The organism is Kytococcus schroeteri (assembly GCF_002847825.1).
GTDB classification, from domain to species: domain Bacteria; phylum Actinomycetota; class Actinomycetes; order Actinomycetales; family Dermatophilaceae; genus Kytococcus; species Kytococcus schroeteri.
Genome location: NZ_PKIZ01000002.1, coordinates 1 through 55554 on the forward strand (window position 1 = coordinate 1; position 55554 = coordinate 55554).

General features: G+C 72.6%; 53 protein-coding genes and 2 pseudogenes (1 of these 55 only partly in view). 19 read left to right on the forward strand and 36 right to left on the reverse strand.

Features of this window, described 5'->3' with window-relative positions; genetic code table 11:
• Positions 1–177: 177 nt before the first annotated feature.
• Entirely contained in the window at positions 178–1014 is an 837-nt protein-coding gene (locus CYJ76_RS01145; protein ID WP_144043006.1) for a hypothetical protein, read from the reverse strand.
• 227 nt (positions 1015–1241) lie between these two features.
• On the opposite strand from CYJ76_RS01145, the gene CYJ76_RS01155 reads away from it, so the two are divergent.
• The 3 genes from CYJ76_RS01155 to CYJ76_RS12115 all read left to right on the forward strand — a co-directional run bounded on the left by CYJ76_RS01155 (position 1242) and on the right by CYJ76_RS12115 (position 3813).
• Entirely contained in the window at positions 1242–1949 is a 708-nt protein-coding gene (locus CYJ76_RS01155; RefSeq protein ID WP_101849004.1) for a class I SAM-dependent methyltransferase, read from the forward strand.
• Positions 1950–2058: 109 nt separating this feature from the next.
• Complete coding sequence (locus tag CYJ76_RS01160) at positions 2059–3207, forward strand: ParA family protein (protein ID WP_180802165.1); 1149 nt, start codon at positions 2059–2061, stop codon at positions 3205–3207.
• Between the two features lie 3 nt (positions 3208–3210).
• Positions 3211–3813, forward strand: coding sequence for a hypothetical protein (locus CYJ76_RS12115; protein WP_144043007.1), 603 nt, complete (start codon positions 3211–3213; stop codon positions 3811–3813).
• Positions 3814–3816: 3 nt separating this feature from the next.
• Here CYJ76_RS12115 and CYJ76_RS01165 read toward each other — a convergent pair whose 3' ends face one another.
• Positions 3817–4974 (reverse strand): GNAT family N-acetyltransferase, encoded by a 1158-nt coding sequence (locus tag CYJ76_RS01165; protein ID WP_101849006.1) that lies wholly within the window; start codon positions 4972–4974, stop codon positions 3817–3819.
• A 70-nt stretch (positions 4975–5044) separates the two neighbouring features.
• Positions 5045–6013: a tRNA (adenosine(37)-N6)-dimethylallyltransferase MiaA gene (gene miaA, locus CYJ76_RS01170; RefSeq protein ID WP_101849007.1), complete on the reverse strand. Its 969-nt coding sequence runs from the start codon at positions 6011–6013 to the stop codon at positions 5045–5047.
• Positions 6014–6045: 32 nt separating this feature from the next.
• Between miaA and CYJ76_RS01175 the strand changes: the two genes are divergently transcribed.
• Together CYJ76_RS01175 and ppdK are read left to right on the forward strand one after the other, a co-directional pair.
• Positions 6046–6882, forward strand: coding sequence for a pyruvate, water dikinase regulatory protein (locus CYJ76_RS01175; protein ID WP_101849008.1), 837 nt, complete (start codon positions 6046–6048; stop codon positions 6880–6882).
• A gap of 55 nt (positions 6883–6937) precedes the next feature.
• Positions 6938–9598 carry a pyruvate, phosphate dikinase gene (gene ppdK, locus CYJ76_RS01180; RefSeq protein ID WP_101849009.1) on the forward strand — a complete coding sequence of 887 codons (2661 nt, stop codon included), beginning with the start codon at positions 6938–6940 and terminating at the stop codon, positions 9596–9598.
• A 77-nt stretch (positions 9599–9675) separates the two neighbouring features.
• Here ppdK and CYJ76_RS12120 read toward each other — a convergent pair whose 3' ends face one another.
• The 3 genes from CYJ76_RS12120 to miaB form a co-directional block, all read right to left on the reverse strand.
• A complete protein-coding gene (locus tag CYJ76_RS12120) occupies positions 9676–9858 on the reverse strand; it encodes a hypothetical protein (protein WP_141494787.1) in 183 nt (60 codons plus the stop codon).
• Entirely contained in the window at positions 9855–10484 is a 630-nt protein-coding gene (locus tag CYJ76_RS01185; protein WP_101849010.1) for an alpha/beta hydrolase, read from the reverse strand. The genes CYJ76_RS12120 and CYJ76_RS01185 overlap by 4 nt, the downstream gene beginning before the upstream one ends.
• Positions 10485–10573: 89 nt before the next feature.
• Complete coding sequence (gene miaB / locus CYJ76_RS01190; RefSeq protein ID WP_101849011.1) at positions 10574–12109, reverse strand: tRNA (N6-isopentenyl adenosine(37)-C2)-methylthiotransferase MiaB; 1536 nt, start codon at positions 12107–12109, stop codon at positions 10574–10576.
• A gap of 72 nt (positions 12110–12181) precedes the next feature.
• On the opposite strand from miaB, the gene CYJ76_RS01195 reads away from it, so the two are divergent.
• Both CYJ76_RS01195 and CYJ76_RS01200 read left to right on the forward strand, forming a co-directional pair.
• The gene (locus CYJ76_RS01195) at positions 12182–12568 is read left to right on the forward strand and encodes an antibiotic biosynthesis monooxygenase family protein (protein ID WP_070703346.1); all 387 of its coding nucleotides are present in this window, start codon (positions 12182–12184) and stop codon (positions 12566–12568) included.
• Between the two features lie 132 nt (positions 12569–12700).
• Positions 12701–14044: a pyroglutamyl peptidase gene (locus CYJ76_RS01200; RefSeq protein ID WP_083323372.1), complete on the forward strand. Its 1344-nt coding sequence runs from the start codon at positions 12701–12703 to the stop codon at positions 14042–14044.
• Between the two features lie 12 nt (positions 14045–14056).
• Here the strand turns inward: CYJ76_RS01200 and CYJ76_RS01205 are convergent, their stop codons facing one another.
• From CYJ76_RS01205 to CYJ76_RS01215, 3 genes are all read right to left on the reverse strand, one after another.
• Positions 14057–14782 (reverse strand): regulatory protein RecX, encoded by a 726-nt coding sequence (locus CYJ76_RS01205; RefSeq protein WP_238138106.1) that lies wholly within the window; start codon positions 14780–14782, stop codon positions 14057–14059.
• Positions 14783–14839: 57 nt separating this feature from the next.
• On the reverse strand, positions 14840–15943 hold the full coding sequence (recA, locus tag CYJ76_RS01210; RefSeq protein ID WP_070703360.1) for a recombinase RecA: 1104 nt from the start codon (positions 15941–15943) through the stop codon (positions 14840–14842).
• Between the two features lie 293 nt (positions 15944–16236).
• A complete protein-coding gene (locus CYJ76_RS01215; RefSeq protein WP_101849012.1) occupies positions 16237–16473 on the reverse strand; it encodes a DUF3046 domain-containing protein in 237 nt (78 codons plus the stop codon).
• 258 nt (positions 16474–16731) lie between these two features.
• On the opposite strand from CYJ76_RS01215, the gene CYJ76_RS01220 reads away from it, so the two are divergent.
• A complete protein-coding gene (locus tag CYJ76_RS01220; protein WP_101849013.1) occupies positions 16732–21525 on the forward strand; it encodes an Lhr family helicase in 4794 nt (1597 codons plus the stop codon).
• Positions 21518–22309 carry a DNA-formamidopyrimidine glycosylase family protein gene (locus tag CYJ76_RS01225; RefSeq protein ID WP_070704992.1) on the forward strand — a complete coding sequence of 264 codons (792 nt, stop codon included), beginning with the start codon at positions 21518–21520 and terminating at the stop codon, positions 22307–22309. The genes CYJ76_RS01220 and CYJ76_RS01225 overlap by 8 nt, the downstream gene beginning before the upstream one ends.
• Before the next feature lies 1 nt (position 22310).
• Here CYJ76_RS01225 and CYJ76_RS01230 read toward each other — a convergent pair whose 3' ends face one another.
• From CYJ76_RS01230 to rimO, 4 genes are read right to left on the reverse strand one after another with little or no spacing between them, the layout of a single operon-like run.
• Positions 22311–22637: a helix-turn-helix domain-containing protein gene (locus CYJ76_RS01230; protein ID WP_070704989.1), complete on the reverse strand. Its 327-nt coding sequence runs from the start codon at positions 22635–22637 to the stop codon at positions 22311–22313.
• Entirely contained in the window at positions 22597–23241 is a 645-nt protein-coding gene (locus CYJ76_RS01235; protein WP_070704986.1) for a CinA family protein, read from the reverse strand. The genes CYJ76_RS01230 and CYJ76_RS01235 overlap by 41 nt, the downstream gene beginning before the upstream one ends.
• Positions 23238–23861, reverse strand: coding sequence for a CDP-diacylglycerol--glycerol-3-phosphate 3-phosphatidyltransferase (gene pgsA / locus CYJ76_RS01240; protein ID WP_101849014.1), 624 nt, complete (start codon positions 23859–23861; stop codon positions 23238–23240). The genes CYJ76_RS01235 and pgsA overlap by 4 nt, the downstream gene beginning before the upstream one ends.
• A complete protein-coding gene (gene rimO, locus CYJ76_RS01245; protein WP_083323525.1) occupies positions 23858–25474 on the reverse strand; it encodes a 30S ribosomal protein S12 methylthiotransferase RimO in 1617 nt (538 codons plus the stop codon). Before rimO ends, pgsA begins: the two co-directional genes overlap by 4 nt.
• A gap of 92 nt (positions 25475–25566) precedes the next feature.
• Here rimO and CYJ76_RS01250 point away from each other — a divergent pair, with 92 nt between their 5' ends.
• Complete coding sequence (locus CYJ76_RS01250; protein ID WP_070704998.1) at positions 25567–26766, forward strand: dipeptidase; 1200 nt, start codon at positions 25567–25569, stop codon at positions 26764–26766.
• A 63-nt stretch (positions 26767–26829) separates the two neighbouring features.
• Here the strand turns inward: CYJ76_RS01250 and CYJ76_RS01255 are convergent, their stop codons facing one another.
• Together CYJ76_RS01255 and CYJ76_RS01260 are read right to left on the reverse strand one after the other, a co-directional pair.
• Positions 26830–27525, reverse strand: coding sequence for an ion channel (locus CYJ76_RS01255; RefSeq protein WP_083323524.1), 696 nt, complete (start codon positions 27523–27525; stop codon positions 26830–26832).
• Positions 27525–30473, reverse strand: coding sequence for a DNA translocase FtsK (locus tag CYJ76_RS01260; RefSeq protein WP_414467269.1), 2949 nt, complete (start codon positions 30471–30473; stop codon positions 27525–27527). The genes CYJ76_RS01255 and CYJ76_RS01260 overlap by 1 nt, the downstream gene beginning before the upstream one ends.
• A 119-nt stretch (positions 30474–30592) precedes the next feature.
• On the opposite strand from CYJ76_RS01260, the gene CYJ76_RS01265 reads away from it, so the two are divergent.
• Positions 30593–31336, forward strand: coding sequence for a SatD family protein (locus CYJ76_RS01265; protein WP_202820445.1), 744 nt, complete (start codon positions 30593–30595; stop codon positions 31334–31336).
• Entirely contained in the window at positions 31333–31701 is a 369-nt protein-coding gene (locus CYJ76_RS01270; protein WP_101849016.1) for a hypothetical protein, read from the forward strand. Before CYJ76_RS01265 ends, CYJ76_RS01270 begins: the two co-directional genes overlap by 4 nt.
• Before the next feature lie 103 nt (positions 31702–31804).
• Here the strand turns inward: CYJ76_RS01270 and CYJ76_RS01275 are convergent, their stop codons facing one another.
• The 3 genes from CYJ76_RS01275 to CYJ76_RS01285 form a co-directional block, all read right to left on the reverse strand.
• On the reverse strand, positions 31805–32629 hold the full coding sequence (locus tag CYJ76_RS01275) for a L,D-transpeptidase family protein (RefSeq protein WP_070705393.1): 825 nt from the start codon (positions 32627–32629) through the stop codon (positions 31805–31807).
• 240 nt (positions 32630–32869) lie between these two features.
• Positions 32870–33172 carry a hypothetical protein gene (locus CYJ76_RS01280; protein ID WP_238138108.1) on the reverse strand — a complete coding sequence of 101 codons (303 nt, stop codon included), beginning with the start codon at positions 33170–33172 and terminating at the stop codon, positions 32870–32872.
• A 9-nt stretch (positions 33173–33181) separates the two neighbouring features.
• Positions 33182–34861 (reverse strand): 3-hydroxyacyl-CoA dehydrogenase NAD-binding domain-containing protein, encoded by a 1680-nt coding sequence (locus CYJ76_RS01285; RefSeq protein ID WP_070703303.1) that lies wholly within the window; start codon positions 34859–34861, stop codon positions 33182–33184.
• A 210-nt stretch (positions 34862–35071) separates the two neighbouring features.
• Here CYJ76_RS01285 and CYJ76_RS01290 point away from each other — a divergent pair.
• The 4 genes and pseudogenes from CYJ76_RS01290 to CYJ76_RS01305 form a co-directional block, all read left to right on the forward strand.
• A pseudogene (locus CYJ76_RS01290) lies at positions 35072–35458 on the forward strand (thiamine pyrophosphate-binding protein); the annotation flags it as partial.
• A gap of 269 nt (positions 35459–35727) precedes the next feature.
• Positions 35728–36126, forward strand: a pseudogene (locus CYJ76_RS01295) (dihydroxy-acid dehydratase); the annotation flags it as partial.
• Positions 36127–36186: 60 nt separating this feature from the next.
• Positions 36187–36882: an endonuclease NucS gene (gene nucS / locus CYJ76_RS01300; RefSeq protein WP_101849017.1), complete on the forward strand. Its 696-nt coding sequence runs from the start codon at positions 36187–36189 to the stop codon at positions 36880–36882.
• Positions 36883–36928: 46 nt separating this feature from the next.
• A complete protein-coding gene (locus CYJ76_RS01305) occupies positions 36929–37561 on the forward strand; it encodes a cob(I)yrinic acid a,c-diamide adenosyltransferase (protein WP_101849018.1) in 633 nt (210 codons plus the stop codon).
• On the opposite strand, the gene CYJ76_RS01310 is transcribed toward CYJ76_RS01305, so the two are convergent.
• The 3 genes from CYJ76_RS01310 to CYJ76_RS01320 form a co-directional block, all read right to left on the reverse strand.
• Positions 37537–37983, reverse strand: a complete 447-nt coding sequence (locus tag CYJ76_RS01310) for a DUF2550 family protein (protein ID WP_070703299.1) — start codon at positions 37981–37983, stop codon at positions 37537–37539. The two genes, CYJ76_RS01305 and CYJ76_RS01310, sit on opposite strands and share 25 nt — an antisense overlap.
• 7 nt (positions 37984–37990) lie before the next feature.
• The gene (locus CYJ76_RS01315; RefSeq protein WP_070703306.1) at positions 37991–38260 is read right to left on the reverse strand and encodes a F0F1 ATP synthase subunit epsilon; all 270 of its coding nucleotides are present in this window, start codon (positions 38258–38260) and stop codon (positions 37991–37993) included.
• Between the two features lie 68 nt (positions 38261–38328).
• A complete protein-coding gene (locus CYJ76_RS01320) occupies positions 38329–39666 on the reverse strand; it encodes a uracil-xanthine permease family protein (protein ID WP_101849019.1) in 1338 nt (445 codons plus the stop codon).
• Between the two features lie 61 nt (positions 39667–39727).
• Here CYJ76_RS01320 and CYJ76_RS01325 point away from each other — a divergent pair, with 61 nt between their 5' ends.
• Positions 39728–40435, forward strand: a complete 708-nt coding sequence (locus tag CYJ76_RS01325; RefSeq protein ID WP_070703297.1) for a 2OG-Fe(II) oxygenase — start codon at positions 39728–39730, stop codon at positions 40433–40435.
• 97 nt (positions 40436–40532) lie between these two features.
• Here the strand turns inward: CYJ76_RS01325 and atpD are convergent, their stop codons facing one another.
• The 12 genes from atpD to CYJ76_RS12625 form a co-directional block, all read right to left on the reverse strand.
• Complete coding sequence (gene atpD / locus CYJ76_RS01330; protein WP_070703296.1) at positions 40533–41996, reverse strand: F0F1 ATP synthase subunit beta; 1464 nt, start codon at positions 41994–41996, stop codon at positions 40533–40535.
• Between the two features lie 34 nt (positions 41997–42030).
• The gene (locus tag CYJ76_RS01335; RefSeq protein WP_070703295.1) at positions 42031–42957 is read right to left on the reverse strand and encodes a F0F1 ATP synthase subunit gamma; all 927 of its coding nucleotides are present in this window, start codon (positions 42955–42957) and stop codon (positions 42031–42033) included.
• A gap of 152 nt (positions 42958–43109) precedes the next feature.
• Positions 43110–44759: a F0F1 ATP synthase subunit alpha gene (gene atpA / locus CYJ76_RS01340; protein ID WP_070703294.1), complete on the reverse strand. Its 1650-nt coding sequence runs from the start codon at positions 44757–44759 to the stop codon at positions 43110–43112.
• Between the two features lie 79 nt (positions 44760–44838).
• Positions 44839–45654 (reverse strand): F0F1 ATP synthase subunit delta, encoded by an 816-nt coding sequence (locus CYJ76_RS01345; RefSeq protein WP_101849020.1) that lies wholly within the window; start codon positions 45652–45654, stop codon positions 44839–44841.
• Positions 45654–46220 (reverse strand): F0F1 ATP synthase subunit B, encoded by a 567-nt coding sequence (locus CYJ76_RS01350; RefSeq protein WP_269148600.1) that lies wholly within the window; start codon positions 46218–46220, stop codon positions 45654–45656. Before CYJ76_RS01350 ends, CYJ76_RS01345 begins: the two co-directional genes overlap by 1 nt.
• Before the next feature lie 80 nt (positions 46221–46300).
• A complete protein-coding gene (locus CYJ76_RS01355) occupies positions 46301–46513 on the reverse strand; it encodes an ATP synthase F0 subunit C (RefSeq protein WP_101849022.1) in 213 nt (70 codons plus the stop codon).
• A 130-nt stretch (positions 46514–46643) separates the two neighbouring features.
• Positions 46644–47429 (reverse strand): F0F1 ATP synthase subunit A, encoded by a 786-nt coding sequence (atpB, locus tag CYJ76_RS01360; protein WP_101849023.1) that lies wholly within the window; start codon positions 47427–47429, stop codon positions 46644–46646.
• Positions 47430–47579: 150 nt separating this feature from the next.
• On the reverse strand, positions 47580–47843 hold the full coding sequence (locus tag CYJ76_RS01365) for a hypothetical protein (protein ID WP_070703291.1): 264 nt from the start codon (positions 47841–47843) through the stop codon (positions 47580–47582).
• Entirely contained in the window at positions 47836–48243 is a 408-nt protein-coding gene (locus CYJ76_RS01370) for a hypothetical protein (RefSeq protein WP_070703290.1), read from the reverse strand. The genes CYJ76_RS01365 and CYJ76_RS01370 overlap by 8 nt, the downstream gene beginning before the upstream one ends.
• Positions 48240–49346 carry a glycosyltransferase family 4 protein gene (locus CYJ76_RS01375; protein WP_101849024.1) on the reverse strand — a complete coding sequence of 369 codons (1107 nt, stop codon included), beginning with the start codon at positions 49344–49346 and terminating at the stop codon, positions 48240–48242. The genes CYJ76_RS01370 and CYJ76_RS01375 overlap by 4 nt, the downstream gene beginning before the upstream one ends.
• 68 nt (positions 49347–49414) lie before the next feature.
• Positions 49415–50692: a serine hydroxymethyltransferase gene (locus tag CYJ76_RS01380; protein WP_070703288.1), complete on the reverse strand. Its 1278-nt coding sequence runs from the start codon at positions 50690–50692 to the stop codon at positions 49415–49417.
• On the reverse strand, positions 50689–51969 hold the full coding sequence (locus CYJ76_RS12625; RefSeq protein WP_202820446.1) for an L-threonylcarbamoyladenylate synthase: 1281 nt from the start codon (positions 51967–51969) through the stop codon (positions 50689–50691). The genes CYJ76_RS01380 and CYJ76_RS12625 overlap by 4 nt, the downstream gene beginning before the upstream one ends.
• 101 nt (positions 51970–52070) lie before the next feature.
• Here CYJ76_RS12625 and CYJ76_RS01390 point away from each other — a divergent pair, with 101 nt between their 5' ends.
• A complete protein-coding gene (locus tag CYJ76_RS01390) occupies positions 52071–52766 on the forward strand; it encodes a pentapeptide repeat-containing protein (protein ID WP_070703286.1) in 696 nt (231 codons plus the stop codon).
• 9 nt (positions 52767–52775) lie between these two features.
• On the opposite strand, the gene prmC is transcribed toward CYJ76_RS01390, so the two are convergent.
• The 3 genes from prmC to rpmE form a co-directional block, all read right to left on the reverse strand.
• Positions 52776–53690 (reverse strand): peptide chain release factor N(5)-glutamine methyltransferase, encoded by a 915-nt coding sequence (gene prmC / locus CYJ76_RS01395; protein WP_238138109.1) that lies wholly within the window; start codon positions 53688–53690, stop codon positions 52776–52778.
• A gap of 4 nt (positions 53691–53694) precedes the next feature.
• On the reverse strand, positions 53695–54765 hold the full coding sequence (gene prfA / locus CYJ76_RS01400; protein WP_101849025.1) for a peptide chain release factor 1: 1071 nt from the start codon (positions 54763–54765) through the stop codon (positions 53695–53697).
• A 70-nt stretch (positions 54766–54835) separates the two neighbouring features.
• Positions 54836–55051, reverse strand: coding sequence for a 50S ribosomal protein L31 (gene rpmE / locus CYJ76_RS01405; protein ID WP_070703281.1), 216 nt, complete (start codon positions 55049–55051; stop codon positions 54836–54838).
• Between the two features lie 236 nt (positions 55052–55287).
• On the opposite strand from rpmE, the gene CYJ76_RS01410 reads away from it, so the two are divergent.
• On the forward strand, positions 55288–55554 hold the 5' portion of the coding sequence (locus tag CYJ76_RS01410) for an NfeD family protein (protein ID WP_101849026.1). 189 nt of this gene lie beyond the right edge of the window; the window shows 267 of its 456 coding nt (coding positions 1–267); it begins with the start codon at positions 55288–55290; its stop codon lies off the right edge, out of view.

The window sequence follows — 55554 nt, forward strand, 5'->3', positions numbered from 1 at the left end:
TCCCCGGCTGGATCCACTTCTACAATCACCACCGGGTCCACTCCGCGATCGGAGCCCCGCCAGTCAGCCGCCTCAACAACCTGGCTGGACATCACACCTAGGTGAGCGGCCGGTGAGGCAAGGACGGCCACCCGGTGAGCACCGGGTGGCCGTCAGGTGTCCTGCTCGGGAGGTCGATCAGCAGACGTACTTGCGGATGCCGACCGTCAGGTCACCGAGGAAGATGCGCTGGTCGCCGTCCAGACGGTTTGCGGTGTTGACCCGCAGGGAGTTCCAGTAGGTGACGGTGAAGGTCTGCACCGGCACGGCGAAGTTCACCAGAACCGAGGAGGCGTCGTCCTTCGGCGAGACGTCCGCGTAGCGGGTCTGGGTCCACGGGTCGGTGGGGGTGCCGGTGCCGCGCAGGCTGGCGCCACGGGTGGTGGTGAAGGCCGCCGGGGACGACAGCTCCACCTTGTCCACGAAGTCATCCGCCTTCGCGTCGATGTCGCGGATGCGGAAGGACAGGGAGCACAGCGGCTCCGAGAAGGTGAAGGTTGTGGCCGACCGGTCGTTGCGCGACCCCGTCGAGGCGTTGACCCCGGTGCCGTTGTCGGGCTGCTGGTGGATCTGCAGGCCGTTGCCGGTGCTGGTCGACACGACGCCCGGGTCGTGATCGCCGTTGGTGATGGTGAGGTTCTCGTTGAAACTCTGCCTCGACCACTGGGGCTCGGTGCTCCCGCGGACGCCAGTGCGCATGATGCCCGACATCGTCTGGACGACGTTGGCGCTCAGGGTGGTGGCGCCGCTGACGGTGCTGCCGGTGAGGGGCAGCGTGTAGACGCCGGTGGTGTTGGAGGTGCGCACCCAGTTGGCGCGCAGGTCCCAGTCGATGACCTGGGTGACGCACCTGACCGTGGTGCACGACGCCGCGACGGCGGGGACAGCCGTCGACAGGGCGACGGCCGGGGCGGACCATGCGGCCCCCTGGACAAGGGTGCGGCGGGAGGTTGCCGTGTGTGTTCGGCTGGACATGTGAAGTCTCCTGGCGTGGGACGCGCCGCACGACGTGACGGCGGCTGACTGCGGATCCGGATGGTTGGTGCCCGGTGGCATCGCCTGTTCTACCAGTGATGAAATGGCCACACCAAGTGTTGTTGAACGCTCTTTAACCGCTCGAGCCTCAGACGGAGGCTCCCCCCTTCGCCGGGCCTCATGCCAACGCCTCTCGTGAGGCGGAGGCCACCGACTAGCCTCCACCCATGTCTCCCGCCGCACCCGACCACTACTTCTCCGCCGCCCCCGCATCGGCCGGCGAGCGCCGTGAGATCGAGGTGGAGCTGGCCGGTCGCACCCACCGACTCGTGACCGCCGGTGGGGTCTTCTCCCCCGACCACCTGGACCACGCCACCGCGCTGCTCCTGGAGTCCTCGCCGGTCCGGGAGGTGCTCGCCCCCGCGGTGGTCGACGGCGCACCGGTGCTCCTCGACATCGGCTGCGGGTGGGGGCCGGTGGCGCTCTCCCTGGCCCTGCAGTGCCCCGGTGCGGCGGTGTGGGCGGTCGAGGTCAACGAGCGCGCGGCCGACCTGGCCCGGGAGAACGCGCGACGCCTCGGGGTGCTGGCCGACGCGCCCGGCGGCCCGGGTGTCACCGTGTGCCTGCCGCAGGAGGTGCCCGTCGACGTGCGCCTCGACGGGATCTGGTCCAACCCGCCCATCCGCGTGGGCAAGGAGGCCCTCCACCAGATCCTGGCCACGTGGCTGCCCCGCCTGCGCCCCGAGGGGGTGGCGCGCCTCGTGGTGGGGAAGAACCTCGGCGCGCCGTCGCTGCAGCGGTGGGTCGCCACGCTCGACGCCGAAGCGCTGTCCAGCCTGGCGCCTTCACTCGGCGATGATGAGGCCACGGCCTTCACCTGTGACCGTGTCGCCCGCCACAAGGCCTTCTGGGTGCTCGAGGCCCACCCCGCCTGAGGTGACCCAAGACACATGGTTTGACTGGGGCGTAGGCGCATTCGTCTGCACCGTTGCGACACGCGCATCCCCGCGCTACGATCATCTTCAAATAAGCAACGGAGGGACAATGACGGAAATTATCTCGGTATTCAACCACAAGGGCGGCGTATCCAAGACGACCACCGTGTTCAACCTTGGATGGAAGTTGGCGCAGAGGGGGCATCGTGTCGTCCTGGTCGACGCGGATCCCCAGTGCAACCTCACCGGCGTGGCACTGGGACTCAACAAGATGTGGCCAGATAATGATCGCCCTTCATTCGAGGTCGAGGCAGACGATAAAGAGTCTGAAGCCTTCTCGGCAAATCAGGAGAATGCCAGCGATTTCTGGGCCCAGAACTTTGACCGCACACTCTTTGGGGCCCTTCAGCCAGCTTTCGAATCACAACCGAAGCTCCTTGAACCCGTCGACTGCCTGAAGCTTGACCAGTGCAAAAACCTGTTCTTGCTTCCCGGGCACCTTCGCCTCGGCGAGTATGAGACCACCTTGGCAGTCGCACAGGAACTTGCGGGATCTCTTTCTGCCCTCAAGAATCTACCAGGAGCACTGCACTACCTCGTCTCCGAGACTGCTAGACAGCTGGACGTCGACTATGTAGTCGTGGACATGAGCCCAAGCTTGGGCGCCCTAAACCAAAACATCGTCGCGGTCAGCGATCTCCTTGTCGTTCCCGCGGCCCCCGACTTCTTCTCAATCATGGCCTTCCGATCCTTGGCCGGAGTGATTCCTCGATGGATCAGATGGGCCCAGCTGGCCAGCCAGAACGACATCCTTGCCGAAGCGACATACCCATTCCCGGAGCCTCGACTCCGATTCGCAGGAACAGTCATTCAGCGATACAAGTTGTACCGCAAGCCGACGCCTGACAACCCAACAGGCACGCCAACTAGGCCGTTTGACAACTGGATCAAGAAGGTTCGCCAAGCAAATTCACAGGAACTTACGCCGGCATTGCATCGAGCGGGCCTCACATTCTCGGAAAGTGAATACGAGCACGCCGGCGTAGATGATGACAGAATTTTGGCCCAAATTCAGGATTTCAACAGCCTTCTCCCGAAGGCCCAAGAGTACCGTGTGCCGGTATTTGCACTCACTGAGGATCAACTCGGCCAGGTCGGCGTGGTCCTAGAAGGATCCCAGCGCCAAATTGCGAGCTTGGATAGAATCTTTACCGATTTCTCCGATCGCATCGTAAGGCTCTCCTCTGGGCCAAAGTGAACCATGCACCCCATTGAAGTATTCGAGGCTCTCATTAAGCACGTCGAGCATCTGACCGAATCCGGGAACAGGTGTGACGCCCAAGGCGCCCAAGAGGCGGCAGAAGTTCACTTCCGATCTGCCGTCATGATGGCGATCGCCGCCCTTGACTCATATATTCATGAACTAGGAGCCAGGAAGCTAGTCGCGACCATTGGGCACTCGAGCGAAGACCTTTCGAGGGCGGCTCGGTACCTGAACGCAAATGAGTGTGATTTCACTACCAACTCTCCCGAGAAGTACGTGCGATACCACCTGACGAAGAAGACTTTGGCATCCCCTAAGCAAATTGACCGCCTCTTTGAGGCAATTGGCCTCAACCCCGAGGAAGTCTGGCGCCACGTCGCGATCGAACTACGGAGCCGAGAGGATCGCGTTCGTGGACAACTTCAACTTCAATTTGATCGCCGCAACCAGATTGCCCATGAAGGCGACTGGTATTCGAGAGACGTGCAGTTTCGCCCGATCTCGGCCTCGCACGTAACGGACTGCATGAAAGGCGTGTCTGACTTCGTGCATGCGCTGGATGTACTGATGAAAGAGGACCCCCTTAGCCTCAAGAAGTAATTTTCAGCCGAGCCGCTTCTCCCAGATCCCCTCGATACTGACCGGTCGGTAGCCGAGCGCGGTGTTGATGGCCAGCATGGGCCTGTTCTCCCCGGCGTTCCACGTGTGGATGCGCTGCACCTGCGGCCACTCGGCCACGGCCCGGCGCAGCGCCGCGGTCTTCACGAGCGTCCCCAGCCGGTGGCCGCGGTGCTCGGCGGCCACGAGGGTGTCCTCCTGGTAGGCCGCCGTGGGCCGACGGCGCGGCGTCTGCAGGTAGCTGTAGGCCACCGCCTGCCCCGATGCGGCGTGCCGCGCCATCGCGAACACCGTCCGCGCGCCCGACTCCTCCCGGCGGGTGTCGTTGGCCTCCACCCGCTCGGGTGTCCACACCTCCTCCTCGCGCCCGGGGTCGCCCTGGGGCACGTCGGTGCTCATGCGGCGGTAGAGGTCGCACATGCCCTCGACGTGCTCCTCCGGGGTGCGCCCGCTCCAGGTGACCACCTCGTACCCCTGCGCCAGCGGCCACGCCGCGGCCTCGAGGGCGCCCACCCGCGCCATGCCCTCGGTCGGGTCCAGCTGCGAGTGGGTCTCGGTCTGCAGCAGGCACCACCCGTGGGCGAGCGCGAAGGCGGCCGGGCCCTCGCGGCGGTCCAGCACGCCGAACCCGGTGGGCGCCTCCAGGGCGTCCGGCGAACCCGGCTCCGCCGAGCGCGCGTGGCCGGTGTAGGTGTCGAGCACGCTGCGCCCCTCGGCGCGGGCGACCTCCTCGGCCACGCGGTGCAGGGCGGTGCCGATGCCCTGGCGGCGGTGGCCGGGGTGCACCTCAAGCACCACGTGCGCCCGGTCGGTGTTCTCCTGGCGCCCCAGGGAGACCAGCACCGAACCCAGCACCGTGGTCTCTCCCGTCTCACCGCGGCCGGGCAGCACGGGCAGGCCGAGCCCACCCACGACCGCGCCCTGCGGGACGCGGTCGACGGCCAGGACCATCCGCCGCCGGTGGGCGACGGTCTCCTGCAGGTTGCGCAGCACGCCCTCGGCGTCGTTACCGGTCATGTCGTCGTGGCCCAGCAGCTCCTGCCCGAGCAGGGCGTCGAGTTCCACCACCTGCTCGGTGAGGCGAGAGGGCGCGGCGTCCGAGGGGGTCACGTCGAGCTCGGCCAGGGCGAAGGTCTGCGTCATGTGCCCAGCCCAGCAGGGGCGCCGCGAACCCGCCACCGAATTTGCGGCACCCTCCTCGGCGCCCGCCTCCTCAGCCGGCGGCGCGCACCACGGCGAGCGCCTGCTCCACCAGGTCGTCGGCGTCGTGCTCCAGCCACACGATGCGCGGGTCCGGCCGGTACCAGGCGCGCTGCCGGCGGGCCAGGCGCCGCGTGCCCTGCTGGGTGTCCGCGATCGCCTCGTGCTGCGTCATCTCCCCGTCGAGCTGGGCGAGGGCCTGGGAGTAGCCGATGGCGCGCCGCGCGGTGCGCCCCGGCCCGGTCCGCAGGCCCGCCGCGTCGAGCGCCCGCACCTCCTCGAGCAGCCCGGCGGCCCACATCCGCTCCACCCGCGCGTCGATGCGGGGGTGCAGCACCGCGTCGTCGGCCCGCAGCCCGATGAGCACCGTCGGCACGAGGAACTCGCGCGTGGGCATGGTGGAGCTGAACGGCCGCCCGGTGAGCTCGATGACCTCCAGCGCGCGCACCACCCGCCGCCCGTTGCGCGGTTCGATGCCGGCCGCGGCCGGGGCGTCCACGCGCTGCAGCTCGGCGTACAGGCGCTCCACCCCCTCGGCCTCCAGGCGCTGCTCCAGCGCGGCACGCACGGCCGGGTCGGTGGGCGGGATCTCCAGCCGGTCCAGCAGGGCCCGCACGTACAACCCGGTGCCGCCCACCACCACCGGCACGTGCCCCCGCTGCCGGATGCCGGCCATGTCCTCGCGCCCGTCCGCCTGGAACCGGGCCACCGTGGCCTCCTGGGTCACGTCGAGCACGTCCAGCTGGTGGTGCGGCACGCCGCGTCGCTCGGCCACCGACAGCTTGGCGGTGCCGATGTCCATGCCCCGGTAGAGCTGCGAGGCGTCGCTGTTGACCACCTCCCCGCCCAGCCGCTCGGCGAGCGCCAGCCCCAGGTCGGACTTGCCCGTGGCCGTCTGCCCCACCACGGCCACCACCGGCACCGGCCCCGCCAGCGGGTGGTCGTCGGTGGGCGGGGCGGGCGGCGGGGTGCTGTGCGACATCGGGCCCATCCTCCCGCACCTACGCTGGGGCCATGAGCACCCAGGCCATCGAGTTCCACGTCGTGGCGGACTCCACCGGCGACACCGCGGCCCGCGTGGCCCGTGCGACGGCCGCCCAGTTCCCGGACATCGACACCCACATCGTGCGCCACCCCCGCATCACCACCGAGTCCACGCTGCGCTCGGTGATGGCGCGCATCGCCGAGGACGGGGCGCCGGTGGTCGTGTACTCCACCATCGTGGACGCCTCCCTGCACGAGCTCGTGAAGGAGCTGGCCCAGCAGCTGCGCCTGGAGCACGTCGACCTGCTGGGCCCCGCGCTGGGGGCCGTGGAGCGTGTGGCCCACCGCCAGGCCGAGCACAAGGTGCGGCCGGTGGGCATCGGGGCGGACTACTTCACCCGCATCGCGGCGATGGAGTACGCGGTGGCCAACGACGACGGCAATCCCGACCAGCGGCTCGACCAGGCCGACGTGGTGCTCATCGGTGTCTCCCGCTCGGGCAAGACGCCGCTGTCGATGTACCTGGGCTACCTGGGCTACAAGACCGCCAACATCCCGCTGGTGCGCGGCATCGAGCCCCCGCAGCGGCTGTTCTCCGTGCCACGCTGGAAGATCGTGGGCCTCACCATCGACCCCACGCGCCTGCAGGACATCCGCACCCGCCGGGTGGAGACCCTCGGCGGCCACCAGGGCAAGGACGGCTACGCCGACCTGGTGCGCATCTACGACGAGCTCGACCACGCCGAGGAGGTCTTCCGCAAGGTCGGCTGCCCCACCATCGACACCACCCAGCTCGCTCTCGAGGAATCCGCGGGCCGTGTCATCGAGTTGGTGGAGGACCGCCGCGCTACCCTTTCCGGGATGTAGGCCCGTCCGGGGCCCATCACCACTGCTCCACAACCACGTGACCTGGAGGATCCGCATGACCGGCGGTGCCACGAAGTACACCTATGACCTCTCCGAGGGCGACATCTCGATGAAGCCCCTCCTGGGCGGCAAGGGAGCCAACCTCTCGGAGATGATCAAGCTCGGCGTCCCCGTCCCGGACGGCTTCACGGTCACCACCACGGCCTGCATCGACACCATGAACAACGGCGGCGAGTGGCCGGCCGACCTGTGGGGTCAGGTGGAGGACTCGCTGGCCCGTTTCGAGGAGCGCACCGGCCGCCGCCTGGGTGACGCCGAGAAGCCGCTGCTGGTCTCCGTGCGCTCCGGCGCCGTCATCTCCATGCCGGGCATGATGGACACCATCCTCAATCTCGGCGTGAGCGACTCCACCGTGGGCTCGCTGGCCGCCGAGTTCGGCGACCGCTTCGCCTGGGACACCTACCGCCGCTTCATCCAGATGTACGGCGACGTCGTGGAGGGCGTGCCGCACCACGTGTACGAGGACGCCCTGCGCGCCCTCAAGGCCGAGCGCGGCGTGGAGAACGACACCGACCTGACCGCCGAGGACCTCAAGGGTCTGGTGGAGACCTACAAGCAGGTCTCGCGCGACCAGATGGGCGAGGAGTTCCCCACCGACCCCAAGGAGCAGCTGAAGCGCGCCGTCAACGCCGTCTTCTCCTCCTGGGACACCCCGCGCGCCGGCGTGTACCGCAAGGCCAACGGCATCCCGGACGACCTGGGCACCGCCGTGAACGTCATGCAGATGGTGTTCGGCAACCGCGGCGAGACCTCCGCCACCGGCGTGTGCTTCACCCGCAACCCCTCCACCGGCGCCCAGGAGCTCTACGGAGAGTTCCTCGTCAACGCCCAGGGCGAGGACGTGGTGGCCGGCATCCGCACCCCCAAGCCGCTGGCCGAGATGGAGGCCGTGCTGCCGCAGGCCTACGCCGAGCTCATGGAGACGATGAACCGTCTCGAGGAGCACCACGGCGACATGCAGGACATCGAGTTCACCGTCGAGGACGGCAAGCTCTACCTGCTGCAGACCCGCAACGGCAAGCGCACCGCCCCGGCCGCCTTCAAGATCGCCGTCGACATGGTGAACGAGGGCAAGCTCGACAAGGCCGGCGCCCTGAAGCGCATCGAGCCGATGCAGCTCGACCAGCTGCTGCACCCGGCCATCAACCCCGACCACGGCCAGACCCCGGTCACCAAGGGCCTCAACGCCTCCCCCGGCGCCGCCGTGGGCGAGGTCGTGTTCGACGCCGAGACCGCCGCCACCCGCGGCAAGGCCGGCGAGGACGTGGTGCTGGTGCGCTGGGAGACCACCCCGGACGACATCGCCGGCGTGATCGTGGCCCAGGGCGTGCTCACCGCCCACGGCGGCATGACCTCCCACGCGGCCGTGGTGGCCCGTGGCATGGGTAAGCCCTGCGTGGCCGGTGCCTCGAAGATCAAGATCGACGCCGAGGCCAAGACCCTCACCATCGGTGAGACGGTGCTGCGCGAGGGCGACATGATCACCCTGGACGGCTCGACCGGTGAGGTCTACGCCTCCGCCTTGGAGCTCGTGCCGCCGCAGCTGAACGACGACTTCCAGACCATCGTGGGCTGGGCCGACGAGATCCGCCGCATGGACGTGCGCGCCAACGCCGACAACGGCGCCGACGCCGCCAAGGCCCGGGAGTTCGGCGCGCAGGGCATCGGCCTGTGCCGCACCGAGCACATGTTCATGGAGGCCGACCGCCTGCCGGCCGTGCGCAAGATGATCCTCGCCGACTCCGACGAGGCCCGCACCCAGGCGCTGGCCGAGATCCTGCCGCTGCAGCAGGAGGACTTCGAGGCGATCTTCGACGCGATGGCCGGCCTGCCGGTGACCGTGCGCCTGCTCGACCCGCCGATGCACGAGTTCCTGCCCAACCTCGTGGACCAGGCCCTGCTGGTGCAGCGCCTGGAGCTCGAGGGCAGGGGCGAGGACGACGCCGAGCTGGCCGAGGCCCGCACCCTGCTGGCGCAGGTCAAGAAGCTCACCGAGCAGAACCCGATGCTGGGTACCCGCGGTGTGCGCCTGGCGCTGCTCTACCCGGAGATCCCCGCCATGCAGACCCGCGCCATCGTGCGTGCGGCCCTGGCCTCCAAGAAGCGCGGCAACGACCCGCACGTGGAGATCATGGTGCCGCTGGTGGGCTTCGCCGAGGAGCTCAAGCGCATGCGCGAGGTCATCGAGGCCACCGTGGCCGAGGAGCTGCAGGCCGCTGGCGAGTCGATGGACTTCCCCGTCGGCACGATGATCGAGCTGCCCCGCGCCGCGGTGACCGCCGACCAGATCGCCGAGCACGCCGACTTCTTCTCCTTCGGCACCAACGACCTCACCCAGACCGGTGTGGGCATCTCCCGCGACGACGCCGAGGGCGCCTTCCTGGCCCACTACATCGACGAGGACGTCGTGCCGGGCAACCCCTTCGGCTCCATCGACGTCGACGGCGTCGGCGGCCTGGTGAAGCTGGGTGTCGAGGGTGGTCGCTCCACCAAGTCCGACCTCAAGCTCGGCGTCTGCGGCGAGCACGGTGGTGACCCAGCCTCCATCGCGCTCTTCGAGGAGCTCGGCCTCAACTACGTGTCCTGCTCCCCCTACCGTGTGCCGATCGCCCGCTTCGCGGCGGCCCGCGCGGTGCTGGACGCCCAGGGCAAGTGACGTCCCCGGGCTGACCGCCCGGTGACATGACGAAGGGGCCCCGCCGGTGGCGGGGCCCCTTCGTCGTGCGGGTCCTCCTAGAGCCGTCCCTGGCGCCGCCAGGTGCGGGCCACGAGGCCCAGCGCGAAGAGGTCGAGGACGCCCACCAGGGCCAGGAACGGGCCCAGCGGGGCGGAGCCCGTGGCCCAGAGCACCACGCCGGCCAGCAGGAGCAGCACCGCCCCACCGGCCGACAGCGTCAGCACCTGCGCGGGCCTCATCGCAGGCCGTCCACGGTGCGCAGCCAGCCCGTGGTCTGGTCGTAGGGGTCGCTCAGGGCCCCGGCCACGTAGAGCGGGGCGAGGTCCGGCACGAGCACCGCGTACCCCTGCTCGGCCAGCGCCTGGCCCAGGTAGGCCATGCCCAGGTCGTAGCGCATCGGCTCGAACCCGGCGGGGCAGGGCCAGCGCGAGAGGTCGTCGGTGCAGGCGGGGGCGCGCAGGTGGCCGAAGACCAGCAGCGGCGCCTTGCCCCGGGCGTGGGCGGGCCGGTACAGCTGGCCCCGCACCGGCGCGCGGAACTCCCCGGGGTTCCTCGGGCCACCCAGGTCGATGTCGCCGAGGTCCACGGCGCGGACCTCCACCCCGCCGCTGCGCTTCACCGAGAGGGGCTCGGGGGTGCGGTTGCGCGGGGAGTGCGGGCCGTCCCCCTGGTCGGGGTACTCCGCCGCCCGGTCGGTGCCCTTGGCGGCGGCGTCCAGGGCCATCGAGTCGTTGCCCGCGCTCCCCGGCGTGGACGAGCTCGTGGCGGCACCGGACGGGGGGGTGGCCGCGGGTGCGGCACCGGCGGGCACCGCCATCGGGGCGAGGCAGAGGGCGGCCACGACGGCCACGGGGAGTCGACGCATGGGCTCTCCTGGGGTCGGCAGGGGCGGTTCCCCTGGACGCCCGGAGGCTACCGCCGGGCGGGCGTGCGACCCGGCCCGACGGGCGGTGCTCAGTCCACTCGGCAGGGGGCCTGCGTCACGTCCGGGGCCGGCGGCCGGCCGATGCCGGGCATCCCCAGGCCGACCGCCGGCTTCTTGGCGGGCATGCCCTGGGCCCGCTCCCACGCGTCGCCGCCGGCGGTGCGGCGCACGGAGAAGGTGCCGCCCTGCACCGCTGAGTCGGCGATGAGGTTGTGCGGGGCGCCGTAGGTGACCTCCACGGTGACCATGTCGCCGGGGCGGGGGAGGTCGGCCTCGGGGAGGTCTGCCGGCAGCGCGAAGTGCACCAGGCGGTTGTCGTCCGCACGGCCGGACATGCGCTGGGTCTCGGCGTCCTTGCGGCCCTCGCCGGGGGCCACCAGCACCTCGACGGTGCGCCCCTCCTGGGCGCGGTTCTCCTCCCAGGAGATGCGTTCCTGCAGCTCGATGAGGCGGTCGAAGCGGTCCTGCACGACATCCTTGGGCACCTGGTTCTCCATCGTGGCCGCGGGCGTGCCCTCGCGGATGGAGTACTGGAAGGTGAAGGCGCTGGAGAAGCGGCTGGCCTCCACCACGCGCAGGGTCTCGGCGAAGTCCTCCTCGGTCTCGCCGGGGAAGCCCACGATGAGGTCGGTGGTGATGGCCGCGTGCGGGATCTGCTCGCGGACGCGCTCCAGGATGCCCAGGAACTTCTTGCCCCGGTAGCTGCGCCGCATGTCCTTGAGCACCTTGTCCGAGCCGGACTGCAGCGGCATGTGCAGGCTCGGCATGACGTTGGGCGTCTCGGCCATGGCGTCGATGACGTCGTCGGTGAAGGCGGCCGGGTGCGGGGAGGTGAAGCGCACGCGCTCCAGGCCCTCGATCTCGCCGCAGGCGCGCAGCAGCTTGCTGAAGGCCTGACGGTCGCCGAACTCCACGCCGTAGGTGTTGACGTTCTGCCCCAGCAGGGTCACCTCCACGACGCCCTGGTCCACCAGCGCCTGCACCTCGGCCAGGACGTCGCCGGGGCGGCGGTCCTTCTCCTTGCCGCGCAGGCTGGGCACGATGCAGAAGGTGCACGTGTTGTTGCAGCCCACGCTGATGGACACCCAGCCGGAGTACGCGCTGTCGCGGCGGGTCGGCAGGGTGGACGGGAAGGTCTCGAGCGACTCCAGGATCTCCACCTGGGCCTCGCGGTTGTGGCGGGCGCGCTCCAGCAGCACCGGCAGGGAGCCGATGTTGTGGGTGCCGAAGACCACATCGACCCACGGCGCCTTCTTCACGATGGTGTCGCGGTCCATCTGGGCCAAGCAGCCGCCGACGGCGATCTGCAGGTCCGGGTTACGCAGCTTGGCCTGCCGCAGCTGGCCGAGGTTGCCGTAGAGCTTGTTGGCGGCGTTCTCGCGCACCGCGCAGGTGTTGAACACCACCACGTCGGCGGTCTCCGGGCGCTCGGCGGCGTCCAGTGCCGCCAGGTCGGTGTAGCCAGCCCCCTCGAGCAGGCCCGAGAGGCGCTCGGAGTCGTGCACGTTCATCTGGCACCCGTGGGTGCGGACGTCGTAGGTCTTGCCGGTGGTGGAGGTGCTCATCGTGGGGCGGATTCTACGCGCCGCGGGTGACTCCCCCGCCGGCCGCGAGGGGCCCGGTGCCACGATAGGGGCATGAGCGACGTCATCAAGATCAACGCCATCACCGTGCCCGCCGACTCCGGCGACGAGCTCGCCCACCGCTTCGCGCAGCGCGCGGGCGCCGTGGACGGCCAGCCGGGCTTCAAGGGCTTCGAGTTGCTGCGCCCCACCGACGGCCGCAACGTCTGGCTGGTGGTGACCCGCTGGGCCGACGAGGCCTCCTTCGAGGCGTGGACCTCCGGCCGGGACTTCCAGAAGGCCCACGGCGGGCAGGGCCGTCCCGAGGGCTCCGAGGCCGCGTCCGGCGCGCACGGTGAGGGTGGCGAGCAGCCCCGCCAGAAGCCGGTGGGCATGAGCGCCGAGCTGTGGTCCTACGACGTGGCCGGCGGCAGCACCGGTGGTGGTGCCGGCGAGGCCTGAGCCGACCACCCATCGGGCGTGACGACGCCCACATCTCAGCCGGGTCGCTGGGCGGGATCTGGTCCGGGTCGGTCCTCGACGCCCCCTCGGGTCCCGGTGGGTACGGTGCTGTGACCCCCCCCAGGAGGATCCATGTCGCGCCCCACCCGCGCCGTTGCCGTCCTGACCGCGGCTGTCACCCTGACCACCCTCTCCGGCGGGCCGAGCCAGAGCCGCCCGCTGGCAGAGGCCACCTCCACCGCACCGACCCTGCCGGCCTCCCCGTGCGCGGACGGGGACGTCCCCCTCACGCCCGAGGAGGCCTTCCTCGCACGCCCCGAGGCGGCAGCCCTCGTGGCCGGCGGCGGCTTCGGGGACCAGGTGGCCTCGTTCCAGCGCGCCCTGTGCGCGGCTCCGGACGCCGAGGCGGCAGAGCAGGTGGTGCAGGAGCACGGCGCCGCCCTGTGGGAGCTCGCCGTCGACCGGGCCCAGGGCCGGGTCGACACCGGTGGGTGGTTGAGCGCCGGGGACGACCGCCCGCTCTACTGGGCGCGCTTGGCGATGGTGGCCAGCATCCGGCAGCACGCCGGCAGCGCCCACCTGTCGGCGGCGCAGCGGCAGGACCTCGTCGACCGCCTCGACCGCGTGTCCCGCGGGCAGGAGGACGTCCACTTCCCCAAGGGCCGCGGCGTGAAGCGCGTGCTCGTCACGGGCTTCGACCCGTTCACCCTGGACGAGGACGTCCGCCAGGCCAACCCGTCGGGCGCCGCGGCCCTCGCGCTCGACGGGTTGACCGTCGCCGGACCGGACGGGCCGGTGCGCATCGAGGCCGCGATGCTCCCGGTGCGGTGGCGGGACTTCGACCACGGGATGGTCGAGGACACGCTGCTGCCGCACTTCACCACCGGCCGCGACGGGATCGACGCGTTCACCACCGTGAGCCAGGGGCGACCGGGCCAGTTCGACCTCGAGGTGACGAACGGGGCCTGGCGTGCCGGGTTCCACGACAACGAGTTCGTGTGCCACCGGGGCCAGGTCCCGGCCCCGCAGTCCCCGACGGTGACGCCCCAGCCCCAGTGGACCCGGTCCACGCTGCCCATGGACGCCCTCACCGCCCGACCCAGCGGGCCCTTCCCCGTGGTGCGCAACACCGAGGTCACGGAGGTTCCCGGCGACACGCCCCCCGAACCGGTGACCACGACCTGCCCGGCCCCGAAGTCCCCCGGGACGGTCCGGCCCGACGGCCCCACCGAGGGGTCGCAGGCACGGGCTGGCGGGGGTGGCAACTACCTCTCCAACGAGGTGGCCTACCGGGCGACGCTGCTGCGGGACGCCGTGGGCCTGGACGTGCCCGGCGGGCACGTCCACACGCCGGTGCTGGAGGGCCTGCCGGAGGACAGGACGCAGCTCACCTCGTCGCAGTTCGAGGCCAACCGGGAGGCGATCACGGCCCAGGTGCGGGAGCTGGTCGTGCGCACGGCGCGGTCCACGCGCTGAGGGCCCGCGGGGTCAGTCGCGCTGGTGCTCGGGGTCCTGGTCGAGCGCCTCGCGGATGACCGAGTACGCGACCTCCCCGGAGTAGCCCTTGCGGGCGAGCATGCCCGCGAGCCGACGGGTCTTCACCTGCCGGTCGAGGCCGCTCATGGTGCGCAACTTCTTGGCCACGAGCTGCTCGGCCCGGGCCCGCTCACCATCGGGTGTCACCTCGTCGGCGAGGGCCTGCTGGGCGACCTCGTCGGCGAGGGCCTGCTGGGCGACCTCCTCGTCGATCCCCTTGCGCCGCAGCTCGTGCGCCAGCCCGCGGCGGGCCAGTCCGCGACCCTGCTGCTGGGAGCGCACGAGCATGTGGGCGTACGCCTCGTCGTCCACCAGTCCGACGGCCTCCATCCGGTCGAGGACCACGCGGGCCACCTCGGGGTCGCACCCCCGCTGGGCCAGCTTGTCCTCGAGCTGCCGACGGCTCCTCGGGGCGGCGGTGAGCTGCCGCAGGACGATGGCACGCGCCACCTCGTGGGGGTCGGCCTCGGCGTCCTGCTGCGCGGGGTCCTCGGGGGGCGGCGGTGGCGCCGACGGCCGGGACGGGGCGGACGACGGCGGGGAGGTGGGCGCGCCGACCCCGAGACCGTCCACCTCCCCGGCCGCGATGCGACGCAGCTCCTCCATGTCCGGTGCACGGGCCGGACCCCGACGCGGGGTCGACGCGTCGGGGCCCGGGGTCAGGGAGCCGTCACCCACGGGAACCGGGTCCCACGGGTGCGGTGGTGCGCTCGGTGCGCTGCGGTGCGATCACGGTCAGAAGGTGACCTCGACCTCGTCGGGCTGGCCCGCGGCCAGGGCGGCCGCCTCGGCGTCCACGTCCTCGGTCACCGCGTTCGGGTCCACCCCGATGCCGAGCTTGGCCTTGATCTTGCGGTCCAGCTCCTCGGTGAGGTCCGGGTTGTCACGCAGGAACTGCCGGGCGTTCTCCTTGCCCTGCCCCAGCTGGTCGCCGTCGTAGGTGTACCAGGCACCCGACTTGCGGATGAAGCCGTGCTCCACGCCCATGTCGATGATGCCGCCCTCCCGGGAGATGCCCTGCCCGTAGAGGATGTCGAACTCGGCCTGCTTGAACGGCGGCGAGACCTTGTTCTTGACGATCTTGGCGCGGGTGCGGTTGCCGACCGGCTCGGTACCGTCCTTGAGCGTCTCGATGCGGCGCACGTCGATGCGCACCGAAGCGTAGAACTTCAGCGCCTTACCACCGGTGGTGGTCTCCGGGGAGCCGAACATCACGCCGATCTTCTCGCGCAGCTGGTTGATGAAGATGGCCGTGGTGCCGGTGCTGCTCAGGGCACCGGTGATCTTGCGCAGCGCCTGGCTCATGAGGCGGGCCTGCAGACCCACGTGGGAGTCACCCATCTCGCCCTCGATCTCGGCGCGGGGCACCAGGGCCGCCACGGAGTCGATGACGATGATGTCCAGCGCACCGGAGCGGATCAGCATGTCCGCGATCTCCAGCGCCTGCTCACCGGTGTCGGGCTGCGACACGAGCAGGTTGTCGACGTCCACACCCAGCTTCCGGGCGTACTCCGGGTCCAGCGCGTGCTCGGCGTCGATGAACGCCGCGATGCCGCCGGCCTTCTGCGCGTTGGCCACGGCGTGCAGGGCCACGGTCGTCTTACCGGAGGACTCCGGGCCGTAGATCTCGATGACACGCCCGCGGGGCAGGCCACCCAGGCCGAGCGCGACGTCGAGGGCGATGGACCCCGTCGGGATGGTGGCGATGGGCGGACGCGTGTCGTCACCCAGGCGCATCACGGCGCCCTTGCCGTGCTGCTTCTCGATCTGCGCCATCACGGCGTCGAGGGACCGCGCGCGCTCCGCGGTCGGGTCGGTGTTGGTCTTCTTGCCGGCCATGCTCACCACTTCCTTGTCACATCGTGTCGGGCGCGCCCACCTTCGACGCATGCCTCCCGCGAGACGGCCCGGTTGATCCCCGGGCGGTCGTTCACGGGTCTGCGTCAGACGCTAGGAGCGCCCACAGACAACCTCCCCCGAGCGCGCCACGGACTGTGGACGAGCTGACGGGCCGAGGCGCACGGCGAGCGTTCCTGCGCACAGACTACAGAACACCTGTTCGCCCGTCGACCGACGACTGTTCGGCGTGTCGCGCCCCTGCCCCGTGACACGACGCACCCGTCCGCCCGGCCTCAGTCGACCCGCCCGGCGGGAGGCCCCGGGTCCGGCCCCCACTGCCGCTCGGCCGGCACGTCGAAGTCCACGCACAGCGAGTGCCACACCTGCCGCGGCGGCACACCGGCGGCCAGGGCCTCCTCCACCGTGCGCTCCCCCGCCACCTCCGAGAGGACGTGGTTGCGGCGGATGTGGCCGGCCATCGCGGCCCCGAACTCCTCGGCCATGAGCTCGTCCAGCTGGCTGTTGCGCATGGCGTCAGTCTCACAGTTCCTTCACGCGCCGCCGGCACCACCCGCACCGACACCACCTCCCGATCGACGGCCTCACCCAGCGTGCGGACGACAGCTTCGGTGACGGCGACGGCCGTCTGGACCGCGACGACCTGCCGGGCACCGGCCGCCGCTGACGCGACGCACACCCCTCGCGCAGGGCCCGCAGCCACCCGGCTGCGGGCCCTCTCGCGCGTCCGCACGCGAGGTCGTCGGTGCGCGGTGGCAGGCTGACCCCCGATGACGGCCGACGTGCTCTCCCGGTTCTCCCCCGCCACCCGTGCGTGGTTCGAGGCGAGCTTCGCCGCGCCCACCGCCGCACAGGCCGGCGCGTGGGACGCCATCAGCCGGGGCGAGCACACTGTGGTGGTGGCCCCCACCGGGTCGGGCAAGACGCTCTCGGCCTTCCTCTGGTCGCTCGACCAGTTCGTCCCGCGTCCGGACCACGAGGTCCCCACCGCGCCGTGCAGCGTGGTCTACGTCTCCCCGCTCAAGGCGCTGGCGGTCGACGTGGAGCGCAACCTGGCCGCGCCCCTGGCCGGCATCGGGCACGCCGCGGTGCGTCTGGGCACCGAGCCCCCGCGGGTGGGGGTCTCGCTGCGCTCCGGCGACACGTCCCCCGCGGACCGGCGCCGTTTCGCCAGCCACGGTGCGGACGTGCTCATCACCACCCCGGAGTCGCTCTACCTGCTGCTCACCTCGAAGGCCCGCGAGCAGCTCTCCGGGGTGACCACCGTGGTGCTCGACGAGGTGCACACGATGGCGGGCAGCAAGCGCGGGGCACACCTGGCCCTCACCCTGGAGCGGCTCGACGCCCTCCTCGAGAGGCCGGCCCAGCGCATCGGGCTCTCGGCCACCGTGCGGCCGGTGGACGAGGTGGGGCGCTGGCTGGCCGGGGGCCGGCCGGTCACCGTGGTGCAGCCCCCGGCCACCAAGCAGTGGGACCTGGCGGTGCACGCCGACGTGCCGGACCTGGCGGACCTCGCCACCGCACCGGGCGCCGCGCCGGCCCCCGTGCCCGATGCGGGTGAGGACCTCGCGCTGCCCGAGCACCTCACGCTGGCCGACCTCTCGCCCGAGGCCGCCGACCCCCGCGACCGCGCCAGCGTCTGGCCGCACGTGGAGCAGCGGATCGTCGACGAGATCGCCGCCCACACCTCCACGCTCGTCTTCTGCAACTCGCGCCGCTCGGCCGAGCGGCTGACGGCCCGCCTCAATGAGATCTGGGCCGAGCGCACGGCCGGCGCACGGGCCGGGGAGGGGACCCCACCGGTGCTGGCACGGGCCCACCACGGGTCGGTCAGCAAGGAGCACCGCGCCGAGATCGAGGACGCCCTCAAGGCCGGCACGCTGCCGGCGGTGGTGGCCACCAGCTCGCTGGAGCTCGGCATCGACATGGGGGCGGTGGACCTCGTGGTGCAGGTGGAGTCCCCACCCAGCGTGGCCAGCGGCCTGCAGCGGGTGGGCCGGGCCGGCCACCAGGTGGGGGCGGTGAGCCGCGGCAGCTTCCACGCGCTCCACCGGCAGGACCTGCTCGAGACCACGGTGGTCGTGGAGCAGATGCGGGCCGGCGGCATCGAGGCGCTGCTCGTGCCCGCCAACCCACTGGACGTGCTGGCCCAGCAGGTGGTGGCGGCCTGCGCGCTCGACGACTGGACGGTCACCGACCTCCACGCGATGGTGCGGCGCGCCGCTCCCTGGGCCGATCTCTCGCGGCCCGTGCTGGAGTCCGTGCTGGAGATGCTCACGGGCCGCTACCCCTCGGAGGACTTCGCCGACCTGCGGCCGCGCCTGGTCTGGGACCGCGTGGACGACACGCTCACCGCCCGTCCCGGGGCGCAGCGGCTGGCGGTGCTCTCCGGCGGCACGATCCCCGACCGCGGGTTGTTCGGCGTGTTCCTCGCCGGCGGCGAGGGTCCGGGGCGCCGGGTGGGTGAGCTCGACGAGGAGATGGTCTACGAGTCGCGGGTGGGCGACGTGTTCACCCTGGGCACCTCGTCGTGGCGCATCGAGGACATCACCCACGACCAGGTGCTCGTCTCCCCCGCGCCCGGCCAGCCCGGCAAGCTGCCCTTCTGGCACGGCGACGGCCTGGGGCGTCCGGCCGAGCTCGGCGGGCACCTGGGGGCCTTCGTCCGGGAGGTGGCCACCGGGGCCGAGGCCGACGTGCGCGAGCGGCTGGTCGCCTCGGGGCTGGACGCCTGGGCCGTGGACAACGTGGTGGCGCACGTGCAGGCACAGGCCGAGGCGACCACCGCCGTGCCCGACGACCGCACCGTGGTGGTGGAGCGCTTCCGCGACGAGTTGGGTGACTGGCGCGTGGTCGTGCACTCGCCCTGGGGCTCCCCCGTGCACGCGCCGTGGGCGCTGGTGCTGGCCGAGCGGCTGCGCGGGCGCTTCGGGGTGGACGTGCAGGCCATGCACGCCGACGACGGCATCGTGCTGCGGCTGCCGGACCTCGGCGGGTGGGACGCGTGGTCGGTCCCCGATGCGGTGCCGGCCGGGTCGGGCGGGACGGGTGCCGATGCGGACAGCGGCACCGGCCCGACGCCGACCACGCTCGACGCGCGCTCCCTGGACGCTGCCCTGGCCGAACTCGTGGCCCTGGACCCCGAGGAGGTGCACGACGAGGTGACCGCCCTGGTGGGTGGCTCGGCGCTCTTCGCCAGCCGCTTCCGGGAGTGCGCCGCCCGCGCCCTGCTGCTCCCCCGCCGCCGTCCGGACCGCCGCCAGGCCCTGTGGAAGCAGCGGCAGCGCGCGGCGTCGCTGCTGGAGGTGGCCGCCGGGCACCCGGACTTCCCGATCGTGCTGGAGGCCGTGCGCGAGGTGCTGCAGGACGTCTACGACGTGCCCGCCCTCACCGAGCTCATGCGCCGGATGGCCCGCCGCGAGGTGCGCACCGTGTTCGTGGAGACCCACGGCGCCAGCCCCTTCGCGCAGAACCTGATGTTCGGCTACGTGGCGCAGTTCCTCTACGAGGGCGACTCCCCGCTGGCCGAGCGCCGTGCGGCCGCGCTCGCGCTGGACCCCACGTTGCTGGCCGACCTGCTGGGCCGCTCCGAGGGCGCCGGGCTGCGCGACCTGCTCGACCCGCAGGCGGTGCTGGACACCGAGGCCGAGCTGCAGCACACCGCCCCTGACCGCCGCGCGCGTCACGCCGAGGACCTGGCCGACCTGCTGCGCGTGCTGGGACCGCTGGACGCCGAGGAGATCGCCGCGCGCTCCGTGCCCGATGCGGACGTGCCGGCCTGGACGGCCGCACTGGAGGCCTCCCGGCGTGCGGTGCAGGTGCCGGTGGGTGGGCGCCCCTGCTGGGCGGCGGTGGAGGACGTGGCCCGCCTCCGCGACGCCCTGGGCACCCCCGTGCCGCCGGGCCTGCCGCTGGCCGCGATGGTGGTGAGCACCGACCCGCTCACCGACCTCGTGGTGCGCCACGCCCGCACCCACGGGCCGTTCACCCCCGACCAGCTGGCCACGCGCCTGGGACTGGGACGCGCCGTGGTGGTGCCGGCGCTACGGGCCCTGGTGCGCGACGGCCGCCTCGTGGAGGGTGCGCTGCGCCCGCTGGCGGCCGGGGGTGGCGAGGCGACCGACGGCATCGGCCCGGACTTCTGCGACGCCGAGGTGCTGCGCCGCCTGCGCCGGCGCTCCCTGGCCGCGCTGCGCGCCGAGGTGGAGCCGGTGGGCGGCGAGGAGTTCGCGCGCTTCGTGCTGCGCTGGCAGGGGCTGTCCTCCCCTTCCCGCGGGGTCGATGCGGTGGCCCGCGCCCTGGAGCAGCTCACGGGGGCGGTGCTGCCGGCGAGCGCCGTGGAGACACTGGTGCTGCCGGCCCGCGTCCGCGACTACGCCCCGGCGATGCTCGACGAGCTGCTGGCCGGCGGGGAGTTCGTGTGGGTCTCCCACGGGCTGCTGGCCGGTGACGACCTGTGGGTCTCCTTCCACCCGGCCGACCAGGCACCGGTGACCCTGCCGGTGCCGCAGGACGCCCCGGACGCGGCGTCCGCCCGGGTGGAGGAGCTGCTGGCCCGACGCGGCGCCTCACGATGGGCCGAGCTGCACGCGGCCCACGAGGAGGCACCCGACGCCGAGCTGCTCACCACCTCCGGGGCCTGGACCGATGCCGTGTGGGAGCTCGTGGGGGCCGGTCGCCTCACGAGCGACACCTTCGCCCCGGTGCGCGCCCGGCTGTCGGGCGGCCGCACGGCGCAGAAGTCCCGCCCGCAGGCCCGTCGGGCCCGGGCCTCGGGGCGTCCGGCCTCGCTGCGCGGACTGGGGCTGGCCGGCGGACGGGGTGCGGGGGCGGCCTCGCCGGGGGCAGGGCTGCGCTCGGGGCGCCCGCCCTCCACGCCGGACCTGCTCACCGGCCGCTGGTCGCTGCTGCCCACCGTGGACACCGACCCCACCGTCCGCGCCGTGGCCGCCGCGGAGGTGGCCCTGGACCGCCACGGCGTGGTCACCCGCGGCGCGGTGGCCGCCGAGGACGTGGACGGAGGCTTCGCGGCGCTCTACCGGGTGCTGGCCGCCGCCGAGGACGCCGGGCGCGTGCGCCGCGGCTACTTCGTGGAGTCCCTGGGCGCCGCGCAGTTCGCGCCCTCCGGCGCCGTGGACCTGCTGCGGACGGACCGCTCGGGCAGCCCGGCGGGCACCCGACCCGAGGGCTCTCCCGACGCCCGCCTGCTGAGCACCTGCGACCCCGCCGTGGTGCACGGCGCCGCCCTGTCCTGGCCCGAGACCACCGGCGGCGGCCACCGCCCCAGCCGCAAGGCCGGCGCGATGGTGGCGCTCGTCGACGGCGTGCCGGCCGTGTGGTGGGAGCGCGGCGGGCGCACTGCGCTGACCTTCACCACCGACCCGGCCCGGCTGGCCGCCGCGGCCCGCGCCGCCGCCGACGCGGTGACCGCACGCCGCATCGCGGGGCTCTCGATGGAGACGATCGACGGGGAGCCCGCCCTGCGCAGCGAGTCGCCGCTGGTCGCCGCGCTGCAGGAGGCCGGCTTCGGTGCCACCCCCAAGGGCTGGAGGCTGCGTGCCTGAGGGCGACACCGTCTGGCGCACCGCACGCCGGCTCCACCTCGCCCTGGCCGGACGGGAGCTCACCCGCAGCGACCTGCGCTGGCCGTCGCTGGCCACGGTCGACCTCACCGGCCGCACCACCCTGGAGGTCGTCGCCCGCGGCAAGCACCTGCTGCACCGCCTCGACGACGGCCGCACCCTGCACTCCCACCTGCGCATGGAGGGCTCCTGGCGCGTGCACCCCGTCCCCGGGCCGGCGCGGCTGCCCGGCACCACGCGCGCCGTGCTGGCCAGCGCCGAGCACGTGGCCGTCGGCGCGTCGCTGGGGATGCTCGACCTCGTGCCCACCCGCGAGGAGCACACGCTGGTGGGCCACCTCGGGCCGGACCTGCTGGGGCGGGAGACGGAGCTCGAGGTGGTGCTCGACGCCTACGCGGCCCAGGGCGACCGCCCGGTGGGCGAGGCGCTGCTGGACCAGCGGCTCGCCTGCGGCATCGGCACGCTCTACGCTGCCGAGTCGCTCTTCCTGCGGCGGGTGGACCCGTGGGCCGGGGCGGGTTCGCTGCCGCGGGAGACCCTGACGGCCGTGCTCACCACGGCACGGTCGGCCCTCGTGGCCAACTGCTCACGGGCGGTGCAACGCACCACGCCGCCGAGCCTGCGGGAGCCCACCTGGGTCCACGGCCGGGCACGGCGCCCCTGCCTGCGCTGTGGGACGCCGGTCCGCGTGGACCCCCTCGGCACGCCCCCGACGGACCGGGTGCTCTTCCACTGCCCCACCTGCCAGGGCAGCCACCCGCGCTGACTCAGCCGACGGGCGTCGGGCGCAGCACCTGCTCGCGGGGGCCGCCGGGGCGGATGTCGGCCGGCGAGTCCGGCACGTTCACGGCCTCCTCGGCCTCGGCGATGGCCACGCGCACGGCCACGTCGTTGAGCATCTGGCTCACCGGCAGGTCCAGGGCACGGCAGATGGTGGCGAGCATCTCCGAGCTGGCCTCCTTCTCACCGCGCTCCACCTCGCTGAGGTAGCCCAGCGACACCGAGGCGTCCGAGGACACCTGGCGCAGCGTGCGGCCCTGCTCGCGGCGGCGCTCACGCAGGACGTCGCCGACCTCGCGTCGAATGATCACCATGCGCGCCTCCTGCGTCTCGTCGGTGGTCGGGGCCGTCAGGTCGACGGGACCCGAGGGGATCAGCCAAGTCTAGTTGCCTGAGAACTTCCTGCAGAGCCGCCCCCACGCTCTGCCGGCGCACCGCGGCGCGGTCGCCCGGGAAGTGGAACGCTCGGTGGGTGGCCTGGTGTTCCCCGGCACCCCCCTCGGCCGCCTCCCCGCCGTCCCCGCGCCATGCCAGGCCGACGAAGACCGTGCCCGCGGGGTGTCCGTCGGCGGGTCCCGGGCCGGCAACGCCGGTGGTCGCCACCGCCAGGTCCGCACCGCCCCAGGCCGCGGCGCCCAGGGCCATCTGCTCGGCCACGAGCCCGTCCACCGGCCCGGTCCGGGCCAGCCGCCCGGCATCGACGCCCAGCGCGGAGGCCTTGAGCTCCGTGGCGTACGAGACCACGCCCCCGCGGAGCACCGCCGAGGAGCCCGGCACGTCGGTGAGCGCCGCACAGACCAGGCCGCCGGTGAGCGACTCGGCCACCGCGAGCGTGAGCCCGCGGGCCGTCATCCGCTGCACCACCGCGCGGGCGAGGTCGGTCACGGGCTCCCCGCCGGGCGTCGCCGGGTCGGTCACGCGGTGCCCCGCCGGCCGCGGCTCCACAGGCGGGCGGCGTCCCGCAGGTAGTCCAGGCCGGTCACCACGGTCACCACCACGGCCGCCAGCATCACCCACCACGCGATGGTGGCCACCACGCCTCCCAGCGGCATGAGCATCAGGCCCACGGCCACCGACTGCAGCACCGTCTTGAGCTTGCCGCCGCGGCTGGCGGCCATGACGCCATAGCGGATCACCACGAAGCGCACCACCGTGATGAGCAGCTCGCGGGCCAGGACCACGACGGTCACCCACCAGGGCAGCAGGTCGATCCAGCTCAGGCACACCAGCGCCGAGCCGATGAGCGCCTTGTCCGCGATGGGGTCGGCGATCTTGCCGAAGTCGGTGATGAGGTTGCGGCGGCGGGCCAGCTCCCCGTCGATGCGGTCGGTCACCGCGGCCAGCGCGAAGACCACGAACGGCCACCACGAATGCAGGTGGTCCTCCCCGGCGCCGGGGTCGCGCAGCAGGAGCCACACGAACACCGGCACCATGAGGATGCGCAGCACCGTCAGCGCGTTGGCGAGGTTCCACGGGCTGGGCTGTCCCGCCGCGGCGCCGGCGGGCACGGGGTCGACGGGCTGCTGCGGGGCGCTCACGCGGCGTCCCCGTCGACGCGGGCCACGAGGTCCACGCCCTGGCTGTCCACCACGGTCGCGTCCACGATCTCGCCGACGCCCACCCGGGCCGGGGCGCCGCTGGCGTCCACGAGCACCGTCACGCCGTCCACCTCGGGGCCCTGCTCCTCGGAGCGGCCCACCACCTGCTGGCCGGCCTCGCCCTCGTCCTCGACGGCCTCCACGAGCACGCTCACGCGGTCGCCCACGCGGTCGGCCGCGCGCTGGGCCATGACCTCCTCGGCGAGGTCGCGGATGTGCGCCACCCGCTCGTCGACGACCTCCTGCGGCAGCTTGCCGTCGAGCGTCTCGCCCTCGGTGCCGTCCTCGTCGGAGTAGCCGAAGACACCGAGCACGTCGAGGCGGGCCCGCACCACGAAGTCGGCCAGCAGCTCCACGTCCTGCTCGGTCTCGCCGGGGAAGCCGCAGATGACGTTGGACCGGATGCCGGCAGTGGGCGCCGCCGACCGCACCTGCTCGATGAGGCCGAGGAAGCCCTCGGCGTCGCCGAACCGGCGCATGCGGCGCAGCAGCGGCCCCGAGGCGTGCTGGAAGCTCAGGTCGAAGTAGGGCACCACGCCGGGGGTCTCCACCATCGCGCGCAGCAGCTCGGGGCGCATCTCCGCCGGCTGCAGGTAGCTCACGCGCACCCGCTCGATGCCGTCGATGCCGGACAGCTCGGGCAGCAGCGCGTCGAGCAGCCGCAGGTCACCCAGGTCCTTGCCGTAGCTCGTGGTGTTCTCGCTCACCAGGAAGAGCTCCTTGACGCCGTTGTCCGCCAGCCAACGGGCTTCGGCGAGCACGTCGTGCGGGCGGCGCGAGAGGTAGGCCCCGCGGAACGCCGGGATGGCGCAGAAGGAGCAGCGGCGGTCGCAACCCGAGGCGATCTTCAGCGGCGCCCACGGCTTGTCGTTGAGCCGGCGGCGGATGACGGTACTCGGCCCCGATGCCGGCGCGGGGGCGTCCAGCGCGGCGTCACCGGGCTCCACCGGCGTCACCTGGTCGGCCAGGGTGAGGCCGGCCTCCTCGAGCTCCTGGGCCGTGGCCGTGCCGTGGCCCGGCAGCGAGACGCCCGCGGCCCCCTCCTGGCGGGCCACCGGCGAGAGCGGCAGCAGCCGGCGGCGGTCGCCCGGGGTGTGGGGCTCCGGCGCGTGCCCCGCGAGCACCGCCCGCAGCGAGGAGGACATGTCGGCATAGGAGTCGAAGCCCAGCACCGCGTCGGCCTCGGGCAGCTCGGCGGCCAGCTCGGCGCCGTAGCGCTCGGCCAGGCAGCCCACCGCCACCACCGCGCCGGTGCGCCCCTCCTCCTTGAGGTCGTGGGCGTCCAGCAGCGCGTCGATGGAGTCCTTCTTGGCCGAGTCCACGAACCCGCAGGTGTTCACCACCGTCACGTCCGCGCCGTCGGCCTCGTCCACGAGCTCCCACCCGGCGGCGGCCAGGCGGCCGGCGAGCTCCTCGGAGTCCACCTCGTTGCGGGTGCAGCCCAGGGTCGCGATGTGGACGCTGCGCACCTGGCCCCCGGAGGTGGTCTCGGGTGCGTTCTCGGCGGGCTCGGCGACCGGCGCGGAACCGGTGGGGAGGGAGGTGGAACTCATGCTCCAAGGGTAGGCGGTCACCCTGAACGCCGGCGGCCCCGCGCGGCCCACCCGGCCACCCACCGGCTGTGGCGCCGGGCACAATGGGGCGCATGCCTGACGTCGCCGCCATCCGCTCCCTGCTGCGCGAGTTCCCCCTCGTGGACGGACACAACGACCTGCCGTGGCGCCTGCACGCGCTCTCCCGGGCCGATGCCGAGTCCACCGACCTCACGGTGGCCGACATCGGCGCCGGCACCCTGGGCACCCCCACCCAGACCCACACCGACCTGCCGCGCCTGCTCGACGGCGGCGTCGGCGCCCAGTTCTGGAGCGTCTTCGTGCCCGCCCACCTCTCGGGCGACAACGCGGTGAGCATGACCCTGGAGCAGGTCGACCGCGTGCGCTCCCTGGTGGCGCTCTTCCCCGACCGCCTGGAGCTGGCCGACACCGCGGCCGACGTGCGCCGCATCCACGCCTCGGGCCGCATCGCCAGCCTCATGGGCGCCGAGGGCGGCCACAGCATCAACAACTCCCTGGCCACCCTGCGCATCCTGCGCGAGCTGGGCGTGCGCTACATGACCCTGACCCACAACAGCAACGTGGACTGGGCCGACAGCGCCACCGACGTGGAGAACATCGGCGGGCTGAGCCGCTTCGGCACCGAGGTGGTGGCCGAGATGAACCGCATCGGCATGCTGGTGGACCTCTCGCACACCTCCGCCGGGACGATGCGCGACGCCCTGGCCGCCAGCCGCGCTCCGGTGGTGTTCACCCACTCCGGTGCCCGGGCCGTCACCGACCACCCCCGCAACGTGCCCGACGACGTGCTGGAGCGCCTGCGCGCCAACGGCGGCGTGTGCATGGCCACCTTCGTGCCCAGTTTCGTCAACCAGGGCTCGGCCGACCACCGCTTCGAGCGCGAGGACGCCGCCCGCGCCGCCGGCCTGCAGCCCACCGACGACGGCTGGGAGCCCTTCATCGACCGCTACATGGAGGAGCACCCGCCACCGGAGGCCACGCTCGAGGACGTGGTGGCCCATGTGGAGCACCTCCGCGAGGTGGCCGGCATCGACCACATCGGCCTGGGCGGCGACTACGACGGCACCCCCGTGCTGCCCACCGGCCTCGAGGACGTCACCGGCTACCCGCGCCTGCTGGCCGCGCTGGCCGACCGCGGCTGGAGCCGGGGCGACCTGGAGAAGCTGGCCGGGGCCAACATCCTGCGCGTTCTCGACGCGGCCGACACCGTGGCCGACGTGCTCGACGACGAGCCCAGCCGACGCTGGCGCATCGAGCAGCTCGACGGCTGAGCCCGCTCCACCGCGGCCCCGCGCCACACCGGCGCGGGGCCGCCGTGCGTGCGCGCCCCTGCCTCAGCGGCGGAACTTGGTGAGCGTCAGGCCCATGAGGCGGGCCACCACGAGCGCCACGTAGTTCATGCCCGCCATCTCCTCGAGGATGATGAACGAGCGGGCGTGGTTGCCGGCCGGCGTGATGTCCGACAGGCCGGTGCCGGTCATGGTGGTGAACGACAGGAAGATCAGCTCGAACCAGCTGAGCTTCTCCCCGTGCGGCGCGGCGAACGAGCCCGGCCAGATGAGCTGCACCGCCCCGTAGGTGTACGCGAACGCCCACGCGGCCACGGTGAAGGTGGCGCCGGTGGCCCACAGCTCGTCACTGGTCACCCAGTTGTCCGAGAACATGTACACCAGCAGGGCGAAGACCACGTAGAAGTAGAAGACCGCGTGGAAGCACATCGACGCCAGCTCGATGCCGGTGACCTCCGGGAGGAGCACCTCCCCCACCGAGAGCGCCACCGCTGGCACGCCCACGAGGCCGCCCACCCAGGTGAGCAGCGGCGTGCGCCGCACCGCGCGCAGGGCGAGCACCAGGGTGAGCAGGCCGAGCACGGCGATGGCCAGGCGCCCCGCCCCGCTCTCCCCGGTGAACGGGTAGGCGATGACGCTCAGCAGCTGCACCACGAGCAGCACCGCCGAGGGGTTGCTGGCGATGCCGCGGCGGGCCTTGACGTGCCACGGCGTCGGCGGGCGCACGGGGTTGCGGTACATCAGCGGCCCGTCAGCTGCCAGGCGTCCTCGTCGTCGTCCTCGTCGTCCGAGGAGACGGCGCCGTCGGAGACGTCCACGCCCGCGTACCGGTCGGTCATCGGGCGGGCCCCGGAGTCGGCGCCGCCCTCCTGCGGCGCCTCGTCGGCGTCGTCCCGGGCCCCCTCGCCGGCGTCCTGCTCGAGGTCCTCCGGCGGGTCCTCGCCGCGCAACCGGGCGAGGGTGGCCGGCAGGTCCTCGGGGCGCACCAGCACGTCGCGGGCCTTGGACCCCTCGGACGGGCCGACGATCTCGCGGGACTCCATGAGGTCCATGAGGCGCCCTGCCTTGGCGAAGCCCACGCGGAGCTTGCGCTGCAGCATCGAGGTGGAGCCGAACTGCGTGTTGACCACCAGCTCGGTGGCCTGGAGCAGCACGTCGAGGTCGTCGCCGATGTCCTCGTCGATCTCCTTGGTCGGGTTGACCTGCTGCACGTCCTCGCGGTAGTTCGGCGCCAGCTGGCCCTTGACGTGGGCCACCACGTCCACGATCTCGGACTCGTTGACCCACGCGCCCTGCACGCGCAGGGTGCGGCTGGCCCCCATCGGCAGGAAGAGCGCGTCACCCTGGCCGATGAGCTTCTCCGCACCGGGCTGGTCGAGCACCACGCGCGAGTCGGCCAGCGAGGAGGTGGCGAAGGCCATGCGGCTGGGCACGTTGGCCTTGATGAGGCCGGTCACCACGTCCACCGACGGGCGCTGCGTCGCCAGCACCAGGTGGATGCCGGCGGCACGGGCCAGCTGGGTGATGCGCACCACCGACTCCTCGACGTCGCGCGGGGCCACCATCATGAGGTCGGCGAGCTCGTCCACCACCACCAGCAGGTAGGGGTACGGCTGCAGCTCGCGCTGCGATCCCGGCGGCACCTGCACCTTGCCCGAGCGCACCGCCTTGTTGAACTCGTCGATGTGCTTGAAGCCGAAGTTGGCCAGGTCGTCGTAGCGCTGGTCCATCTCACGGACCACCCACTGCAACGCCTCGGCGGCCTTCTTGGGGTTGGTGATGATCGGGGTGATGAGGTGCGGGATGCCCTCGTAGGCCGTGAGCTCCACGCGCTTGGGGTCCACGAGCACCATGCGCACCTCCTCCGGCGTGGCCCGCACGAGGATCGAGGTGATCATCGAGTTCACGAAGCTCGACTTGCCGGAACCCGTGGCGCCGGCCACGAGCAGGTGGGGCATCTTGGCCAGGTTGGCGATGACGTAGCCGCCCTCGACGTCCTTGCCCACGCCCATCACCATCGGGTGCGTCTGGTTGCGCGCCTTGTCGCTGCGCAGGACGTCACCCAGCGACACGTTCTCGCGGTCGGTGTTGGGGATCTCGATGCCGATGGCGCTCTTGCCCGGGATGGGCGAGAGGATGCGCACCTCGGCGCTGGCCACGGCGTAGGAGATGTTCTTGCTCAACGCGGTGATGCGCTCGACCTTCACGCCCGGGCCGAGCTCCACCTCGTAGCGGGTCACCGTCGGACCCCGGGTGAACCCCGAGACCACGGCGTCGACGTTGAACTCCTCGAAGGTGTTGGTGAGCGCCGCCACGACGGCGTCGTTGGCCGCGGAGCGCTCCTTGTGCGGCGTGCCGGGCTTGAGCAGCGCGGTGTCCGGGAGGGTGTAGCTGACGTCGCCGGAGAGAGCCAGCTGCTCCACGCGCTGCGGCAACTGCGTGGTGGGCGGGGGCACGGGCTCCGGCTCCGGCTCGGCCTGCACGGGCTTGGCGCCCGGCTTCGCACCGGGCCTGGCCCCGGGCTTCGCGCCGGGGCGGGCGCCGGCCTTCGGCGCGGGCCTCGCGGGGGCGTCGGCCTGCCCGTCGTACACGGCGTCGCCCGCGTCCTCGGGCTCGGCGCCGTCCTGCACCGGCAGCGCGGTGGTGTCGGCACCCTGGGCCACCTCGGACTTGCGGGTGCGGCGCGCGGTGCGCACACGGCGCCGCGAGGAGTCGTCCACCTCGGCGGCCTGGTCGAAGGGCACGGTGTCCTCGTCCACCTCGCGGCGACGACGACGGCGGGCACCGGAGGGCTCCTCCTCGTCGCGCTCGCGGCGGGGCAGGCCCCGGGAGTCGCGGCGCGACCAGTCGAGCTCCTCGTCCTCGGCGTGGTGGCCGGGGTGGAAGAGCCGGTCACCCAGCTCCCCCAGTCTCTCGGGGATGCGGTGCACGGGTGTGGCGGTGAGCACCAGCAGCGCGAAGAGGGCCAGCAGCACGAGCACGGCCACGGCCCCCAGCGAGGTCAGGCCCACGCGCAGCGGGTTGGCCACGAGGTAGCCCAGGATGCCGCCGCCGGAGCGGACGGACTCCACGCCCTGGCTGGCGTCGGGATAGCCCAGGGCCGCGTGCGTGAGGCCGCAGGCGGCCAGGACGGCGGCCACCGATCCCACCACGAGGCGGGCGCTGTCGGCGGTCTCGGCGGGACGGCGCATCATGTGCAGCCCGGCCCAGAGCAGCAGCAGCGGCAGGGCCATGGCCACCAGCCCGAAGGTGCCGGCCGCCACGGCGTGGATGGCTCCGCCCAGCGCCCCGGACAGGCCCCACCACTCGCGGAGCGCCACCACCACGGCCAGGGCCAGCAGCACGAAGGCCACACCGTCGCGGGCGTGGTCACGCTCCAGGCCCCGGGCGGACCCGCCCACGCTGCGCACCGCGCCACCGACCGCGCCGGTCACGCCGTTCCACAGGCCGGCCACGGCGCGCCCGAGGGGCCCGCGCTGGGGGCGCTGCGGGGTCTGCGACCGGGAGCCGCCCTTGCCCGCGGCACGCGACCCGCTGCCCGACGCCGTCGCCCGGGAGCCCCCGCGCGATCCCGACCGGTTGGTCCCCTGACCGCCACGCGTTCCACTGCGGGCAGCACGGGACGTCCCGGCGGACCGAGCGGTGCCGGGACGGGAGGACGAGGAGCGACGGGTGCGGGAATCTGCCACCCGCCAAGAGTAGGTGCCGCCACCGACAGCCCGACGGGGCCCACGCCGCACCCCGGCCGCCGGCCCGATGAGGTGACCCACACCCGGGCCCCTCCCTGAAGCCACTAGGCTTCACCACCATGAGTGAAGGCCAGGAACTGGATCTCGGGCGCGAGGCCCTGCCGTGCTTCGTCGTGACGGCCGACCAGCGCGACTCCCGCCACCAGCCCGACGCCGTCCCCGCCCTCCTCGAGCAGCTCGCGGCCCGTCCCACCGCGCCGGACGCCCTGCCCTTCGAGCGCGCCGCGGGTGACGAGGTGCAGGGCGTGCTCACCTCCGGCACCGAGGTGGTGCAGGTGCTCGAGCTGCTGCTGCGCAGCGGCCGGTGGCGGGCCGGCATCGGCGTCGGCACGGTGGAGCACCCCCTGCCGGACTCGGTCCGCGCCGCCCGCGGGCCGGCCTTCATCGCCGCCCGCCGCGCCGTGGAGCGCAGCCACCGCGGACCCCAGCCCCTGGCGCTGGAGGCCAACACCGACCTCGAGCACGCCACCGACCCCGGCCTGCCCGCCCTCGCGCACGCCGAGGCGGCCCTGTGGCTCTGGGCGGGCGTCCTGACGCGCCGCACCGCCGAGGGGTGGGAGGTCGTCGACCGGCTGGCGGAGCACTCCACCCAGCGCGAGGTGGCCGAGGCCCTGGGCGTCTCCCCCAGCGCCGTCAGCCAGCGCCTGCGCACCGCCGGGGCCACCGAGGCCGACCGGGGCGCCGCCCTGTGCGCGGCCCTGCTCGAGGCGGTGCGCACCGGGCTGTCGGACCCCTCTGGCACGCTGGGCGACGGCCCGCCCGCGGGCCGCTCCACCCCCTCGACCCCGCCGGAGGACGCGTGATCCAGCACCCCGAGGTCATCCCCCTCGTCCTGCTCTGCGCCACGTGCGCGGTCTTCCTCGGCGGCCCGGTGGTGATGTGGTTCCTCGGCCACGTGGAGTCCCCCGACCCCGACGGCATCGAGCTGCCCGGCGGCCGGTGGATCGGCCTGCTCGAGCGGGCCGCGGCGTTCTCCGCCGTGGTGGCCGGATCGGACTACGCGCTGGCCCTGGTGGTGGCCGTCAAGGCCCTGGGCCGCTACCCCGAGCTGCGCACCGCCAAGCACGGCGCGGTCTCCGAGCGGTTCATCATCGGCACCTTCGCCAGCCTGCTCTGGGCCGCGGCGTGGGCAGGGCTCGCACGGCTGGTGCTGTACACGCTGGGCTGACCCCGGCCCGAGGACGGCGGCACGGCCTCGGGGCGCCGGCACCCGCCGGACATGCAGGAGCGCCGCCCGGCGGGTGCCGGGCGGCGCTCCTGGTGGGGACGGCTCAGATGCTGCTGCGCACGTCGGTCAGGCCCAGGGCCGTGACGTGCTCCGGCGCACCGGAGGCGGCGGCACCGACCCCCAGCGGGGGCTGGTGCGGGCCGTTGCCGTAGACCGTGATGTCGCGGTCCCAGCGGATCGCACCGATGGCGATGAGGTGGTCCATCGCCTTGATGCTCAGGCGCACGCAGCCGTGGCTGTCCGGGTACGGCGGGATGAAGGTGGAGCCGTGCACGGCGTAGCCGCCGGGCGCGAAGAAGAACGGGCGCCACATGCGACCCAGCTCTCCGGTGCGCCACCCCTTGTCCTCGTTCCACATGCTGCGCCAGGTGCCGCGCGGGGTCTTGGCGTGCGGGTACCACTTGCCCCGGAAGGTGTAGCCCTTGCCGTTGCCGGTGGAGGTGTTGTGCACCTCCACGAGCTTGCCGGCCTTCACGTAGAAGAGCAGCTGGCGGGTGAGGTCCACCTCGATGTAGGTGCCCGAGGTGGTCTTCACGGGGATACGCGGCTGGCGGATGACGGCCAGCCAGGTCTTCTGGCCGACGACGCCGTCGCGGGTCAGGCCGTAGGCCTTCTGCACGGCCCACACGACCTGCTGGGTCTGGGCGCCGAACGAGCCGTCCGGCGTGCCGACCCAGAAGCCGGCCTGCTTGGCCTTGCGCTGGAAGTACAGGACGTCGGCGTTGCGGTCACCCTTGCGCAGCGTGCGGCGGTTCACGCGGTACGCAGCGGCGGCCCCCGTCGCCGGGGTGAGCGCGGCCGTGCCACCGGCGACGGCGGCGGCACCGCCGGCCAGCGCCGTGCGGCGGGTGATGTTCGTGGTGTCCATGGTCTGTCTTCCTCCCCCTTGTCGGTGATGGGCGACCGTCCACCGTCCCCGGGTGGGCGGTGGTCTGCGGCCCCGCGTGCGGGGTCCGGTCGTGTCCCCACGGTACGGCCCGTCCCGCGCACCTTCCACCCCGCAGGGGCGGTTGTGCGGACTCTGTTGCCGTCCTGTGATGGAGCGCGCCCGATCTGTGAGGTGCGCCTCGGGCCGGGCCGTCCACCCCGCGCCGCCCGGCCCCGGCGTTCAGCCCATCGCCCAGCACCGGGTGTGCCAGTGGCGCCGCTCCTCCACCCCGAGCATCCCGTCGTTCGGCCACACCACGAGGTGCGGCTGCGAGGAGGGCACCTCGTGGTGGCAGCCCGGGCAGCGGTACACCCGGCCCTCGGCGTTGCCGTGCAGGGTGCGCACGAGGAACTCCCGCCCGCCGCGGAGCTCGGTGCGGTCGGGCGTGTGCCGCAGGCCGCCGCCCACCGGGCTCGGCACGGACGGCGCGCGGCGCCCGCGGGCACTGCCGCGGGCACCGCCTCGTCGACGGGCCTTCCCCATCGCGCGTCCTCAGGCGCGCGGGGTGGCGTCGCGCAGCGGCAGGTCGAGCACGGCGGCGTCCACCAGGGCTGCGGCGGGCGCCAGGCCCGGGTCCTGCGTGGCGCCGAAGAGCCCGGACTGCACGTCGAGCACGTGGTCGGCCCCCAGCTGGTCGATGTAGCCGAACGGCCCCATCGGGTAGCCGCACCCGGCCACCATGGCGGTGTCGATGTCCTCCGGGCTGGCGTACCCGGACTGGGCCATGAGCACGGCCTCGTTGAGGAAGGGCACCAGCAGCGACTCCACCACCAGACCGGGCTGGTCGCGCACCACCACCGCGGTGAGCCCCGCCTCCTGCGCCAGCGCGCGCACCGTGGCCTCGGCCTCGCGGGAGGTCGTGGTGGTGCGGCCCAGCTCCAGCAGCCGCCCGTACCCCGTGGCCTCGTGCAGCACGGCCCGCAGCGCATCGGCGTGGCGGCCGCTGGTGGCGGCCAGGTCCAGCGTCGTGTCGGCCGTCAGCGAGACGACCACGGCGTCGGCCGGCAGCACGCGTCCGAGCTCCAGGAAGAGCGCGTCCAGCTCGATGAAGGCGGCCTCGAGCTCCTCGGGCTCGGCCTCGTCCCAGTCCTCCTCGAGCGGGTCCACCACCTCGGCGGCCTCGAAGACCACCTGCGCACCGGACAGCGCGCCCAGGTCGGCCCCGGCCTCCTCGATGCGGACCACCTCGCGCCCGGTGCCCGCGAGCGCCTCGGCCAGCTCGTCGGCCTCCTCGCCGGCGCCGATGACGCCCACCACGGTCACCTCGCGCGGCGCCGCCGGCTCCTGCGCCCGCGCCGCCGCGGCCTGACGGGCCTCCGCCGAGTAGGGGTGGAAGCCCGCGCCGCTCTTGCGGCCCAGCAGGCCGGCCTGCACCATCGTGGCCAGCTCGTAGCTGGGGGCATGCATGTGCTTGTGCGTGAGCGAGTGGATGACCCCGCCGATGCCGGCGCAGACGTCCAGGCCCACGAGGTCCATGAGGGTCAGCGGCCCCATCGGCAAGCCCGCCCCCACGTGCATGGCGGTGTCCAGGTCGGCCGCGTCCACGGCGCCGTCGAAGTACAGCTGGCCGGCACGGTTCATGTAGCCGTAGAGGAGGTGGTTGGCCACGAAGCCGGCCCGGTCGGCCACGACCACCGGCTGCTTGCCCAGCCGGGTGGCCAACTCGGCCACGGCCTCGACGGCGGCCGGGTCGGTCACCGGGGTGTGCACCACCTCCACGAGCTTCTGCACCGGGGCCGGGTTGAAGAAGTGCATGCCCACCACGCGGTCACGGCGCTGCGTGCCGGCGGCGATCTCGGTGACCGAGAGGCTCGAGGTGTTGGTGGCCAGGATCGCCTCGGGCCTCGTGACCTCGTCGAGGCGGCCGAAGACCTCGTGCTTGATGTCCATCCGCTCGGGCACGGCCTCCACCACGAGGTCCACCTGGGCCAGGTCCGCCAGGTCGCTGGAGAAGGTCACCGCCTCGAGCAGGGCCTGCTGCCCGGCCACGTCGAGCTTGCCCTTCTGGACGGCGCGGGCGGTGGAGGCCTCCAGCAGCCCCCGGCCCCGCTCTGCGAGCTCGGGCGTCATCTCCACGCCCACCACGCGCACGCCACCGCGCGCGAAGACCTCCACGATGCCGGCCCCCATGGTGCCCAGGCCGACGACTCCCACCGATGCGATCCGTGTCATGGGGCTCACTCTCCCACGTCGCCCGAACCTGTTGACCTTTGCCGCTCCATGCCGCAGGTGGGGCCCATGCAGAACATCCAGTTCGTCATTCTCATGCAGGAACGCGCCACGACCTGACCACTCGACGCGACGCGTCCCCACCCTCGTGCACCCGAAGTTCCGGGTCCGGGGGTTTTTTTGTTACCCGAAAGCACCCACCCCGAGGACGCCATGACCCCGCAGAGCACCTCCACCGCCGACCCGACCACCGCACCGACCCCCCCGGACCGCCACCGGCCGGCCCCCGGAACCACCGCCACGCCGCCCCGCACCGGCGCCGAGGTGCTCGTCGCCACGCTCGAGCGACTGGGGGTGGAGCACCTCTTCGGACTCCCCGGTGGGGCCGTGCTGCCGCTCTACGACGCGCTGCACTCCTCGCGCCGGCTGCGCCACGTGCTGGTGCGCCACGAGCAGGCGGCCGGACACGCGGCCACCGGCTACGCGGTCTCCACCGGCAAGGTGGGCGTCTTTCTGGCCACCTCCGGCCCGGTTGCCACCAACCTCGTCACCCCGCTGGCCGACGCGGCGATGGACTCGGTGCCGGTCGTGGCCATCACCGGCAACGTCCCCGCGGGCTCGATGGGCACCGACGCCTTCCAGGAGACGGACATCCGCTCCATCACGATGCCGGTCACCAAGCACTCCTTCCTGGTCACCGACCCCGACGAGATCGGCCCCACCATCGCCAGCGCCTTCGAGCTGGCCGCCTCCGGCCGCCCCGGCCCGGTGCTGGTGGACGTCACCAAGGACGCCCTGGCCGGCCCGGCCCGCCCCGACCGCGAGCGCCTGACGCTCCCCGGGTTCTCGGTTCCCCCTCCCCCCCCTCGGCCGGCGACGTGGTGGTCATCCGCCAGGAAGGGCCCCGCGGCGGCCCGGGGATGCGCGAGATGCTCGCCATCACCGGGGCCATCAAGGGCGCCGGTCTCGGCAAGGACGTGCTGCTGGTGACCGACGGCCCCTTCTCCGGCGGCACCACCGGCCTGTGCGTGGGGCACGTGGCCCCCGAGGCGGTCGACGGCGGGCCGGTGGCGCTGGTGCAGGACGGCGACGGCATCGTGCTGGACGTGGCCGCCGGCGCCCTCGACCTCGAGGTCGACGAGGCGGAGCTGGAGCGCCGCCGCGCCGCGTGGGAGGCCCCCGAGCCACCCGCGCGGGCCCGGCGGGGCGTGCTGGCCAAGTACTCCCGCCTCGTCCGGTCGGCCTCCGTGGGCGCCGTGACCCACTGAGGCGCTCCCGACCACTTCGCGCGACGCACGCGCGGCCCCTGCTGGCGTAGGGTGCCGCGCGTGCGTCTCGTCATCGCCCGCTGCCAGGTCGACTACACCGGAGCCCTCACGGCCCACCTCCCGCTGGCCACCCGCCTGCTGGTGGTGAAGGCCGACGGCTCGGTGCTCGTGCACTCCGACGGCGGCTCCTACAAGCCGCTCAACTGGATGACCCCGCCGTGCACGCTCGTGGAGACCGAGCCCTCCGAGGAGCTCGCCGAGGAGGGTGTGGAGCGCGTCTGGACCGTGCGCCACCGCAAGAGCGGCGACCAGCTGGTCATCCACCTCCACGAGGTGCTCGAGGACGTCAGCCACGAGCTCGGCGTGGACCCCGGGCTGGTCAAGGACGGCGTGGAGGCCCAGCTGCAGGAGCTGCTCGCCGAGCACGTCACCACCCTGGGCGAGGGCTGGAGCCTGGTGCGCCGCGAGTGGATGACCCCCATCGGCCCGGTGGACCTGCTGTGCAAGGACTCCCACGGGCGCACGGTGGCCGTGGAGATCAAGCGCCGCGGCGGCATCGACGGCGTGGAGCAGCTCACCCGCTATCTCGAGCTGCTCAACCGCGACCCCCATCTGGCCCCGGTCGAGGGCGTGTTCGCCGCCCAGGTGATCCGCCCCCAGGCCCGCACCCTGGCCGAGGACCGCGGCATCCGCTGCGTGACCCTGGACTACGACGCCCTGCGCGGGTTGGACGACGCCGAGGGCCGCCTGTTCTGAGCGCCCCGCGCCGCCGACCACCCCCGGCGGGTGACAGGCTGGCCCCATGGTCAACCTCACGCGCATCTACACCCGCACCGGCGACGACGGCACGACCGGACTGGGCGACTTCGGCCGCACCTCCAAGGACGACCCGCGGCTGGTGGCCTACGCCGACACCGACGAGGCGAACGCGGCCCTGGGCATCGCGATGCTGCACACCGCCGAGCACCCCGAGGTGGCCGCCGTGCTGCGCCGGGTCCAGAACGAGCTCTTCGACGTGGGGGCCGACCTCTCCCTGCCGCTGCGGGCCCGCTACGAGTACGAGCCGCTGCGCGTGACCCAGGAGTGGGTCGACGACCTCGAGGCCGACTGCGACCGCTTCAACGAGGGCCTGCCCGCGCTGCGGAGCTTCATCCTGCCCGGCGGCGGTCCGCTGGCGGCGCACCTGCACGTGGCACGCACCGTGGTGCGCCGTGCCGAGCGGGCGGCGTGGACGGCGGTGGCGATGCACGGTGACGTGCCCGCCGCCGAGGGGGCACCCAAGGGCACGGGGGGCGTGTCGCGGCTGCCCGGCCAGTACCTCAACCGGCTCTCGGACCTGCTGTTCATCCTGGCGCGCAGCGCCGCGGGCCCCGAGGGCGACGTGCTCTGGCAGCCCGGTGGGGGCCGCTCTCAGAGGTCCGTCGAGAAGGAGTGACCCGGGGGCAGGGTCTCCTGCCAGGCGCGCAGCGCGCGGCCCGCTCCCGGTGAGAGCACGACGTCGATGCCCTCCCCCGACGGGACCCGGGGCCCGCGCGGGGCGGCCTCACCGGTCAGCCGCACCCACCGCGAACCGGCCACGGGAGTCTGCTCGTCGAGCCACTGGATCTCCACCGTGGTGCGGCGCAGCGCCGCGAAGGGGCGCGTACCGGCACCCCACAGGGAGTGGAACTCGACGGCCCGCGGGCCCAGACGCACGATGGCCGGGCGGGTGGTCCCGGCGGCGCGCACGCGGCACAGGGCGGTGTACTGCCCCCCGCTGATGCGGATGCGGCGCCACCAGCTGAAGAGCAGCCAGAGCAGCGCCGCCAGGACGACGGCGAGGACGACGGCCTCGGCCGTGCGGAGGGTGGACCCCACCGGCGGGTCAGGCGGTCAGGGAGCTCGCGTCGACCTTCTCGGCCACCACGGTGACCCGGTCGCCGTCCACGGAGAGGAAGCCGGTGTCGATGGTGACCTCCTCCTTGCCCGAGGTGGTGTGGATGCCCACCGCACCGGACACCAGCGCGCCCAGCAGCGGGGTGTGGCCCGGCATGATGCCGAGCTCGCCCTCGGTCGTGCGCGCGGTCACCATGGTGGCCTCGCCACTCCACACCTGGCGGTCGGCGGCAACGAGGTCAACGGTCAGGTGGCTCACCGGGTTCTCCTGGAAGGTCGGGGGTGTGAGGTGGCCCATCGTACGCGGAACCACAGCGTGCTCCGGCCTCAGGGCGAGGGCGTGCCGCGGCCCGTGTCGGCGGCGCCCGTGGGGTGCCCCATCGGCAGCAGCGGGTCGGTCATGGCACCGGTCAGGGAGTTCACCCACCGCATGAGGTGGAAGACCACCAGCGCGGCGGCCGTGCCCAGCGCGATGCCGGCGAAGGTCACCTGCCCGAAGCGCCACGTGAAGTCCGCGATGCCGATCACCAGCGCGGCCCCGGCGGTGGTGAGGTTGATCGGGTGGGAGAAGTCCACCCGGTTCTCCATCCAGATGCGCACCCCGAGCACGCCGATCATGCCGTAGAGCACCGTGGACACCCCGCCCAGCACGCCCGCCGGCACGGTGGCGATGAGGGCGCCCACCTTGGGCGAGAGGCTCAGCAGCACCGCGGCCAGGCCGGCTACCAGGTAGGCCGCCGTGGAGTACACGCGCGTGGCGGCCATGACGCCGATGTTCTCGGCGTAGGTGGTGGTGCCCGACCCGCCGCCGGAACCGGCCAGGGTGGTGGCCAGCCCGTCGGCCACCAGCGCCCGGCCCATGAGCGGGTCCAGGTCCTGGTCGGTCATCGCGGCCACGGACTTCACGTGGCCCACGTTCTCGGCCACGAGCACCAGCACCACCGGCACGAAGAGCGCCAGCACCGAGGGGTGGAAGGTCGGGCTGGTGAACCCCGGCAGGCCGAACCACGCCGCGTCGTGGGCCGGCTGCAGGTCCACCTCGCCGCGCACCAGGGCCACCACGTAGCCGACGGCCACGCCCAGCAGGATCGCCAGGCGCCCCAGCAGCCCGCGCAGGGCCACCGTGGCCAGCACCACGGCCAGCAGCGTGACCAGGGCGGTCACCGGGGAGGTCATGAAGTTCGCCTTGGCCGCCGGCGCCAGGTTGAGGCCGATGAGCGCCACGATGGCACCGGTCACCAGCGGCGGCATGAGCCGCCCGATCCACGCGTGACCGGCCACCTGCACCACGAGGCCCACGACCACCATCGCCAGACCGGTGAGCACCACGCCGCCGAGCGCCCCGGCGTGCCCGTGCGCGGCGGTGGCGGCCCCCAGCGGCGCGATGAAGGCGAAGGACGAGCCGAGGTAGCTCGGGATGCGCCCGCCGGTGAGCACCAGGAAGAGCAGCGTGCCCACGCCGGAGAAGAAGAGCGTGGTGGAGGGCGGGAACCCGGTGAGCAGCGGCACGAGGAAGGTGGCACCGAACATGGCCACCACGTGCTGGGCCCCCACGCCGACGGTCCGCGGCCAGCTGAGGCGCTCCCGGGGACGCACCACGCCGTCGGGGGCGATGGTGCGTCCGTCGCCGTGGAGGGCCCAGAAGCCGGTGCCAGCTGCGGTCATGCGTGCTCCTTCGCGCGGGGCCGCGCGTGTCGCGTGTGTGGGCGGTGTCACGATAGGCCCCATGACGACGAGCCAGCACACCGACGACTCCGTGGGGCGCGACTTCATCGAGGTCTACCCCGACGCCCTCTCCCCCGAGCTCTGCGACCGCATCATCGAGGCGTTCGAGGAGAGCAAGGCCCAGGGCCCCGGCCGCACCGGCGGCGGCGTGGACCCCACCATGAAGAGGTCCGTGGACGTCTTCATCTCGGACAAGCCGGAGTGGCGCGAGATCGAGGCCGAGCTCGTGGCCGCCGCCAGCCGCTGCCTCGTGGAGTACGTGCGCACCTACCCGCACACCCTCCTGGCGCCGATGATGTTCCAGCGCACCACCCCGGACGGCACCACCACGCGCATCACCCCCGAGGAGGTGCGCGCCATGAGCGACCGCGACGTCATCCAGATGGCCGGCACGGCGCTGCGCCCCGGCGGCATCAACGTGCAGCGCTACACCGCCGACGAGGGCGGCTACCCCTACTGGCACTGCGAGACCATGCCCACCGACTCCACGCACGAGGCGCTGCACCGCCACTGCCTGTGGACCGTCTACCTCAACGACACCTTCGACGAGGGCGGCACGGAGTTCCTCTACCAGGGCCACCTCGTGGAGCCCCGCAAGGGCGCTCTGCTCATCGCGCCCGCCGCGTTCACCCACACCCACCGCGGCAACATGCCCAAGGGCGGCGACAAGTACATCGCCACCAGCTGGTTCCTCTTCCACCGCAAGTGAGCCACCGGGCCGGGCCCGTCCCCCGCGGGCCCGCCCCTCCCCCACGAGGAAGGCCCCCACCGGATCGGTGGGGGCCTTCGCCGTCAGCGGGTGCTGGTCAGCTGTTCTTCTCCAGCTCGTGGGCCTGGCGCTCGACGTCGTCGAGGCCACCGCACATGAAGAATGCCTGCTCCGGCACGTGGTCGTACTCACCGTCGGCGATCTTGGTGAACGCCTCGATGGTCTCGGCCAGCGGCACGGTCGAACCCTCGATGCCGGTGAACTGCTTGGCCACGTAGGTGTTCTGCGAGAGGAAGCGCTGGATGCGGCGGGCACGACCGACGAGGATCTTGTCCTCCTCGGAGAGCTCGTCGATACCCAGGATCGCGATGATGTCCTGCAGCTCCTTGTACTTCTGCAGGATCGACTTGATCCGGACCGCGGTCTCGTAGTGGTCCTTCGCGATGTAGCGCGGGTCCAGGATGCGGCTGGTGGAGGTCAGCGGGTCCACGGCCGGGTAGATACCCATCGACGCGATCGGGCGGGAGAGCTCGGTCGTGGCGTCGAGGTGGGCGAAGGTGGTCGCCGGGGCCGGGTCGGTGTAGTCGTCGGCCGGCACGTAGATCGCCTGCATGGAGGTGATCGAGTGACCACGGGTCGAGGTGATGCGCTCCTGGAGCACACCCATCTCGTCGGCCAGGGTCGGCTGGTAGCCCACGGCCGAGGGCATGCGGCCCAGCAGCGTGGAGACCTCGGAACCGGCCTGGGTGAAGCGGAAGATGTTGTCGATGAAGAGCAGCACGTCCTGCTTCTTCACGTCGCGGAAGTACTCGGCCATGGTCAGGGCCGAGAGGGCGACGCGCAGACGCGTGCCCGGCGGCTCGTCCATCTGGCCGAAGACCAGGGCGGTCTGGCCGAGGACGCCGGCCTCCTCCATCTCGACCATGAGGTCGTTGCCCTCACGGGTGCGCTCGCCCACACCGGCGAACACCGACACACCACCGTGGTCGCGGGCCACACGGGCGATCATCTCCTGGATGAGCACCGTCTTGCCCACGCCGGCGCCACCGAACAGGCCGATCTTCCCACCCTGCACGTAGGGGGTCAGCAGGTCGATGACCTTGATGCCGGTCTCGAACATCTGGGTCTTGGACTCCAGCTTGTCGAAGTCCGGGGCGGGGCGGTGGATGCCCCAGCGCTCGGAGACCTCGAGCTGCTCGCCCGGCTCCAGGTTGAGGCACTCACCGGTGGCGTTGAAGACCTTGCCCAGGGTGACCTCACCCACCGGCACGCTGATGGGGCCGCCGGTGTCCTTGACCTCGGCGCCGCGCACCAGGCCGTCGGTCGGCTGCAGCGAGATGGCGCGGACCAGGTTGTCACCGATGTTCTGGGCGACCTCGAGGTTCAGCGTCTTGGTCTCACCGTCGAGCTCGACGTCGACCTTCAGGAGGTTGTAGATGGCGGGCACCGCGTCCGGCGGGAACTCGACGTCGACGACCGGCCCGATGATCCGAGCCAGACGTCCGACACCGCCGGCCTGCTGGGTGGCGGAGGTGTTCTCCGCGGCAATGGTGGCGTTCATGTGATCCGTTTCCTTCTTGTCCGTCACTGCTCGGTCACTTGGCGTCGGCGAGGGCGGCAGCGCCTCCCACGATCTCGCTGATTTCCTGCGTGATGTCGGCCTGACGCGCCTGGTTGGCCAGTCGCGTGTAGTCCTTGATGAGGTCCTCGGCGTTGTCCGTCGCGGACTTCATGGCGCGCTGCCGGGCCGCCAGCTCGGAGGCGGCGGACTGCAGCAGCATGTTGTAGATGCGCGAGGACACGTACTGCGGCAGCAGGGCGTCCAGCACCTTTTCCGCGCTCGGCTCGAAGTCGTACTCCGGCGTGAGCCCCGAGTCGTCCTGCGCGACCCCGGCGGCGTCGGCGGTGACCTCGTCACCCTCGACGACCTCCAGCGGGAGCAGGCGGGCGGCGGTGACCTCCTGGGTCACCATGTTGACGAAGCGCGTGTACACCACGTGCACCTCGTCCACGCCGCCCTCCTCGGTGGGCTTCAGGAAGGCCTCGATGATCGCGTCGGCGATCTCGCGGGCCGCCTCCACGGTCGGGGCGTCGGAGAAGCCGGCCCAGTTGCGCGCCCAGTCGCGGTTGCGGAAGCGGTAGTAGCCCTCCGCCTTGCGACCCACGAGGTAGGGGGCCACCTCGAGGCGGTGCTCGTTGCGCAGCTCCTCGACCAGGCGGTCGGAGAACTTCAGCGGCGCGGACGGGTAGGCACCCGCCAGACCGCGGTCGGAGGTGATCACCACGACGGCGGCGCGCTTCGGCTCCGCACGCTCGGTGGTGAGGGGGTGGTCCTCGGTGGAGTTGGTCGCCACGGCCGAGACCGCGCGCGTCAGGGCGCGGGCGTACGGCGAGGTCTCCTCGACCCGCGTGCGCGCCTTGATCACCCGGGAGGCCGCGATCAGCTCCATCGCCTTGGTGATCTTCTTGGTGGCCTTGACGGACTTGATGCGTTGGCGGTACTCCCGCTGCCCCGCTGCCATGTCGTTCCGCCTTCCGGTGGTGGTCAGTGCACGTTCTGGTGTCCCGCCGTGGCGGGGTGGCCGTCCGGCGGCCGGTCCCGGTCTCCCGGGGCGCCCCGGTGAGGGACGCGGCTGGTGGGCCGGGGAGGGCGTGCGCCCTCCCCGGCACCCACTCAGCGCTTGGTCTTGACGATCCGCTCCTGGGTGACGTCGCCGTCCTCCAGCTCGGGGGTGTTCTCCTCGAGCTCGTCAGAACCGGGCTGGATGCCCGTGCTCGCCGAACCCTGGAACTGGCGCTTGAACTCGGCGATGGAGCTCTCGAGCTCGGCCTCGCCCTCGTCGGAGAGCTTGCCGCTCTCGACGATGGAGGAGAACAGCCCGGAGTGCTCGCGGCGCAGGAAGTCGAGGTACTCGGCCTCGAAGCGACGCACGTCCTCCACCTCGATGTCGTCCAGGTGGCCGTTGGTGCCGGCCCAGACGACCGCCACCTGCTCCTCGACGTTCATCGGCGAGGACTGCGGCTGCTTGAGCAGCTCCACCATGCGCGAACCACGGGCCAGCTGGGCCTTGGAGGCCGCGTCGAGGTCCGAGGCGAACATGGCGAAGGCCTCCATCTCACGGAACTGCGCGAGGTCGGTGCGCAGTCGACCGGAGACCGACTTCATGGCCTTGATCTGGGCCGCACCACCGACTCGGGACACCGACACACCCACGTTGATGGCGGGGCGGACACCCGAGTTGAAGAGGTCGGACTCCAGGAAGATCTGGCCGTCGGTGATGGAGATGACGTTGGTGGGGATGTAGGCCGAGATGTCGCCGGCCTTCGTCTCGATGATCGGCAGACCGGTCATCGAGCCCGCACCCATGTCGTCGCTCAGCTTGGCGCAGCGCTCCAGCAGGCGGCTGTGCAGGTAGAACACGTCACCCGGGTAGGCCTCGCGGCCCGGCGGGCGGCGCAGCAGCAGCGACACGGCGCGGTAGGCCTCGGCCTGCTTGCTCAGGTCGTCGAACACGATGAGCACGTGCTTGCCGTCGTACATCCAGTGCTGGCCGATGGCCGAGCCGGTGTACGGGGCCAGGTACTTGAAGCCGGCCGCGTCGGACGCCGGGGCGGCGACGATGGTCGTGTACTCCAGGGCGCCGTTCTCCTCGAGGGTGCGACGCACCTCCGCGATGGTGGAGCCCTTCTGGCCGATCGCCACGTAGATGCAGCGCACCTGCTGGTTGACGTCGCCGGACTCCCAGTTGCGGCGCTGGTTCAGGATGGTGTCCACCGCGACCGTGGTCTTGCCGGTCTGGCGGTCACCGATGATCAGCTGACGCTGGCCACGGCCGATCGGCACCATCGAGTCCACGGCCTTGATGCCGGTCTGCATGGGCTCGTGCACGGACTTGCGCTGCACCACGGTGGGCGCCTGCAGCTCGAGGGCGCGACGGCCCTCGGACTGGATCTCGCCCAGGCCGTCGATCGGCTCGCCCAGCGGGTTCACCACGCGGCCGAGGAAGGCGTCGCCCACCGGGACCGAGAGGACCTCGCCGGTGCGGTGCACCTCCATGCCCTCCTCGATGCCGGCGAAGTCGCCCAGGACGACCACACCGATCTCGTGCACGTCGAGGTTCAGCGCCAGGCCCAGCGTGCCGTCGGCGAACTTCAGCAGCTCGTTGGTCATCGCCGAGGGCAGGCCCTCCACGTGCGCGATGCCGTCACCGGCATCGACCACGCGGCCCACCTCCTGGCTGGCGGCAGCCTGGGGCTCGTACGACTGGACGAACGAGTCCAGCGCGTCCCGGATCTCCTCGGGACGGATCGACAGCTCCGTCATGATCTCTCCTTGGTGGGCCGCTCGTGGGCCCGGGTCAGTGTCTCGGCCGGTGTTTGGGGGGTTCGGGAACCGCGGGCGCTCAGACGCGCCCGACCATCCCGTCGCGGGCCTCGGCCAGTCGGCGCGAGACGGTGCCGTCGATCACGTCGTCGGCCACCTCGACGCGGACGCCACCGACGACGTCCGGGTCGATGACGGTGTTCAGCGTGATCTCGCGGCCGTACTGCGTGGCCAGCGCGGAGCGCAGGCGCTCCTGCTGGTCGGTGGTCAGCGGGACGGCCGTGTGGGCCACCGCGATGAGTCGCGCGGCGCGGGCCGCCGCGATCTCCCGGTAGGCGCGCAGCGCCAGGTCGAAGCGCAGGGACTTGGCCCCCGCCACGGACTGCTCCACCAGGCGCAGCGTCTCCGGGGCCACCTTGCCGCCCAGCAGGCGCTGGACGAGCTCGCGCTTGGCCCCGCGGCCGACGCGGCGGTCGGTGAGGGCGGCGCGCAACTGGGTGTCCCCGGTGAACGTCTCCTGCACGGAGAACAGCTCGTCGGCGACCCGCTGGGCGGAACCGGTCCGCTCGGCGGAGCCCAGGACGGACTCGACACCCAGGCGGATGACGGCCTCCCCGAGGTCGCCCTCGGAGCGCCAGCGCTGTCCCGCGGCGGCCACCAGCACCCGGCGGGCGGGCTCGGTCGCCGAGGCGAACACCTTCTCCGCCAGCCGCGCCCGGTCCTCACCCGCGCGGGTGGGGTCGGTCAGCGCGCGGCGCAGCTGCCCGCTGTCGCCCAGCACCTCGGCGGCGCCGAAGAGCTGGTCGGCCAGGTCCATGCCCTGCGCCCCGCCACCGAGCTGCTGCTCGAGGGCGTCGCGCGAGGCGGCGTAGGCGCCGATGGAGGTGCCCTGCATCAGCGGGCCTTCGTGGTGACGGTGGCCTTGCCGGACTCGAGCTCGGCCAGGAAGCGGTCCACGAGACCCTTCTGGCGGGCCTCGTCCTGCAGGGACTCACCGACGATGCGGCCGGCCAGGTCGGTCGACAGGCGGCCGACCTCACCGCGCAGCTGCACCTGGGCCTGCTGGCGCTCCGAAGCGATCTGCTTCTGGGCGGTCTCCAGGACCCGGGCGGCCTCCGCGTCGGCGAGCTGACGCTTCTCCGCACGGATGGCGTCGCCCTCCTCACGGGCCTTCTCACGGATGGCGTTGGCCTCCGCACGCGCCTCGGCGAGCTGCGACTCGTACTTCTGCTGGGCTGCCTTGGCCTCGGCCTCGGCCTGCTCGGCCCGGGCCATGCCGCCCTCGATGGCGTCACGGCGCTCGGCGTAGGCCTTCTCCATGGCCGGCACGAAGAACTTGCTGGCCACGAAGTAGACGATGCCGATGGCGATGAGACCGAAGATGAGCTCCGGCAGGTAGGGGATGAGCGCGTCCATGCCGGTACGGCCTGCGTGCTCCCCACCCTCGGCCAGCACACTCAGGTTGTGCACGGTGTCTCCTTCAACGGATTCGACAGGGGGTGCGTGCCACCGGGGTGGTCACGCGTGATGACGCGGATCCGTCAGATGGGGAGGATGAAGGTCAGCACGAAGCCCAGGATGGCCAGCGCCTCGGCGATGGCCATACCAAGGATGGCGATCGGCTGCAGGAGCGAGCGGGACTCGGGCTGACGCGCCACACCGTTGATGTAGGCGGCGAAGATCAGACCGACGGCGATGGCCGGGCCGATGGTGGCGAGACCGTAACCGACGAGGTTCAGCGAGCCTGCTTCCATGGTGTTCCTCTTTCCTTGTGTCCCACGCGGTCCTTCCACGTGGGGCGGGGTTCAGGGGGTGGTGCTCTTCAGTTGTACGACAGGAAGTTCAGGGGGCGGGGTGCTCCCCGCCGGGACCGGCGTCGGCCGGTCAGTGGTCCTCGGAGAGCGAGGCGCCGATGTAGCTGGCCGACAGCAGGGTGAAGACGTAGGCCTGCAGGCACTGGATGAGGATCTCGAAGAAGGTCATCGCCAGACCCATGATCCACGAGCCGGCACCGGCGATGGCCAGCAGCGGACCGGAGTTCACCAGGAACCAGCCACCCATGATGAACAGCACCAGGGCCATGTGGCCGGCGAGCATGTTGCCGAAGAGTCGCAGCGCGAGCGTCAGCGGCTGGGTGATGGTCTTGGAGACGAACTCCAGGAAGAAGACCACCGGCACGATGACCTTGGGCAGGCCCGACGGCACGAAGGTCTTGAGGTAGCCGCCGAAGCCGTGCTTGCGGATGCCCACGATGTGGTAGACGACGTAGACGATGAGCGTCAGCACCACCGGGAAGGCGATGGAGGCCATCGTCGGCATCTGCACCGGGGGCAGCACGCCCATGAGGTTGTTGAGCAGGATGAAGACGAAGAGCGAGAAGAGCAGCGGCACGAACGGCTTGAACTTCTCACCGCCGATGAGGTCACGGGCGATGCCGTTGCGCACGAAGTCGTAGATGCCCTCCGTGACGAACATGCCCTTGGACGGCACGACGGCGGCACGCTTGGCCGCCCACATCATCCAGGCACACAGCGCGGCGGTCACGAGCATGACCACGAGCATCTGGCGGGTGAAGGCGTAACCGCCCACCTCGAACAGGGGGAGCCAGAAGTCGTTGGTGCTCGGCGAGTGGAAATCCACCTTTGCGAGCATGGCCGGTGCGTGGCTCACGTGCTACTCCTCCACGGGGTCTGGGGGTCCGACCCCGATCGCGTGCCGCGGGGCACGGGGTCAGTCGGCGTTCCTTCAGCCGCCACCCACCTGCATCCACGCCGGAAACCGGCGAACAAGGGCGGGTGGGCACAGCGGGACGTCGCCGTGTCAGGCGTCACTGTACCTGAGGATCAGCACGTACAAGGACAGCCCCACGCCGACCAGCGTGGCGACCGGGACCACCCAGCGCCACCCCGTCAGCTCGGCCAGCAACCACCCCAGCCCGGCGAACACGAGGATGCCGGTGAGCAGGGTGCCCAGCACCGCTGCACCGAGGTCGGCACCGCGCGCGCTGCCGCCGCGCCAGGCCTCCTTCTCCCACGGGTCGTCCGGCTCGTCGTCCCCCACCCAGGGGCCCTTGTAGTCAGCCACGGCCGCCCCCGTACGGCTCCACCGTCATGGCGTGTCGCCCGGTGACGAAGCCGTGCACCACACCGGCCTGCCAGGCCAGCACCGCGATGCCGCCCACCAGCGAGAAGACGAAGCCGTCCGGCCACGGCACGAGGAAGACCGCGGCGGCGAAGACGGCCACCTGCAGCAGGAAGACGAGTAGCGCCATCGGCACCACGAGCGCCGGCGCCCCGTCGAGCACGTACCGGACCATGAGCAGCCCCGTGGTGAGCACGAGCGCGGTCACCACGCACACCCCGGCGGCGGTCACGGCGGCACCCGGGCCCCGGGTCCACAGCGCCACGGGCACCGAGACCGCGAGGACGAGCAGGGAGCCCAGCGGGCCGTGCACGAGCATGCGGCCCCACGGGGAGCGGTTCACGAAGGGTCTCCTTCCGGGGCCACGCGGCGCGGCACCACCCAGGTCACCAGCGCGGCGAGCACCCCGAGCGAGACGAGCAGCACCAGCCCGGCCCACTCGGGCAGGTAGTTGAACGAGAGCACTCCCCCGGCCAGCGTGGCGGCCCACAGGTACATCGTGAGCACGGCCGAGCGGTGGCTGTGCCCCAGCCGCAGGAGCTGGTGGTGCAGGTGGCGGGCGTCGGCGTCCCACGGCTTGCGGCCAGCCCGGGTGCGGCGCACCACGGCCAGCAGCATGTCCACCAGGGGGATCGCGACCACGGCCACCGGCAGGGCCAGCGGCAGCACGACCGCGGCCGTCCGGGAGGCCACACCCACCGCGGCCGGGTCCACGGTGCCGGTCAGCGAGATGGTGGCCGCGGCCATGAGCAGCCCCAGCAGCAGCGACCCGGCATCACCCATGAAGAGGCGGGAGGGGTGGAAGTTGTGCGGCAGGAACCCGGCCGTCACGCCCATGAGCACCGCGGTGATGAAGGTGGCGGTGCTGAACACGTTGGGCGGGTCATAGGTGTGCGAGAGCTCGTAGCTCCAGACGAAGAAGGCCGCGGCGGCGATGCCGACCATGCCGGCGGCCAGGCCGTCCAGCCCGTCCACGAAGTTCACCGCGTTCATCGTGGCCACCACGAGCAGGATGGTGAGCGCCAGCGAGACCGGCCCGGGCAGGATCGTGTAGCCCTGGATCGGCAGGCTGATCAGGGAGACGCCTTGGGCGGCCATCACCACGGCCGCGGCCACCTGCCCGCCGAGCTTGAGCGCCCAGTGGAGGTCCCAGCGGTCGTCGGCCGCACCAAGGGCGGACACCACCACCGCGGCCGCGAGCACGCCGTACATCTGCGTGTCGGCGAAGATCTGGCTGAGGTAGGGCAGGCGCGAGGCCACCAGCGTGGCCCCGAAGAGCCCGGCCAGCATCGCCAGGCCCCCCAGGCGCGGCTTGGGCACCGCGTGCACGTCGCGCCCGCGCACCGGCGTGATGGCACCGGCCCGCACCGCGAACCAGCGCACCAGGGGGGTCAGCCAGAAGGTGACGACCCCGGCCACGAGCATGACGAGGAGGTACTCACGCACGGTGGGTACCTCCTCGGGGCAGGACGCGAGCAGCCGGCCGCCACGGGGGGGTGGCGGCCGGCGGGTGCTCAGCGGGGGTAGGCGGGGAACTGCTCGGTCAGCTGGTCGACCTGGGCGCGGATCTCGCGGGAGACGGCGCCCTCGGGCTCACCCTCGCCCTGCGTGACGGCCTTCGCGATGAGGTCGGCGATGGTCTGCATCTGCTCGACGCCCATGCCCTGGGTCGTCACGGCGGGGGTGCCCACGCGCACGCCGGAGGCCAGCATCGGCGGGGCCGGGTCGAAGGGGATGGTGTTCTTGTTGAGCACCAGGCCGGCCGCGTCGCAGCGGGCCTCGGCGTCCTTGCCCGAGACGCCCAGCTCGCGCAGGTCGTGCAGCGAGAGGTGGGTGTCGGTGCCACCGGAGATCGGGCGCAGGCCGTGCTCGCCCAGGGCGGCGGCCAGCGTCTTGCTGTTCTCCACGACCTTGGCCGCGTACTCCTTGTACGCCGGCTGCAGGCACTCGTGGAAGTTCACGGCCTTGGCGGCCACGGCGTGCATGAGCGGGCCGCCCTGCATCATCGGGAAGACGGCCTTGTCGATCTTCGAGGCGTGCTCCTCCTTGCACACGATGGCGCCGCCGCGCGGGCCGCGCAGCACCTTGTGCGTGGTGAAGGAGACGACGTCGGCGTGCGGCACCGGCGAGGGGATCACGCCACCGGCCACCAGGCCGATGAAGTGGGCGGCGTCCACCCAGAAGATCGCCCCGACCTCATCGGCGATGGCGCGGAAGCGCTCGAAGTCGATGAGGCGCGGGATGGCCGAGCCACCGGCGAGGATGATCTTGGGGCGGTGCTCCTTGGCCAGGCGCTCCACCTCGTCGTAGTCGATGTGCTCGGTCTCGGCGCTCACGCCGTAGTGCACGGCGTTGAACCACTTGCCGGAGAAGCTCACCTTGAACCCGTGGGTGAGGTGGCCGCCGTGGTCCAGGCTCATCGCCAGGATGGTGTCGCCGGGCTTGGCGAACGCGCCGTAGACGGCCTGGTTGGCCGAGGCGCCCGAGTGGGGCTGCACGTTGGCGTGGTCGGCGCCGAAGAGCTCCTTGGCACGGGCGATGGCCAGGTTCTCGGCCTTGTCCACCTCGGCGCAGCCACCGTAGTAGCGACGACCGGCGTAGCCCTCGGCGTACTTGTTCGACAGGGTCGAGCCCAGCGCGGTGAGCACCGCGGGGCTGGTCTGGTTCTCACTGGCGATGAGCTGGATGCCCGTGCGCTGACGCTCCAGTTCCGAGAGCAGGATCGCGGCGATCTCCGGGTCCTGCTGCTCCAGCATCGTGTAGTCAGGGCCGAAGAAGGGGGGCTGGCTCATCGTGTGCTCCTGTCGTCGTTGACGGGGGTGGCCGACGGGGCGTCGGCGGAGGGGCCCGCCTCGTGGGCACGGCCACTGCGCAGCCTACGCGTCGGGGCGTCGTGCACCTCGTGTCCCTCGGCGTCCACTTCGACCACGTCGAACTCCCGGTCCACCGGCACGGCGACCGTGCGCAGCGTCGAGGCCGTCGGCTCGTGGGCCTGGGCCACGCCGTCGTCCTCCACGACCTCCTCCGACGGGGGCTCGGGCGGCAGTTCGTGGGCCTGGGACATCCGCAGGCTGGTGGCACCTCTGGGGGCCGGGCCGGTCGGCGCCCCGGCCGCCGCCACCGGAGACTCCTCGGGGCCAGCCGTCAGGGGGTGGTGGACCGGCACGGCCTGCGTCTCCTGCTCCTCCAGCCGGGCGAGCCACGCCTCCTGCTCGGCCTCCTCGCGGCGGCCGGCCTCCTCGTCCTCGTCGTCGATGAGGGGCACGTCGGCCGGGTCCTCCACCGGGGCCTCGGTGAGGTCGTGCGGCACGGCCCCGTCGGAGGCGGCGGCCGGCGCCTCGGTGGACCGGCCGGCGGCCCTGAGCTCCTTCTCCAGGGCCTCGCGGTCCGCCGCGGGCTCGGGCTCCGCGGGCGAGAGGCGCAGGTGCACCTCCTCGCCGAGCACCTCCTCGAGACGCTCCACGGAGAGGGCCCCCATGCGCAGGATCACCGGGCTGGGACGGGTGCAGTCGAGGATGGTCGACGGGCGGTTGCCGGGGGTGGGCCCGCCGTCCAGGTACACCTGCACGGCCGAGCCCAGCTGCGTGGCCGCCTCGAGCACGGTGGTGGCGGCCGGCTGACCGGTGACGTTGGCGCTGGTCACCGCGAGCGGACCGGTGCGCGAGAGCAGGCGCAGCGCCAGGTCGTGGTCAGGCATGCGCAGCGCCACGGTGCCGTTGGTGGCCCCGAGGTCCCACTGCAGGGAGGGCTGGGCCTGCACCACCACGGTGAGCGGGCCGGGCCAGCACTCGCTGAGCAGCCTCCGCACGTAGGGCTGCAGCGAGGTGGCCAGGCCGTCCACGGTGCGGATGCTGGGCACCATCACCGGCGGCGGCTTGTCCGCCCCGCGCTGCTTGGCTGCGAGCACGTTCGGCACGCCCTCGGCGTGGAAGGGGTCGGCGGCCACGCCGTAGACGGTGTCGGTGGGGAGCACGACGACGCGACCCTCCGCGAGCGCCTCCTGCGCCGCGTCGAAGGCCTCGTCGCGCTGCTCGTCGGTGGGTTCGGTGCAGTCGAACACCGGGCTCATGCCTGTCCTCCTGGGGTGCGGTCGGTGCAGTCTTTCACGCCCCGCACCCCGCCAGCGGCCCTAGGCTCACCGTGACCTGCCCCTGCTCCCCGGGAGTCCCTGTGCCCGACCAGCCCACCCCCGCACCCACCACCTGGGCCGACCGGACCCTCTCGGAGCAGAACGTGCGCCACGCAGCCCTCGAGGGGGTCATCCTCGAGCGCTGCACGCTGCCGGAGCTCGACCTGCGCGGCACCGAGCTGAGCGGCCTCGTCCTGCGGGACTGCACCGCCACCGGGTGCCGGCTCGACCACGCCACCGCGGACGGCCTGCGCGTCCTGGGCGGCCGGTGGGACGCCACCCGGTGGGACTCCGCCGACCTGTGCGACGCCCGCTTCGAGGGGGTGGACCTCGCCCACGCCTCGTTCGAGCAGGCCCTCCTCTCCGGCGCGGTCCTCGACGGCTGCCGGCTGAGCGGTACCCGCCTGTCGGCCACACGGGGCCTCGGCTTCACCCTGGCGGGCGGGACGGCCTTCGCGGCCGACCTCACCGGCGCCCAGCTGGAGGGCAACACGTTCGGGGGCACCCGGCTCACCGAGGCGGTCCTCGCCCGGGCCGTGCTCCGCGGTGCCACCTTCGACGGGTGCGATCTCCTCGGCGCCCAGCTGGAGGGGGCGGACCTGGCCGGCGCGGACCTGCGGGGAGCGGGCCTCCCCGAGGACCTGCCCCTGGAGCAGCTCACCGGCGCGGTGGTGACCCCGGCCCAGCTGGCCCGGCTGGCCGGGGCGCAGCTCGGCGTGGTGGTGCAGGAGGCCTGAGGCCCGGGCTCACCGCCCCGGCCAGCGCCCTTCCACGAAGCGGGGCCGTCCCGCGAGATCGCGGTGGTCAACCACGTCCACGTACCCCAGCTCGCCGAGCAGCCGCGGCAGGGACTCCCCCTGGGTGTCGTCGTGCTCCATGAGGAGCCACCCGCCCGGGCGCAGCAGCGTCGCCGCGTGGCGGGCGAGCTGCAGCGGCACCGCGAGCCCGTCCGGCGACCCGCCGTACAGGGCGCGCTCGGGATCGTGGTCGGCTACCTCGGGGTCGTCCGGCACGGCCCCGTCGGGCACGTACGGCGGGTTGGACACCACGAGGTCCACCTGGCCCTCGCGATCGGCGAACTCCACGCGGGCATCACTCACCCTGAGGTCGACGGTCATCCCCGTGGACTCAATGTTGCGCTCGGCGTACTCCGCGGCACGGTGGTCGATCTCCACCGCCCGGAGCACCAGCTCCGGCAGGCGCTCCCCCGCCTGACGACGGCGCTCCACCGCCGCCGCCACGCCCAGCACCACGGCCCCGCTCCCGGTGCAGAGGTCCACCAGCTCGACCTGCACTCGACCCTCACCCCTGCTGGCGAGGATCTCGCCGGCCCGCTCGACGAGCAGCTCGGTCTCCGGGCGCGGCACGAACACCCCCGGCCCCACGGTCAGGCGCGCCCCGGCGAACCAGGCGTACCCGAGCACGTGCTGCAGCGGTTCACGGGCGGCCCGCCGTGCCACGCCGTCCTCCAGCGCGGCCACCTCCGGGCCGTCCGCGTCCACCGCGTGCCCCAGCAGGGCCCTCCGGTGCACCTCGGCGGGGTCGCACCCCACCGCGTGGCCCAGCAACGCCGCCGCATCGGGGGCCGGGCTGGAGCAGCCGGCCTCGGCCAGCCGCTGCGTCGCCGAGCACAGCAGGGCGGTGAGCTCCACCGTCGCCACGCCCTCAGCCCTCCCCGGCCAGCAGACGGGCCTCGTGGTCGGCCACGAGCGAGTCGATGACCGCCCCCAGGTCCCCGTCCAGCACCGCGGGCAGGTTGTGCGCCTTGTACCCACTGCGGTGGTCACTCACCCGGCTCTCGGGGAAGTTGTACGTGCGCACCCGCTCGCTGCGGTCCACGGTGCGCACCTGCGCCCGCCGCGCCTCGCTCGCCTCCGCCGCGGCCTCCTCCATGGCCGCCCGGCGCAGTCGGGAGGCCAGCACCCGCAGGGCGGCCTCCTTGTTCTGCAGTTGCGACTTCTCGTTCTGGCAGGTCACCACCACACCCGTGGGCAGGTGGGTGATCCGCACGGCGGAGTCGGTGGTGTTGACGCTCTGGCCACCCGGCCCCGAGCTGCGGAAGACGTCGATCTTCAGGTCGTTCGGGGAGATCTCCACCTCGGCCGGGTCCTCCACCTCGGGCAGCACCAGCACCCCGATGGCCGAGGTATGGATGCGTCCCTGCGACTCGGTCACCGGCACCCGCTGCACGCGGTGCACCCCGCCCTCGAACTTCAACCGCGACCAGGGCATCCGTCCGGCCGGGGCCGACCCGGCGCGGACCACCACGCGCGCGTCCTTCACCCCGCCCAGGTCCGAGGCGGTCGACTCGGCCACCGTGGCCGACCACCCCTCCCGCTCGGCGTGCCGCAGGTACATGCGCACCACCTCGCCGGCGAAGAGCGCGGACTCGGCGCCTCCCTCGCCGGCCTTCACCTCCAGGATCACGTCCCGGTCGTCGTCCGGGTCCCGCGGGAGCAGCGCGCGGGTCAGCGCCGTCCGGGCCTCCTCGAGTTCCGCGGCCAGCGCCTCGGCCTCGGCCGCGAACTCGGGGTCCTCCGCGGCCAGCTCCCGGGCGGCGGCGAGGTCCTGCTCGGCCTGCCCCACCCGTCCGGCGGCCCGCACCACCGGCTCCAGGGCGCTGTACTGCCGCGCGGTGGCGCGCAGGCGCGTCGGGTCCGACACCACCTCGGGGTCGGCCATGAGCGCCTCCAGCCGGGCGTGCTCGACCAGGGCCTCCTGCAGGGCGTCGCTCATCGGGCCTCCCTCATCCGGACATGATGATGGCCGGGGCCCCCGTGGGGAACCCCGGCCATGACCAGAAGTCTCAGTTGCCGGCCTTGTTGCCGTAGCGCTGCTGGAAGCGCGCCACGCGACCACCGGTGTCCAGGATCTTCTGCTTGCCGGTGTAGAAGGGGTGGCACTGGCTGCAGACGTCCACGTTCATGCGGCCGTTCGCGGCGGTGCTGCGGGTGGTGAAGGTGGCGCCACAGGTGCACACGACCTCGGTGGTGTCATACGCGGGGTGAATGTCCTTGCGCATGGGTCTCTCCTCGCTGGATGGGGATGTCCGGGTCGTCCGCGTGCCCGTGTGGACGGGACGCCGCGTTCCCCGATCGGGGCCTGACGTGAACCGGACGCAACGGAGCATTCTGCCAGCGCCGTCAGCCCGCTGGCAAACCGCCTCCGACGCGGGTGGGACGGGCCACCCGGCCACCCCTCCCCCGTCCCCCCTCGGTGCCATGCCCCCTCGGTGGTGATGCGTCCTACAGTTCACCCATGTTCGACTTCCTGCGCGATTCCCAGTGGCTCTGGTGGCTGGGCGCCGCCCTCGCCCTCGGAGCGATCGAGATGCTCACGCTCGACTTCATGTTCCTGATGCTGGCGGCGGGCGCCCTGGTGGCCATGGTGGCCGCTGCTCTGGGCCTGAACCTCACCGGGCAGTTCGTGCTGTTCTGCCTCAGCGCCCTGGTGCTGCTCTTCTTCGTGCGCCCCGTGCTGCGCCGCCGCCTGGAGGAGAGCACCCCGCTGGCCGTCACCAACGCC

What these genes read in the sequence shown, in the direction of transcription:
- recA (WP_070703360.1), bottom strand. Translation starts at nt 15,943, where the DNA reads ATGGCCGGCAAGAAGACCAACACCGACCCGACCGCGGAGCGCGCGCGG.
- CYJ76_RS01155 (WP_101849004.1), top strand. Translation starts at nt 1,242, where the DNA reads ATGTCTCCCGCCGCACCCGACCACTACTTCTCCGCCGCCCCCGCATCG.
- CYJ76_RS01335 (WP_070703295.1), bottom strand. Translation starts at nt 42,957, where the DNA reads ATGGCAGCGGGGCAGCGGGAGTACCGCCAACGCATCAAGTCCGTCAAG.
- CYJ76_RS01250 (WP_070704998.1), top strand. Translation starts at nt 25,567, where the DNA reads ATGCCTGACGTCGCCGCCATCCGCTCCCTGCTGCGCGAGTTCCCCCTC.
- miaB (WP_101849011.1), bottom strand. Translation starts at nt 12,109, where the DNA reads ATGAGCACCTCCACCACCGGCAAGACCTACGACGTCCGCACCCACGGG.
- CYJ76_RS01275 (WP_070705393.1), bottom strand. Translation starts at nt 32,629, where the DNA reads ATGGACACCACGAACATCACCCGCCGCACGGCGCTGGCCGGCGGTGCC.
- CYJ76_RS01220 (WP_101849013.1), top strand. Translation starts at nt 16,732, where the DNA reads ATGACGGCCGACGTGCTCTCCCGGTTCTCCCCCGCCACCCGTGCGTGG.
- atpA (WP_070703294.1), bottom strand. Translation starts at nt 44,759, where the DNA reads ATGACGGAGCTGTCGATCCGTCCCGAGGAGATCCGGGACGCGCTGGAC.
- CYJ76_RS01195 (WP_070703346.1), top strand. Translation starts at nt 12,182, where the DNA reads ATGAGCGACGTCATCAAGATCAACGCCATCACCGTGCCCGCCGACTCC.
- CYJ76_RS01380 (WP_070703288.1), bottom strand. Translation starts at nt 50,692, where the DNA reads ATGAGCCAGCCCCCCTTCTTCGGCCCTGACTACACGATGCTGGAGCAG.
- CYJ76_RS12625 (WP_202820446.1), bottom strand. Translation starts at nt 51,969, where the DNA reads ATGAGCCCGGTGTTCGACTGCACCGAACCCACCGACGAGCAGCGCGAC.
- CYJ76_RS01285 (WP_070703303.1), bottom strand. Translation starts at nt 34,861, where the DNA reads ATGACACGGATCGCATCGGTGGGAGTCGTCGGCCTGGGCACCATGGGG.
- CYJ76_RS01305 (WP_101849018.1), top strand. Translation starts at nt 36,929, where the DNA reads ATGGTCAACCTCACGCGCATCTACACCCGCACCGGCGACGACGGCACG.
- CYJ76_RS01145 (WP_144043006.1), bottom strand. Translation starts at nt 1,014, where the DNA reads ATGTCCAGCCGAACACACACGGCAACCTCCCGCCGCACCCTTGTCCAG.
- CYJ76_RS01200 (WP_083323372.1), top strand. Translation starts at nt 12,701, where the DNA reads ATGTCGCGCCCCACCCGCGCCGTTGCCGTCCTGACCGCGGCTGTCACC.
- CYJ76_RS01185 (WP_101849010.1), bottom strand. Translation starts at nt 10,484, where the DNA reads ATGCGTCGACTCCCCGTGGCCGTCGTGGCCGCCCTCTGCCTCGCCCCG.
- CYJ76_RS12115 (WP_144043007.1), top strand. Translation starts at nt 3,211, where the DNA reads ATGCACCCCATTGAAGTATTCGAGGCTCTCATTAAGCACGTCGAGCAT.
- CYJ76_RS12120 (WP_141494787.1), bottom strand. Translation starts at nt 9,858, where the DNA reads ATGAGGCCCGCGCAGGTGCTGACGCTGTCGGCCGGTGGGGCGGTGCTG.
- atpD (WP_070703296.1), bottom strand. Translation starts at nt 41,996, where the DNA reads ATGAACGCCACCATTGCCGCGGAGAACACCTCCGCCACCCAGCAGGCC.
- CYJ76_RS01175 (WP_101849008.1), top strand. Translation starts at nt 6,046, where the DNA reads ATGAGCACCCAGGCCATCGAGTTCCACGTCGTGGCGGACTCCACCGGC.
- CYJ76_RS01355 (WP_101849022.1), bottom strand. Translation starts at nt 46,513, where the DNA reads ATGGAAGCAGGCTCGCTGAACCTCGTCGGTTACGGTCTCGCCACCATC.
- CYJ76_RS01325 (WP_070703297.1), top strand. Translation starts at nt 39,728, where the DNA reads ATGACGACGAGCCAGCACACCGACGACTCCGTGGGGCGCGACTTCATC.
- CYJ76_RS01255 (WP_083323524.1), bottom strand. Translation starts at nt 27,525, where the DNA reads ATGTACCGCAACCCCGTGCGCCCGCCGACGCCGTGGCACGTCAAGGCC.
- ppdK (WP_101849009.1), top strand. Translation starts at nt 6,938, where the DNA reads ATGACCGGCGGTGCCACGAAGTACACCTATGACCTCTCCGAGGGCGAC.
- prfA (WP_101849025.1), bottom strand. Translation starts at nt 54,765, where the DNA reads ATGAGCGACGCCCTGCAGGAGGCCCTGGTCGAGCACGCCCGGCTGGAG.
- CYJ76_RS01165 (WP_101849006.1), bottom strand. Translation starts at nt 4,974, where the DNA reads ATGACGCAGACCTTCGCCCTGGCCGAGCTCGACGTGACCCCCTCGGAC.
- CYJ76_RS01280 (WP_238138108.1), bottom strand. Translation starts at nt 33,172, where the DNA reads ATGGGGAAGGCCCGTCGACGAGGCGGTGCCCGCGGCAGTGCCCGCGGG.
- rpmE (WP_070703281.1), bottom strand. Translation starts at nt 55,051, where the DNA reads ATGCGCAAGGACATTCACCCCGCGTATGACACCACCGAGGTCGTGTGC.
- rimO (WP_083323525.1), bottom strand. Translation starts at nt 25,474, where the DNA reads ATGAGTTCCACCTCCCTCCCCACCGGTTCCGCGCCGGTCGCCGAGCCC.
- CYJ76_RS01160 (WP_180802165.1), top strand. Translation starts at nt 2,059, where the DNA reads ATGACGGAAATTATCTCGGTATTCAACCACAAGGGCGGCGTATCCAAG.
- CYJ76_RS01320 (WP_101849019.1), bottom strand. Translation starts at nt 39,666, where the DNA reads ATGACCGCAGCTGGCACCGGCTTCTGGGCCCTCCACGGCGACGGACGC.
- CYJ76_RS01230 (WP_070704989.1), bottom strand. Translation starts at nt 22,637, where the DNA reads ATGGTGATCATTCGACGCGAGGTCGGCGACGTCCTGCGTGAGCGCCGC.
- miaA (WP_101849007.1), bottom strand. Translation starts at nt 6,013, where the DNA reads ATGTCGCACAGCACCCCGCCGCCCGCCCCGCCCACCGACGACCACCCG.
- CYJ76_RS01215 (WP_101849012.1), bottom strand. Translation starts at nt 16,473, where the DNA reads ATGCGCAACAGCCAGCTGGACGAGCTCATGGCCGAGGAGTTCGGGGCC.
- CYJ76_RS01265 (WP_202820445.1), top strand. Translation starts at nt 30,593, where the DNA reads ATGAGTGAAGGCCAGGAACTGGATCTCGGGCGCGAGGCCCTGCCGTGC.
- CYJ76_RS01345 (WP_101849020.1), bottom strand. Translation starts at nt 45,654, where the DNA reads ATGCAGGGCACCTCCATCGGCGCCTACGCCGCCTCGCGCGACGCCCTC.